This is a genomic window from Ruegeria sp. HKCCD4315, assembly GCF_013112245.1.
Taxonomy (GTDB): domain Bacteria; phylum Pseudomonadota; class Alphaproteobacteria; order Rhodobacterales; family Rhodobacteraceae; genus Ruegeria.
In genome coordinates this window covers 3,063,121-3,118,484 of record NZ_WVRN01000001.1, presented here as the reverse complement: position 1 = coordinate 3,118,484, position 55,364 = coordinate 3,063,121, and the positions used below count along the sequence as shown (strand labels likewise).

The following is a 55,364-nucleotide window of genomic DNA, read 5'->3' as shown; positions in this document are numbered from 1 at the left end:
CCATGCGCCCTGAGGTCCTCACTGCCGTTGCATCCGGCTGGGGCTGAAAAAGAAAGCGTGAGGTCGTGTAACCTGCGCAGCAACGCACCAACCTTGTCGGCTCCTTCCTGCCAGGGTGTTCCAGGGGCATGGTCATAGAAGACCCAATGCGCATCTTTGTACCGTCCTGAGTCGCGCAACCTTGGTACGAACCCTTCTGGCCCGAGGGTTTTGAGGCATTGCGCCTCTAACTCTGGGTCATTGCGAAACAAGGGGTTGCGAAGGGCCGTGTTGTACAGCTTCAATACCTTGTCGCCGCTGTCTTCCAAAACCTTCCATACCCGATTGGTGCGCCCGCCATAGAGTGTTTCAAATCGCGCGCGCGCGCTGACCAACCCCTGAGCGCAGAGGTGGTCAACCAGATCGCGAGGAGGGGCAGGCGTTTCAGGCAGGGGTCTTGTCACTTCTTTTGGCGAGTCAATTTGCCAAGCTTTGGACGCTCCAGCGCCCTAGATCAAGCGCCAGTTCGGACGGCGTTTACGTCGCTTGCTGAAATCACTTCCCCGCCGCTAAGGGTTAGAAGCACTGTATTACCGCCAACCTGAGCCTCTATGACGCGGTTGTAGGCTTCGACTGGTGTTTGGGTCAGCAGCTCTCCATTTTTGAAGCTTTCCAGCGCCGCTGTGTAGTTGCCGGTGCTCATTGGATTTCCCGAAGAGGTAACGCCGGCCCACACAAATTCGGATTGAGCAGGGGGTACAGTTACTTTGTCGAGCACGGTCCCGTTTTCGTCACGTATCACCAGCTTGGCTGTATCAGCTTGTGGATCAGCCTGGGCAAACAAGGTCTTGGGCTGTCCGTCAAAGTGAAAGGCGGAAGTTGATCGGACGTCCATACCGACCCAGCTTGCAAGGTCACTAAGGTTCACACTGCCCAGCGTGCTTGCCAACGATGACAGATGATCATTGGTCTGAACTTGCTGCTCGACCATCGAGAACTGGGCCAGTTGCGACGCGTATTGTGTCGAGTCCATCGGCTCAAGCGGATCCTGATTCTGGGCTTGCGCTGTGAGCATCATCAAAAAGGTTTCGAAATCCGATGTAATCGCGGACGTCTGTGCGTTGTTTGCAGACGGCTGAGAGCTTGCTGCCTGCGCCGTATTCACTGGGGTGATCATGTGTCAAAACCTCATATCGATGCCCCGGCTTGGGACTAAAATTTGTGGTAGAGAGTCGGTTTGAACATCCGAATCGCCTTTTATCGGTTCAAAGACGGATCCCGACTCGGTCTTGTTGGTGTTAGCCCAGCCCGTGTCCGCGTCGGAGGCTGTACCCAGATCAAAGCTCAACGCACCGTATCCCAGTTTCTGAAACTCTTCCGTAAGTAAGGAAATGTGACGTCGCATCAGCTCCAGGGTTTCTGGGCGTTCCAAGGCAATGGTCATGTGCAGCCCGTCATCGCGCCCGTTCAGAACAATGGAAACACGCCCCAATTCTTCGGGGTTCAATGCAATTTCAGTTATCCCGGCCCCCGGACGCGTCTGAATGGTCGCCGCCAACTGCCCGGCGATTGCACGGGCGAGCTCGGCGCGAGCTGACGCAGACGGCGCAGAAAGCTGCGGCGTTGTTTCTCTCGGAGCAAGTTGGAGCGGTTCGTCCTTGGCGAAAACTGTTGGCTCAGCTTCCTGAACAAGGGTGTTCTGTTCATTTTCGGCAAGCGTTGCCATCAGTTGAAGCTGTGCAACGGGTGGCGCGCGATCTGGTATTGCTGGTTTGGACGTTGCGGGTGTGACTTCTGTTGGTTGTACAGGGTCAGTGTTTTGAAAGTTGGGACCGATGTCCGGCACGCTTAATTTGCCGTTTGCTTTGGTCATTTGCTCGATAGGTCGGCCATTCTCGGCTACCTTCACAGGTATCCGCTGTTGGGCCACAGCAGTGTGAACCAATCCTGCATCAGATCGCGCTGCTGTGGGTGCAACAGGATCGGCGATGTTATGCTGGCCCGGGGACGTAGAAATGTGCGGTTGCTCAGGCAGCTCACTGCCAGAAATACGCCGAACGCCCGCCTTTAGCAGAGTGCTTGGATGCTGATCTCCTTCAGGAATGAACATCCTGTCGGCACGTTTTGTTGAGTTGCCCGCCAGAGTCGCAACAAGTTGCGGTTCCGCAATCGGGGCAGCTTGGGGCTCTGTTTGATCTGCTGATTCTGTTTCAGTTCCCGAGTCTTGCATTTCAGGAGCAGTAACCAGCAGCTCGGGTTCAGGCGGCTCATCGCCGCCCGTTTCTTGCCCAAGAATGTCTTCAAAGCTTGTCACTTCACCGTTCTGGCCAGCCTCATTGCGCGTCGAGGCGGGTTTGGCAACGGCTGTCGACGTCGTCGTGGGCAGCATAACTGGGTTGGGCATTTTGCTCCGGCTCCGTGTGATTGCTCTGCACTCTGCCGGTAGGAAGTTACGTTTATTTTAACTGCTTTCGCCTTTGATCAAGAAAGTTCGAAGCAAATTTCGGAGAAAACAATGCAGGTTTCCAAGAGCCTCTCAACGGGTCCGGCACCTTTGACTCACACCCGCCTCAAAAACGCAGCCATTGAGTTGGAGGCGGCTTTTTTAAGTGAAATGCTTAAATCAGCTGGGCTGGCGCAGACACGACAGAGTTTCGGCGGCGGGGTCGGCGAAGACCAGTTTGGATCGCTTCTTGTTCAGCACCAGGCGCAACAACTGGCTCAGTCCGGGGGCGTTGGGTTGTCTGAAATCCTGCTCAAGTCACTGATGGAGAAAGCCGATGACATTTGAAGCCGACATGACGCTGATCAAATCACTGGAAGAAGTTCTGGATCTTGAGCGCGCGGCTCTTGTGCAAGGGGATCTCGATCGTCTGGCCCATATGGTGCCGGAAAAAGAGAAACTGATCGGTGCAATCAACGATCTTCAAGTGCAGGACAGTGACGCGTTGATTCGCGTCCAGCGCAAGGTCGAGCGGAATCAGGCGTTGCTGAACAGTGCAGCCGACGGCATTCGGGCGGTTGCCACCCGTATGGCCGAACTGCGGCGTGTTCGACAGGAATTCAGCACCTATGGCGCCGACGGTCAACGCAGTCAATTTGCAGTTCGCAGCACTGTGAAGTTGGAAAAGAGGGCATAGGCAGAAGTTTGATTCAAATCCGAAATTATGGGTTCTGAGGTTTTAGCATTCCGTTAGGGGGTCTGGTTCAAAAGTGGTGCTGCACCTGGAAACGGCAGGTGGCGCGAACGGCCAAGTGGCGCGTCGCACAGGTCAGAAAGACACCAAAGCCCGCAGGTCTTGTGGGGTGAACATGGGCAAAATGGCCCAAACGGAAAAGGATGAAAGCTATGTCCAGCATTCTGACAAACAATGGCGCGATGGTTGCGCTGCAAACGCTGAAGTCTGTGAACAAGAACCTGGCGATGACCCAGAACGCGATTTCGACCGGCAAAGACGTCGCGACGGCCAAGGATAACTCGGCGGTTTGGGCGATTTCGAAAGTGATGGAATCGGATGTCAAAGGTTTCAACGCCATCAAGGACAGCTTGGCGTTGGGTGAATCGACAGTCGCCGTTGCACGGAACGCGTCTGAAACCGTCACAGATCTGTTGACGCAGATGAAAAGCAAGATTGTCGCCGCGCAGGAAGACAACGTTGATCGGGGTAAAATCAACGATGACGTGACAGCATTGAAAGAGCAGATCGCATCGGTTGTCAGCGCCGCCCAGTTCAACGGCCTGAACCTGGTTGATGGATCAGCAGGCTCAGCCTCGATTCTGGCGTCGTTGGATCGCGACAATACCGGTGCAGTTACGGCATCTTCCATCTCGGTATCCGGGCAGAACCTGTCCACTGGCGGCTACGCCACAAAACAGGTCTTTGATGGGTCAACCGGTGCGTCGACCGGCAATGACCGTGTTGGCGCAACCATTGACAACGGTGCGACCGCTGCGACCGCGTTGGTGACCGATGAATCTAGCGGTGCCTTTGCCGCCGGGGACAAGGTTGTCGTCGCAATCAATGATCAGGTTGTCTCGTACACTGTGTCCGCAGAGGACGCTGCGGCGACAACCACTGGTGACCTTGTCGCAGTGGGGCTGAAGTCAAAGATTGAAGAACTTGGAATTACTGGCCTGACGGTCGACTATGATTCTGGTACGGCCGGAACCTTGTCAGTGACCAACGGCACTGGTTCTGACCTCTCGTTCTCTGCTCAGTTCGTGAACGCGGGTGCTGGTGGTCTTGGCGCTCTGGCCGGTATTGATGTGTCGACAGGTGCGGGGGCGACCGCTGCATTGGCTGCAGTCGAGTCGCTGATCGACACGTCGATTGACGCATCGGCCGCGTTTGGTTCGGTGCAAGGCCGAATTGAGACCCAGAAAGAGTTCATTTCGAACCTGTCTGACTCGTTCAAGTCCGGTATCGGCTCGCTTGTCGATGCAGATATGGAAGAGACCTCGGCTCGTCTGCAGGCGCTTCAGGTACAGCAGCAGCTGGCAACTCAGTCGCTGTCGATCGCCAACCAGGCCCCGCAGTCGATCCTGTCGCTGTTCCGCTAATCAAAAAAGCAGGCCGGGGCACGATGTTTGTGCCCCGGCCCTGATCGCCTGACGGCGACCCTTTGGAAGGATTTCAAGTGACACTGCAAACCCTCGCTCAACACAGCTATGCGCAAACCGCCACGCCAACGCGGACGCCTCGCGATACCGAATATGAAGCTATCTCCAGAATCACGCGGCGTCTCAAGGCTGCAACAGCACGCAAAGCGACGGATTTCTCGGCGTTTGCGCAGGCGGTGCATGAGAATCGGCGGCTTTGGGGGGTGCTGGCAACAGGCGTTGCGGATTCCGCAAACGCGTTGCCGAACGATCTGCGGGCGCGCATATTCTACCTTGCCGAGTTTACCGAACAACACAGCAGTCGTGTATTGGGAGATGGGGCAGCGGTTGAACCATTGTTGGAAATCAACACGGCTGTCTTGCGCGGCCTGCGTCAGATGAGGGCAACTTAATGAGTGGACTGGTCCTGAAACTTGCCCCGAAAGAAAGAGTGCTGATCAACGGCGTGGTTATCGAAAACGGGGATCGCCGCAGCAGGTTTTCAATCATGACGCCGCAGGCCAATGTCCTGCGTTTAAAGGATGCGATCCATCCGGACGAAGCCAACACGCCGGTGCGTCGCGTTTGTTATGCGGCACAATTGGTTTTGTCCGGTGACATGGAACCGGAACACGCCCGGCAGCAACTGCTGCGCCGTGTAGAGGAGTTGAGTCAGGTCTTTACGGATGCAGACAGCCGCCGCGTTCTGTCTGAGGCTACCGACGCGCTGGTGGCCGAGCACTATTACAAGTGCCTCAAATCCCTCCGTTCGCTTCTGCCAAGAGAAGAGCGCTTGATGGCGTATCAGCAATGACCTTTCAGCCTGTTGTCCCTTCCGGAGGAATCGTTGGCTGGCGATTTCTTCAACGCACTTACGAAGGCCAGTTTCAAAGCTTTTCCTCGTCAGCGGCGAATGATCGAGAGACGAAATATTTCATGGAAAACATTGGCAAAGTTCAATCAGCAGAAGACCTGGTATCGGATCGCAGGCTGTTGCAGGTCGCTTTGGGTGCGTTCGGACTGGAAGGCGATTTGGATAACAGGTTTTTTGTTCATAAGATCCTTGAAGATGGCACGCAGGCTGACGACGCTTTGTCAAATCGCCTTGCAGACAAGCGGTATCGCGAGTTTTCAGACGCTTTCGGGTTCGGCCCGGGGGCTGCCAGGAAAACGGCGCTTAGAACAAATATGGAAGAAATTGCGCAGGCCAATTTGTCTGCTCGGTTCGAAATCGCCGTAGGCGCTTCGGATGAGACGATGCGTATCGCGCTTTATGCTCAGCGGGAACTCGCAGACCTGGCAAACAGCACGTCCAGCGCGGATACTAAGTGGTTCGATCTGATGGGATTGCCGCCCTTGCGCAGCATGATGGAGACAGCGCTTGGGTTGCCTCCGTCCTTTGCTCAGCTGGACATTGACGCGCAATTGGTCGAATTCAAAGACAGGTTGTTTCAATTGACCGGATCGGAAGATCTGGCGCAGTTCTCGGATCAGAACGCTATCACGGAACTGACCGACACCTATCTGGCCCGCAGCCAGATTGCACAGCTTCAGAACACGATTTCACCGGCACAGACTGCGTTGATCCTGCTTGGGGCTGTGTGAACGGAACGTTCCGCCTGAGGTCGGATTGCGTCTGATGTTGGGCTGGATCACCGGACGCCAGATGAATTGTCAGAGCACAAGTATCAGCCTTAGCCGTCGAGTATAGCATCCGCCGCAGTGCGCAAGGCGTAAGATACGACTGGTTGAGACACATTGTGTAACGCTACCGCACCCAGCGGCAAAGCGTTGGAGCATGCTGGTTCAATGTCTTCGGACACAACAATCCGATGCCCTTTTGTTTTGCCAAATTCACCCAAACGCGCGGCTATATTTGCGGCTTGACCGATAACCGTGAAATCCAGGCGCTCGCGCGACCCCACGTTGCCATAAGTCACGCGCCCGTAAGCCACGCCGATTGAACAGTCGCAATGTGCATCAGAGCCGTCTTTTCGCAGTTCACCCAACGTTTCCACGATTTGAATTGCCGAACGTTGTGCATTCACCCGAGCGGTCGTGGCGTCCTCTTCCGAAACTGGAAAGACGGCCAAAACAGCGTCGCCGATGAACTTCAGAACTTCTCCTCCGTTGTCGTGCACGATGCCCGACACCGTTTCAAAGAACGCATTCAGCACATTGATGTAAGCGGCTCGGCCCAGTTTCTCTTCAAGGCTAGTCGAGTTGCGGAGATCGCAGAACATGATCGCCGCGTCGATTTCATCCCCATCGCCGCGCCGGATCTCTCCGCCCAAAACGCGGGCGCCTGTGCGTTTGCCGACATATGTTTCCAGCAAAACCTGCGCGTTTTCACGTTGCATGAAAACTTCGTAGAACCGAGCGATCACCGCAGAACACTCGAACACCAGGCCCAGGTTTTCCGTGGTAAATCCATCCGGATGATCACAGGTCAGCGTCAGAACATTTGTCCGCCCATCGGAAAATGGCAGCGGCATGGCGACATAATCGGTCGCGCCTTTGGCCCGTAAATCCTCCATGATCGGGAAGCTGTTATGCGGGTTGTCATCGTTCAGCCGTTGCCGCACGCCGCCAAGACCGTTCGAAACATGGCGCAGTGGGCTGTTGATAAAGGCCGGATGATCATAGATTTCGTAGGTGGGTGCTCGGGTCAGAATCTCTCCTTCGCCTTTTTCCCAGATATAATGCTTGCCCACGATCAAGGGGTGTAGGGACCATGCCAAAATACTCAGACGCTGGATCGCGATACCGTGCTCCAGCATTTTTTCAGCTAGTGCTTCGGTAAAGCTCTCTGGTGTCGTCGCTGTCGACGCACCGCGCATCAGCCAATCAATCAGAGGCCCGCTGATGTTGCCATCATCAACTTCACGCAGGCGGTTGTCGCCTAAATCTATCCGTGTATACGCGCCAGCTGTAAAACCGATGCAGCCTTGTATTGCTTTGCTTTCCGGCAAAGTGTCTTCGTAGGCCCAGACGGAATTGGCCAGCGTTTCACCTGGCAGGCTGATGTCGTGATAGGTGGCGGTGCCCTTGAACGGGCAGAAGGTTTGCAGTTCGGTTTCTGCGCTCAAATCTACACATACGTCCGAACGCGGCACGTAAACCGTGGGCGGCAAGCGCGTTTCATACATAACCTTGGCATTTGTGCTTTCAGCCAAAAGGACGTCATCGCGGTAAATCGCAATCCTGCCGCTCAGAGGCTCGACAGAGATTCCGTAACCGGTCATCTTTGGTGCGGCGTGGACGTTCATAAGCGACCTCCCTTGCCTTTGGTATATACAGAATGGGCGTTCCCATCGCACTTTCCAAGAGGCTGAAATGGGATTTTACCGAATGCGAGCGTGGGCTGCCACGTGATCAAACCATCTGAATGACGTCTTTTTCTATGGACAGCATATAGCCTTTCTTGGCGATATTCTTGACCAGAAGTTCGCTGACCATTTGATTTCCAAGCGCGTCGCGCAGCCGTTTGATCCGCGTTGCGCCTGCGGCTTCGTCGCAGTCGGCAGCGTCGCGACCGGAAATCATTCCTTCGATCTGGGCACCGGACAGAACCTCGTCATCCAGCCGTGATTCCGCCAGAACGGACAGGGTTTCCATGGCGGCGGGCGTCAGTTTGAAATCCATATTGTTGAGGTAAACGGTGTTTTCCTCACGGCTGATCAGCAGGGATGTCACCTGAATGCCGGTGCGTTCGATCTGTGCCATGCGTCGATTCATCAGAACCAGCATCACCAGAAAGACCAGTGCCGAGATCATCATCGCGCTGGCGAAAACCAGCAATACGTAGATGACCATCCGGTAACTGGACAAGGTGTCGGCAAAGGCTGTGCCCGATTGGGCCAAGATCTCAAGTAACCGGATTTCTGTTTGCGAGGTCAGGTCAGCCTCGACAAACAAACGCTCGACACGCGCGTTAAACGCATTTGCATCTGGCAAGGTCCAGAACAGAAAAATGGCGGCCGTAATCAGAATAAGAACGATGGCAGCGATGCCCAGCACAACCAGCCGGACGCCCGACCGGCGCGCATCAGAAACGGAGATAGAATTGTCCGGCATTGCCCTTCCTCTGATCCAACCCTTCTGGTCCAAAAACGGACTGAACCTCAAGCAGGGTCCAGCCTGACGCGCTCAGGCGCTGGGCGATTTCTGCTCGGGCCTGACCCTTATCGCAGTTCGAGACTTGAATAACCCCGTAATGCAAACGCAGAGGGTTGTCCTTTTTCGCCTTGTAATCCGCATAGCAATCCGCTGCAGACGCAGCAGAGCCAAGCGATATCAGGGCCACAAAGGTCAGAGAAGAGCGGAGCTGTTTCATAGGCCGCATCCTGCGCATGAGTTGCCGCGATATTCAATAACCTAAGGGGTTTGCGGGATCTGATATCCGATAACACCGGGCCGTTATTGCTTGGCAGGAACGGCTGCCCCCAGTGTCAGGGCAATCAGGACGCGGTCTGTCACACGGTCGCTCAAACAATCAGAAGGACACGCCTTATGCATAAGAAATTCATCGCTTTGATCATTGCGACCGCGGTTGCCATTACCGGCGTCTCGGCCTCTCAGGCGCGGGCAGCGGATGCAAAGGACATTCTGGGTGGTCTGGCGGCTATTGCGATCATCGGGGCCGGAGTTCACTACGATAACAAGGAAAAGGATAAGAACCGGGCGGCACGCCATCAAACGTATACTCCGAAACCTTACAAGCCCCAGCCGGTGCGCCCATTGCCGCCGCGCGTAGCCCGGTACGATCTGCCCCAGCGCTGCTTGCGTACGTATAACAGCTATTCACAGGACCATTTGTTGCTTGGTCCGAAGTGCCTCAAGAAACACTACAAACATGCCAATAGCCTGCCCCAAGAGTGCAAGGTTGGTTTCTGGAATGGCAAAAAGGTCAAGCGGGCATACGAACCTGCGTGCCTGCGCCAGAAGGGATACCGCGTCGTTTACCAGTAACATCGGTTGAGCAGGAGCGGTGCCAAAGAAGTGCCGCGTTGGAGAGGGCAGTGTGGGCTGCCCTCTCTTTTTACTTGCGGTGCTGCGTGAAACGCGGTTTTCCGATGGCATGACAAAGCCAGATTTCGAACTTGAGCAAGCGCTGCTGGAGCGGGGCCATATCCGTATCGCCGGAGTGGATGAAGTCGGGCGCGGCCCTTTGGCCGGACCGGTTGTTGCCGCCGCCGTGATTCTGAACGCAGAGGATATTCCCGAGGGGTTGAATGACTCTAAGAAGCTAACTGCAAAACGTCGGGCTGCACTGGACGCAGAGATTCGCGCCAGCGCCGAGTTTGCTGTCGCAGAGGCCACGGTTGCCGAGATTGATGAGATCAACATCTTGCGGGCCTCGCATCTGGCGATGCTGCGCGCGGTCGAGGCACTGACACCGGCCCCCGATTTCCTGCTGATCGACGGAAATATGATTCCGCGTGGTATGAAGATCCCGTCGCAGGCTGTTGTAAAGGGCGATGCCCGTTCGGTGTCGATTGCAGCTGCTTCGATCCTTGCAAAAAACTGGCGCGATCAGGTGATGGTGGATTTGGCGCAACAGCATCCGGGTTATGGATGGGAAACCAACGCCGGTTATCCGTCAAAACAACACAAAGAAGCGCTGCAAAATCTTGGCGTGACCCCACACCATAGACGTTCGTTCAAGCCGGTGCACAATATCTTGTATCAAGAGTAAATCGTAAGCTGCTGATTCAAAAAAGAAATTGACGGCGAATCGTCTTTGACTCATCCTTGTCTCAACCAAATGAGCGCAAAAGCGCCGTGGATACTTGAGGCAGTGATATGACAACGACCACCAAAAAGGGCGCAAAAGCGCTCCCTTTAAACACGATTCTATCCGGGGACTGCATCGAAGTGATGAACAGTCTGCCCGAGGCGTCGGTTGACCTGATTTTTGCGGATCCGCCCTATAATCTGCAGTTGAAAGGCCAGTTGCACCGCCCGGATAACTCTCAGGTGGATGCGGTTGATGATCACTGGGATCAGTTTTCCAGCTTTGGGGCTTATGACCAGTTCACCCGCGAATGGCTGAAGGCGGCGCACCGACTGCTGAAGCCCAACGGCGCGATCTGGGTTATTGGGTCTTATCACAACATTTTCCGTGTGGGTTCGGCCCTGCAGGACGCGGGGTACTGGATTTTGAACGACGTTGTATGGCGCAAGTCGAACCCGATGCCGAATTTCCGGGGTAAACGCTTTACCAACGCGCATGAGACGATGATCTGGGCCAGCAAGCGCGAAGGTGCAAAATACACCTTCAACTATGAAGCTTTGAAAGCGCTGAACGAAGGCGTGCAAATGCGCAGTGACTGGGTGCTGCCGATCTGCACCGGGCATGAGCGTCTGAAGGATGAAAACGGCGACAAAGCGCATCCAACACAAAAGCCAGAGTCCTTGTTGCACCGCGTATTGATTGGCTCGACCAATCCGGGCGATGTGATTTTGGATCCGTTCTTTGGCACAGGTACAACCGGTGCAGTCGCCAAAATGCTAGGTCGCGAGTTCATCGGTATCGAGCGCGAGGAAAGCTATCGCAAAGTGGCCGAGAAACGCATCGCCAAGGTGCGCAAGTTCGACCGCGAGGCGCTGGAAGTCAGCGCCAGCAAACGTGCCGAACCGCGCGTACCCTTTGGCCAACTGGTCGAACGTGGGATGCTGAGACCCGGCGAAGAGCTGTATTCCATGAACCAGCGCCACAAGGCCAAAGTGCGCGCCGATGGCACGCTGGTCGGTCAAAACGTCAAAGGCTCGATCCATCAGGTTGGCGCGCATCTGGAAAACGCCCCTTCCTGCAACGGCTGGACATACTGGTGCTTCAAGCGTGATGGAAAAACCGTACCCATCGACGTTCTGCGTCAGCAGATCCGGGCCGAGATGAACTGATTTCAAGAACACCGCCGGTGCCTGTGGCCTGACACTAGGCACTAAGCCTTGCCCCGCCGATCCTACGGCGGGGTCTTTTGTTTTGGCATCAACAGTGATTGCATGACAATGACCCTGACACTGCAAGAAAGATCACGGCCATGACCGAGACGACCGCGCAGCCCCGCCGCAGCCTGTTTTTTACACAGCCTGATACATACGATCTGGATAACAAATATACCGAGGCCGCGTTAGAACGGCATAAGCGCGAAGGGTTGGAACTGGCCGTGCGTGCCCGTTGGGTGGCGATGGCGCTGACTGGCGTTCTTCTGATTTTCCTGAACCCGCAGTGGGAGGTGCTTTGGTATCACTTCATCCTGCTTTTGATCTGCGCGAACGGTTGGCTGATCCGTCGGGCCGGTCGCGTTGGGCAATCCCGTGCCGAGCTGTTTTTGATCTTCGTCGATCTGCTGATCATGACGCTTGGAATGATCGTACCTAACCCGTTCAGCGATGATGTCCGGCCGCTGGCGATGCAATATCGGTTCGATAACTTCCAATATTTCTTCATCATTCTCGCTGCTGGGACTCTGGCCTATTCTTGGCGCACGGTGATTGCCATCGGCTCCTGGACCGCGATGATGTGGACGGCGGGCTGGATCATTGCCTGGTGGGTGGCGACACCCATTCCGGGGATCAGCGAAAAGGTTGCAACGGCATTGCAGGGCTATCCGGACGTTGCCGAATTGTTGGACCCCAACAGCTTCATGGCCCCGCAGCGTATCCAGCAGGTCATCGTTTTTGTCATGGTTGCAGTGACATTGGGTATCTCGATGCGGCGACTGAACCAGCTGCTGATGAGCAACGCCGGTTTGGAACGGGAACGGGCCAATCTGTCGCGATATTTCTCACCCAACGTGGTGGATGAACTCAGCCAGAATGACGAACCGCTGAAACAGGTCCGTAAAGAGAATGTGGCGGTCTTGTTCATCGACATCGTGGGTTTCACAAAATACGCCGCTGGCCGTGATCCTTATGAGGTCATCGAGGTGCTGCGGGGCTTCCACGCCCGAATGGAGACCGAGGTGTTCCGGCACCACGGAACCCTGGACAAGTATCTGGGTGACGGGCTGATGGCGACCTTTGGCACGCCGGTGCCGACGCCCTTGGATGCAAGCAATGCGCTGGGCTGCGCGCGCGCGATGGTGAAGGTGATCGACCGCTGGAATCTGGATCGTCGGCGTGCGGGAGAATCCGAAATCCAAGTTGGTATTGGGGTGCACTATGGCTCGGTCGTTTTGGGGGACATCGGCGCCAACCGGCTGGAGTTCGCAGTGATCGGTGATGCGGTTAATGTGGCGGCCAAGCTGGAAGCGCTGACGCGCGAGTTTCAGGCAAACATAGTTGTCAGCGATGCTGTGCGGGAACGGGTAGCCGAAGAAAATCCCACTGTGCCAGATGCGATGGAAGGTTTCACTGCACATCGCGATCAATCTGTCCGCGGGGTAGAGGCTCCGATGAATATCTGGGTGATGAAGAACTGAAACCCTCCCGCCCATCAGAACAGCATCGAAGATGCCGTGCTGACAGTTGGGCCAGACAGCGCGCAGACGCGCGCTGCGGTCACGCTTTGGGCATCTGGTTCATAGCCTTGTTATAAGGGTGCCAATCCGTAATTTCGGGATAGTAGTGACGTCTCCATTCCCGAACACGCGGGTTCATCACCCGCCGCCAAAGCGGAGGGATCATCGCCGCAACGGTCATCACCGGATAGCCATACGGCAATTGTGGGGCTGAGTCTGGTCTGTGATGTTGCAACAGGGGAAACCGACGGTTGGGTTTGTAGTGATGGTCGGAATGGCGCTGCAGATTGATCAGCAACCAATTTGACGCTTTATGCGCCGCATTCCAGGAATGACGCGGCAAGACGTGTTCGTACCGACCGTCGCCCAGGTATTTACGAGTTAGGCCGTAGTGTTCGACGTAGTTGACCAGCTCAAGCTGCCAGATCGCAACTCCGGCTTGCAGCAGAAACAGGGCCAAACCAGCCCACCCTCCGATCAGCGCAGCCAGCGCCAGCATCGCGCCTTGCAGGGCCCAGTATCGCCAAAACGGGTTGGAGCGATCCGTCCATGGCCGGTCTTTACGGGCCAGCTTGTCGCGTTCGGCGTTGAAGGCTGACAAAAAGCATTGCCACAGAACGCGGGGATAAAAGCGGTGGAACCCTTCGTTGTACCGCGCCGTCACCGGATCGCGCGGTGTGCCCACGTAACGGTGATGGACCAGCAGATGTTCGGACCGGAAATGAGAATACAGCACCATGGCCAAAAGGATGTCACCCAGCCATCGTTCGCCCCTACTTTTCTGGTGCATAAGCTCGTGGCTGTAGTTGATCCCGATTGTACCGGACAGGACGCCCATACCGAAAAACAGACCGATTTTTGCGGGCGTCGACAGATGGTTGGTGTGGGTTGCATACCAGATCAGGCCAAAGAGCGTCAGGAATTGAAGCGGCACCCAAAGCTTTGTCAGTAGGATGTACCAGTGCAACACATCATCAGATGTCTCCGGATCCGCATTCTGCTCGTTCAGGCCGGTGATCCGGTCCAGAACCGCAAACGCCCACCAAGTCGAAAGAGGGATCAACAGGACCCACCAGCCTCCGGCAATTGCGGTGAACCAGATTAGCGGGATCAATAGCAGAGACACCCAGAAAGGGGATGCGGACTGCCAGCGGGACAGTGTGCCTGTTGCGATCATCTTCTCTGCTCCGACTTTTTCGAACATAACCTAGCCGCGACCCAATGGATTGCACAGCGGTCTTATTGTTGTCTCCACAGATCATAGGCTTTGCGCATCACCGTGGGCAGATCGCTGGGCTTGAAACTATGCTTGTCCAACACTGTCAGGTGCTCGGGGACGTTGTCATCTTCGATATCGGCGGACCAAACCCTGAGTATCAAATGGAAATGCGTGAAGGTATGGCGAACTTCAGCCGGCAGGATCGCCCAATCTGCCGGGAACGGGGCGCTTTCGGCTGGCGCATCGTTCCACTCTGATCCGGGCCAGCCCAGCATTCCGCCCAGAAGGCCCTTATCCGGCCGACGCTCCAAAACCATGGCCCCGTCTGCCTTACGCGCAATATAGACGTGGCCATAACGGGTGGGTTTGGGCCTTTTCGGCGTTTTTCGGGGAAGGTCGGCCTGGGTTCCTGCGATGCGGGCCTGACAGGGGTCACGCAACGGACATATGCCGCAGGCCGGAGATTTCGGCGTGCAGATCGTGGCCCCCAAATCCATAACAGCCTGAGCATAATCCCCGGGTCGAGTGGTCGGCGTCAGGGTCTCGGCCTTTTCTTTTAGCAAAGATTTGGACCCTGGCAAAGGGTCGTGAATGTCATAAAACCGGGCCATGACCCGTTCGACATTGCCGTCCAGCACTGTTTCGGGCTGATCAAATGCAATGGCCGAGATCGCAGCGGCGGTATACGGGCCGATGCCGGGCAGTTTCAGCAATGCATCATAGGTGTCAGGAAACTGGCCATCGTGGTCTTGGGCCACAGCACGGGCGCATTTCAGCAGGTTACGGGCACGGGCATAATACCCAAGCCCAGCCCATTCCCCCATCACCTGTTCATCCGGCGCAGCGGCCAGCGCCTGAACCGTTGGCCAGCGGGTAGTGAAACGCAGGAAGTAATCGCGCACGGCCGCCACGGTGGTCTGCTGCAACATCACTTCGGATAGCCAGACCCGATAGGGGTCAGGGCGCACCCCTACGGCCCGATCCGCGGGGCTGACGCGCCATGGCATGTCGCGCGCGTGGCGGTCATACCACTCCAAAAGCGCGGCGCTGACGGTGAATTCAGGGGAATCACGCAAGTTTTATTCATCTCCTTGTCGGGTTTCGCTGGCACCCGATGGTCTGCCTATTACAATAGCGGTGTAGGAGTGGGAAACCAGATGCAACGCAGACGTTCCTCGACCCGCGGGTTCAAACGCACCGCGTCTTTGCTGAATGATCAGATCCGGCGCGCCGGTGAAAGCCGGGGCTTTGCTGTGTCGCGGTTGTTGACCCATTGGGCCGAGATTGTAGGTCAGGACACCGCTGCCATCGCGCGCCCGGTCAATGTGGGCTATGGTAAGGGCGGCTTTGGTGCGACCCTGACCGTGCTGACCACCGGCCCGCAGGCACCGATGCTGGAAATGCAGAAGGAACAACTGCGCGGTAAGGTCAATGCGGTTTACGGATACAACGCCATCAGCCGCATCCGCATCACCCAGACCGCCCCGACCGGATTTGCCGAGGGGCAAGCCAGTTTCGACCACAAGCCGAAGCAGGCAAAACCCCAGATTGCACCTGACGTTGCCGCCGAAGCAGACAAAGTGTCACGCGACGTGAATGATGAAGATTTGCGCGCGGCTCTTGAACGTCTTGCATGCAACGTTTTATCCAAACAGAAACGCTGAGAAAGGGCTGAGAATGAGCCGTATTGCAACCGTAATCTGTGCGGCCGTCGCCGTCGCCGCTGGCGGCTATTGGCTGTCGCTGTCAAATTCCAATTCGTCCAACCTGTTGGTGGGCACTGCCGAGGCGCAGGAGGCGGATATTGATACCTCGACCATCATCGAAATGGTGCAGGGTGCCGAAGACGCACCGGTCGAGATCATCGAATATGCCTCTTACACCTGCCCGCATTGTGCGAATTTTCATCAGGGCGCGTATAAGCAGCTTAAGAAAGACTTTATCGATACCGGAAAGGTAAAATTCACCTATCGTGAGGTGTATTTTGACCGTTACGGTTTGTGGGCGTCGATGGTTGCTCGTTGCGCGGGACCGGAGAAGTTTTTTGGCCTCACCGACGTGATCTACGAGAAGCAGTCCGAGTGGACACGCGCGGGCGGTCCGGCTGAGATCGTTGACGAGCTGCGCAAGATCGGTCGTTTGGCCGGGATCGACGGCGACCAGCTTGAAGCGTGCCTGCAAGACGGCACCAAAGCGCGTACGCTTGCTGCATGGTATCAGGAAAACGCTGAGCGCGACGGCATTCAGTCGACCCCGTCCTTCATTGTGAACGGCAAGAAGGTCGACAATCAATCCTACGCGGATTTCAAGAAGCTGATCGAAGCCGAGCTTGGCAGCTGATCTTCTTCCGGTCGACCCCAATGGGGTCGGCCGAACCTACTTAGGTGACGGGGCTACGGTTAGCAGCATTTCTTTCACCTTTTCGCCTTGCGGTATCTGCAGCCGGACCGGCAGCGTGATCACTTTGCTACGGAAAGCACGGGGCAGGCGCACAGCGTCTTTTTCGGTCGTAATCATCTGAGCCCCTAACATACGTGCTTCGTTTTCCAGCCGGGTCATCAGGGCCTGGGTCAGGGGCTGGTGATCGTCCAATGCTTCGGCCCGCACCAGCTCGACACCCAGACGGCGCAGGGTCTGAAAGAATTTTTCGGGATAGCCGATACCTGCAAAGGCCAGTGCGCGGGTCCCTGTCCAATCCATGCCGGTCTGCAAAGGTTCAATGTCTCCGGCGACATGCGGAACGGTTAGATGGGTGCTCCATTGCGAAGAAAACGCCTTCTGCGCGGCCTTATCGCCTAGTGACAGCACCAGATCGGCGCGTTGCAAGCCAACGTTCACAGGTTCGCGTAAAGGACCGGCGGGCAAGCAAAGCCCATTTCCAAATCCGCGTTGAGCATCGACAACGATGATGGAAAAATCTTTGGTGACCGAAGGGTTTTGAAACCCATCGTCCAGCACGATCACCGTCGCGCCCGCAGCCGCAGCCGCCCGAGCACCAGCGGCCCGGTCCTTGGCGACCCAAACCTCACCAAACATTGCCAGCAACAGCGGCTCATCTCCGACCTCGGCGGCGGTGTGTTTGGCAGGATCGACCAGCACCGGGCCTTCCAGCGACCCCCCATGCCCACGCGTGACGACATGTGGCTCGTGCCATGCATTTCTAAGCTGTTCGAGGGTCCAGATCACCGTAGGTGTCTTGCCAGTCCCACCGGCATTGAGGTTGCCGATACAGATCACCGGCACGCCCGGCTGTTCACCGACCTTTGAAGCGACCCTGCGGGCCGTGGCAGCGGCATAAAGATGACCGAACGGTGCCAGCAGACGCGCCCTGAAGTCCAGATGATCCGGCGCGGTGTTCCAAAAATCAGGTGCCCGCATGTTCCGCACTCCGCTGATCCAGAATATCCTGCACCATTTCGATCAGGGCATCTGCTTGTGGTGCGCCTTCGGTTATCATCTGCCATCCCGCCAATGCCATGCCTGCCGCAAGATCCGGTGCCAGAAGTTCGATCAGAGCATCCCCCAGTTCGGTTGCTGTCTTGACCTGTTTGGCAGCACCAGCCTGCCGCAGCTGAGAATACAAAGCGTCGTGGCGATGAACAAACGGCCCGTAAATAATAGCAGATCCCAATGCAATCGACTCAGAGGGATCACGACCGCCCGCGCCACGCTCCAGCGAACTGGCCATAAAAGTGACGGTGGACACGCGACACCACAGGCCCAGGTTTTCTGGGTCCGATGTCAGTATTACCTGCGTGGTATCTTCAATCTCTTCTCCGGCGTCCCAATTGACGCAGCGCAGGTCCATAGTTTCAAGCCGCCGTTTCAGCGGCCCGACCTCTAGTTCATCAGCCACGTGCAACACAAGGACAAGCCGGTGCAGCATGCGAAGGGCCTGCCGGTGTGCGGTCAGAACTGAGATAAATTCTTTGTCCTGAACCCAGGCCGCCAGCCAGACGGGTCGCCCGGCAAGGGTGTGATTGGTTTCAATCAGCTCGTCCTCGGGCCATGGCCTGGGGTTGGGGCTGATGCGCAGGGGAGGCGATTCATGGACTTTGGCGGATGGAATGCCCAGTCGGCGGATCTGGCGCGCTGTTTCTGGCGATGCAGTCATGACGTGTTGAAAACAGTCAAACGTCGCCCGCGTGATATCCGGCAACCAGCGTGCGCTTCGGGCTAAGGTAACGCTGAACTGAGCATCGAACAGAACCAGTGGGATGTTGTGTTCATCGGCTCGGGTCAGAATGTTCGGCATCAGATCACCGCCCACCCAAAGCCCCATAGACGGACGCCAGTGGTCCAGGAAGCCGCGCACAGCACCGCTTTGGTCCTGAGGCAGGTTGACCAGCAGGAAATCATGTTGCGGCCAGCTGTCCAAATCTGTGTCAGGAGGTGTTGTCAGGACGAAGTTCAGATCGGATCGAACTTGCAGCAACCGGTGGCAAAAATCGTTCACCGCGCGCAAACGACCCGGAGTGGCCACATGGACCCAGAGAAGCTCGCCTTCGGGACGTGGCAGGTTGGTATGTTGCCCGACGCTGTTGCGCATTCCCCATGACAGAACCCGGTAGGCCGCAAGGCTTAAAGATCGCGGTTTGCTCATGCTCCGATCCCGGGTCCGGTTGGATCCAGCCGTTTTGACAGCTCTTCGTGAAGCGTCGCATTCGCAGCGATAACACCGTTCAGCCTGGGGTGGGCATTGTTGAACACCAAGGGCTGCCCCGCCCGATCGGAACAGATACCGCCTGCCTCGCGGATGATCAGATCACCGGCGGCGATATCCCATTCCCAGCTGGGGCGCAGGGTCAGCATCGCATCGAACCGTCCCTGCGCGACCAGAGCCATGCGATAGGCCAGCGACGGTCGATAGGCGCGTTCGAAATGGGGCACATGCCCATCGCGCCAATGCCGCGTATCGAGATTTGGTTTGGCAGCCAGAATTTCCGAGCGCTGCAAGTCTGCAATGGCCGAGGTGGTGATCGTCTCACCATTCAGCGTAGCGCCCTTTCCTTGGGCGGCGGCATACAGCAGATCCCGCATCGGAAGGTAAACCACAGCAGCCGTCACCCGACCTTCATCGGCGACGGCAATGGAATGCGCCCAAGTGCGTGCGCCTTCGGCAAAGCTGCGGGTGCCGTCAATCGGATCGATGATGAAGGCACTGCGGCACTCCAGCCGTTCTGCCGTATCCTCAGATTCTTCGCTCAACCAACCATACCCTGGCCGAGCGGTGCGCAGCCGCTCCTCGAGCATCGCATTGACCGCCAGATCGGCCTCGGTCACCGGACCGGCGCCATCGGGTTTATCCCAGCGCTGCGCCTGCGTCCCGGAATACCGTGTGGCGATCTTGCCGGCCTCAAGCGCTGCGTCAATCAGCAGGGACAGGTCAGTTGCCGGCAAGTGTCATTCCTTCGATCAGCAACGACGGAACCACGCGCGACAGATATGGGCGGGCGTCATTGGCCGGAACAATCCGGCGCAGCATGTCGCGCAGGTTACCTGCGATGGTGCATTCATTGACCGGATGCGTGATTTCGCCGTTTTCCACCCAGAACCCAGAGGCCCCACGGGAATAGTCACCGGTGTTGGGGTTGATCGTCGATCCGATCATGGATGTGACCAGCAAGCCGGTGCCCATATCCCGCAACAGATCAGCGCGGGTTTGGTCGCCTTGCGTCAGGCTGAGGTTCCAGTTGCTGGGCGACGGCGGGCCGGACACGCCGCGCGCGGCGTTACCTGTCGACACCATGTCCAGCTTGCGGGCGCTGGACAGGTCCAGCGTCCAGCCGGTGAGGACACCGTTTTCTACAATCGCTCGACGCTGTGTCGGCAAGCCCTCGGCATCAAAAGGGCGCGAGCCCGAGATCCGCGGGCGATGGGGGTCTTCGATGATGGACAGGTGCGCGGGCAGAACCTCTTGACCCAGACAATCCTTCAGCCAGGACGCACCCCGCGCAATAGCCGCGCCATTACTGGCGGCCAGCATATGGCCGATAAGAGACGACGAGATGCGTTCATCAAACAACACTGGGAAACTGCCGGTTTCGGGCTTGCGTGCGCCAACCTGTTGTACGGCGCGTTCGCCTGCCGTGCGCCCGATTTCGTCGGCGCTGCGCAGATCGGACTGAAACGTCCGACTGTCGCCGTCGTAATCCCGTTCCATCCCGGTGCCTTCGCCCGAAATCGCAACGCAAGACACAGACCGGCTGCTGCGTTCGTATCCGCCGGCAAACCCATTTGTGGCTGCCAGATGCACGCGGTGGGTTCCATAGCTTGCCGCCGCATCTGAGACCTGAGTGACACCCGGCACAGCCATTGCTGCGGCTTCGGCTGTCAGAGCATCCTGCATCAGGGTTTCGGCGGATGGGGCGGGGGTTGGGTCCAGCATCTCAAGCGATTGCAAATCCCAGTCACTTACCAACTGGTCACTTTCTGCCAGCCCGGAAAAGGGATCTTCAGGGGCTTCTTTGGCCATGGCCACAGCGCGTTCAGCCATTGCGTGCAGGGTTTCCGGGCGGCTGTCGGAACTGGATACGATGGCAGACCGTTTACCCAGAAAAACCCGCAGCCCCAGATCTGTGCCTTCCGAGCGTTCCGCATGTTCCAGTGCGCCGCTGCGCACCTCAACCGCGACCGAGGAGCCGTCAAGCACGATGGCATCTGCTGCCTCCGCGCCTGCCTTGCGGGCCACATCAAGCAATTGCTGGCTGATTTCTTCTGGTGTGCGGGTCATGTGGCCTCCGGATTTATGTCCAACGACCTAGCCTTGGACCGCCCGTGTCGCAAGACCCGTGACCGGATTGTGTGATGAGGATTTTGAAGAACCCACCCGGTTACAGTGATTTTGGGTGGAAAACGTAAGAAAGGGCTGCAAGGTATGCAGCCCTTTTCCCAACTTTACTTAAGGCGCTGACCATTTGCCAGAATCTGGCCATCTTCGGTAAATTCGATGGTCGAGTTCAGTGTGTCGGGTTGTTCGCCCGGAACTGCCATCAGACCCATCATCATCCGGGCGCCCAAGGCGTCATTGTCCGAAATGATGCCCATGCCGATCAGGGTGTCGATCAACTGGTTGGCGCCGACAAGCTGAAGGTTCGCAACGCCGCTTGGGCTGGGCAGACCGTCAAATTCTTCGGTGTTCGAATTGTCGAACGCGAAATCGCCATCACCTGTCAGTTTCGCACCGACCAAAGACACCAGAAGCTCGTTGATTTTCAGAGAATGCAGCTCTCCCGGAGCTTCGTCTGACTCGATGTCGATTTCCGGATCAAAGATGTTCATCAGAACCTTTGCCGTTCCGGTTGCATCCAGGGCAATCGTTGCCGGATCACGCGGCAGCGCGCCTGCGGGGTCGAAAATGCCCCACAGCACGTCTGACATCGTGAAATCGGTCAGATTGAATCCCAACCCAAACGGCTGAACCTCGTCCGATTGCTGAACCGGGAACTCAAAGTTGAGCCCGGCCTTGGCCATTGAGATCTCAATCGGGAAGGGCAGGTCTGCGGTCGTCACCGCAAGTTTCGTGCTGTTTTGGTCGATATCATAGACCAGTTTCTGAGAGTCGATGGTAGCGGCAAAGCGTCCGCCTTCCGACGTACTGTTCATCGAGAACGCCTGACCTTCGCTGGTGCCGCTCAAGTCGGTGCTGCCCGAAGCGTAGGTAAAGATGCCGTCGAAGGCAAAACCGGCCTCGTAGAAGGACTGCGGATCCGAAAGGTCAATGTCTTTCGGAAACACGTTTTCGCCCTCGAACGCCAGTTGGTCCAGCTGACCATTGATCAATCCGGTTTCGCCACTTTCAGGATCCTGAAAATTCATGTTGTAGGTCAGGCTGGCTGCGTTGAACGTCTGGGTGAGATCGCGGTTTTCTGCAATCTGCATGCGTGAGCTGCCTGTCAGATCATTCGCCTCAACCGCCAGGTTAAAGACATCATCCGGGACCGCTTCGCCCTCGACCTCGATCGAGTCCAATACTACACCCAGCGTATCGGCGGTGTAGTCATAGGTCATGTCTTCGGGAGAGCCCGAAACCACCATGTTCAACTGTTTGTGAGTGTAGTTCACAGTCGCCGAAAAGTCGCCTTCCTCAGCCTGACCCGTGACGACCATTGGAAAGTTTTCCGGCACACCGACAGTCACTGTTCCGTCACCGTTTTCCGTCAGCGTCATCTCTGGCATGACCATTTGGAATTGCCCGTCCTCTTCGGGCAGTGCCAATGAAAGTGTCATGTTCGAAATGGTGGTTACGCGACCTGTCGAGCTTTCGTCGCCCGTGACGGTGTATCCCATCGAGGTGAAATAGCCTTGCCAATTGGCCCAGACATCATCAGCCGTCAGGTCGGCAAACGCACCCTGAATGGCTAAGGCATAGGCCAAAGCTGCACCGCAACTGCGGCGTAAGAAAACGGACATAAGGTAACCCTTCTTGATCAATTTGTGGCGCATGGTCGGGTTTGTGGCGGGTATCGTCAAGGGGGCAAGGGCTGGACCCTTTCCCCGTTTCCGCGCTACGGCTGTAGCCGACAGCAATTGCAGCGCGCGAGGAGGGGCAGATGCAGGGTAAAACGGTACTCATTACAGGGGCCAGCCGGGGAATCGGGGCCGAAGCGGGGCGCGTTTTTGCCGCGGCCGGGGCAAATGTCGCCTTGGTGGCACGTAGCCACGACCAGATCGACGCTTTGGCTGCTGCGCTGGGCGATCAGGCCATCGCGTTGGCGTGTGATGTCAGCGATTTTGCTCAGGTCGAACAGGCTGTGGCCACGTGCGTGGATCATTTCGGTGGGTTGGATGTTTTAATTGGTAATGCCGGTGTGATCGATCCGATCTTTCATCTCTCGAACGCGGATGTAGAGGCTTGGAGCAAGGCGATCGACATCAACCTTAAAGGTGTCTTTTACGGAATGCGCGCCGCGCTGCCGATCATGCGGGCCGCTGGCGGGGGAAGCATTCTGACCATCTCGTCCGGGGCGGCATCAAATCCGGTTGAAGCTTGGAGCCACTACTGCGCCTCCAAGGCCGGGGCTAAAATACTGACGGAATGTCTACATCTGGAAGAGGCCCATAACGGCATTCGCGCTATGGGCTTGTCACCGGGAACTGTGGCCACGGATATGCAGCGGTCGATCAAGGCCAGCGGCATCAATCCGGTCAGTCAACTGGATTGGGATGTGCACATTCCCGCAGACTGGCCCGCGCGGGCGCTGCTCTGGATGTGTTCCGATGATGCGGATGAGTTTTTGGGCACCGAAATCTCGCTGCGGTTGGAAGACATCCGCAAACGGGTTGGGCTGATATGATCGATCTGACCAAAGAGGATGGTCTTTGGATCACCAAGATCAACAACCCGGACAAAGCCAACGCTCTGACCGGGGCGATGCTGGCGGAACTGGCTGAGATCGTCGAAGCTGCGACTGAGGCAAAGGCGTTGATCCTGACAGGTGCAGGCAAGGTGTTCAGTGCCGGTGCCGATCTTGATGAGGCGCGCGCCGGTCTGGCCACGTCGGATGTCTGGGAGCGTCTGTCTGGCGCTATTGCGGCTTTGCCCTGCCTGACCGTTGCAGCGTTGAACGGAACCCTGGCTGGTGGGGCCAACGGGATGGCCCTGGCCTGCGATCTGCGTATCGCGGTGCCTTCGGCCAAATTCTTTTATCCTGTGATGAAACTGGGATTTCTGCCGCAACCCTCCGATCCCAAAAGGCTGGCGGCTTTGGTCGGACCGGCGCGCGCAAAGCTGATTCTGATGGCGGGTCAAAAGATCACCGCGCAAGAGGCTTATGCGTTTGGATTGGTAGACCGGATTGTCGAGGCTGATCACCTGATGCAAACCGCACGCGATCTGGTGGCCGATAGCGTCAACGCCGACCCAAAGATTGCCGCCGGAATCGCTAGGTTGTGTTCATGAGGACCTCTGCCCTGCGTCTGCGGGTCGATGATCCGCGCCAGTTGGCGGCCTTTTATCGAGACATTTTGGGCATGTCCGTCAGGGAAGAAGGCGCAAACGTTCGTGTAGGTTATGCGGGCGAGGATGCAGACCTTCTGTTGCTGCCCGACGGCGGTGGATACACGCATGACCGGGGCCAGCGTTATTGGAAAATCGGCATAACCGTACCGGATGTTGATCTTGCTGCGACCCATCTGCGCGCGCGGGGTGTTCCGGTAAGCGATCCGAACCAGTTCCTGGATATCGGCTACATGTGTCATCTGGCCGACCCTGAAGGCTTTGTCATCGAGCTGCTGCAACATGATTTCGAAGGCAACCGGCCTTTGCACGCTGCTGATCCCGATGCGCCGTTCGCGCAGGCGCGGATCGGTCAGATCACTTTGCGGACCGGGGACATCGCGGCTGAAGACGAGTTTTGGCGCGGGCAAGGCATGTCGTTGTTATCCATGCAAGACGTTGCGCCATACGGATTTGACCTGCATTTCTATGCCTTCACGCAGGAAACGCCTCCAAATCCCGATCTATGGTCGGTTGAAAACCGGGAATGGCTGTGGAAACGGCCCTATACAACGCTGGAATTTCAGCACGTTGCGGGGGCTCAGTTCGGGCCTGTGCCAGATTATCAGGGCATTGAAATCGAAGGCGTGCCTGAACCTCTGACTGACGCCTTTGGTGATCCGATCCTGCCGGGTTGATCACCGTCCGCGCCGTTTGCCTGGAACCTTTGACCGAAAGCCGGGTGGGCGTTTGCGAACCCAGTTCAGGAACTTTTCCAGCCTTGGATGCGCGCGCAGGGCTTCGACTGTGTTGAAATTGCGTGCCAGTTCGGCCTCGGTCAGGGTGGCGTGGACCTCTTTATGGCAGATCTGATGCAAAAGAACGGTTGGTCCGCCCTTGCCTCCTTTGAGTTTTGGGATCAGATGATGCAGGCTGCCGCCTCCGTCGGGGATCGGGCGGTCGCAGAGCGGGCAGATCGGATCGCTGTTCGTCATGATGGTTAGAAACTTGCGCCTGAAAGCGGCGAAGGCAAGAGGGTGTGAATGGCGCAGGCAGTGGTGATCGGAGCAGGCCCCGCCGGGTTGATGGCCGCTGAACAACTGGCCGCTGCAGGGCATTCCGTGCTGGTGGCCGAGGCCAAACCGTCAGTCGCGCGTAAGTTCCTGATGGCTGGAAAATCCGGGCTGAACCTGACCAAAGATGAGCCGTTCGGTACCTTGATCCGCGCATACGGCGAGGCTGCGGATTGGTTGAATCCGATGATTTCTGCTTTCGATTCCGAGGCAGTACAGCGCTGGGCGCGTGACTTGGGTCAGCCCTTGTTTACGGGTTCAACAGGCCGGGTTTTTCCCGAGGTTATGAAAGCCTCTCCCTTGTTGCGGGCCTGGCTGGCCCGGTTAAGCGATGCAAAGGTTGAGGTCAAAACCCGCTGGCGCTGGACAGGTTGGGAAGGCGAGGCGCTGATATTTAACACACCCGACGGGCCGCGCAGTATTTCACCAGATGCCACCGTACTGGCGCTGGGTGGGGCAAGCTGGGCACGCCTTGGCTCGGATGGTCAGTGGTCAGAGGCTCTTGCGAGCAGAGGTGTGGCTCTGGCTCCTTTCGAGCCTGCGAATTCTGCCCTGTCCGTGGATTGGAGCGACCATATGCGGCCGCATTTTGGGGCCGCGTTGAAATCGGTCCGTTGGATAGCAGGCGATTCTGAAAGTCGCGGGGAAGCCGCAATTTCTGCAAAGGGGCTGGAGGGCGGCGGGCTGTATTCGCTCACCCCAACCTTGCGTGCCGGACAGCCGTTGTTTGTGGATTTGGTGCCCGATCTGGATCAGCAAACCCTTGAGGCGCGCTATGGCGCGAAACGGTCGAAGGTTACAATGTCCCAATGGCTTAGAAAGTCGCTGAACCTATCGCCTCAGAAGGTTGCGTTGTTTCATGAGATGGTGAAACGCAGCGGCACAGGTCAACCAGATCAGATTGCAGTGTTAAAGAAACTGCCCATCCTGCACGCTGGTCTGCGCCCGATAGACGAAGCAATCTCGACAGCAGGGGGCGTAAAAAGGGCGTCATTGGATGACGGGCTGATGCTGACCGCGTTGCCGGGTGTGTTCTGCGCCGGAGAGATGTTGGACTGGGAGGCCCCGACAGGGGGTTATTTGCTGACAGCCTGCCTGGCCACGGGGCGTCGGGCTGGTCTGGCAGCCGCAGATTGGCTGGAAAAGACCCGGTAGTTCAACGTGATCGCGCCAGCATCGCAAGGCGGATCATGGCGCGTTCCACCAGGGCCATAGCGGGTGCCGTTTGACCCGCAGACCGAAGCGATAGATCCGTGTCGGTCAGAACCGTCAGCGCAGTTTCCAGCTTGGGTGCACCCCATCCCTGCGCCTGTCGCAGAATACGGTCCCGCCGCTTGCCATAAACCGGCGGGCGCAGCTTTCCGATACCTTGTGCCGCGCCGCCCGGATCCGAGGCGCAGGCATAAAGCGTGCGAAAATGGCGGGTGGCCCCAATGCACAATGTCACGCCATTTGTCCCTTGCGCCTGCAAGCGCCGGATCAATGGTCCGATATCGCCCGCGCGGCCTTCGGCCACTACGTTCAAAACTTCGTCCAAAGCAGCCTCGGTCGAGCGCGGGGCGCAAGCTTCGACGTCTTCGATGGTCAGTTCTGAACTGTCCCCGCGCTTGTAAAGCGACAGTTTCTCAACGGTTTGGGCGAAATCGCCAGGGCTGAGGCTGACGGCCAGCTCGCTGATGGCAGACATGACATCGCGGGGTATGTTCTTCAGGCCCGATTCGGTCAGAATCCGTTCCACCTCGGCGCGGGATGGCGGGTCGTCATAGATGCCTACCGCATAAGCCGCCGGATGTGCTTCGAACGCTTTGCGAATTTTCGAACTGGGTTTCAGCTGCCCGGCCGTGACGATGATCTGGGCGTCTCCGGGGGCCCAATCCTCAAGCGCAGCCAGTATCGAAGGTGCTGCGGTTTCGGTGGCCTCTTCGACAAATACCGCGCGGGGACCGGGAAAGAACCCAACGGCCTTGACGGCATCCAGCAACAACGCGGGATCGCCGCGCAGGTCGCTGCCGGGCAGGCGTGTCAGGCGCATTTCCTCTTCGGCACCGGGGCCAAGCAAAGCTGCCAGAACCTGCTGACGCTTGAGCGCGACCCGCATGGCATCTGCGCCATAGATCAGCAACCCGGTCTTGTCCGCGTCCGGCTTGGAGAAATATCCATCAGCCTCGCGCGGGCTCAGCTTCATGTGGCCAGATCCGGTGTTGCATTCAGTCGGTTCACGATCTGGCTCGACAGAATAACCATCAGGCGGTCTTTGGCGTCGCGCTCATCAGCCAGTGTGGAAACGGTTGAACCTGCGGCGGAGTAAGACACAAAGTCGGAGGCCGTGCCCGAGGCTACGATTTGTCCGGTTTCGTTGGACCGCAGCGTATACTGGGCCCGCCCGTCAATCGTGTACCGTTGCGTTTCATTCGTCGTGGTGATCGCGGCCCCACGCGTCACGGTCGTGACCCGCACGTCCAGTTTGTACGCGCTGACCGCACCGGCGCTGCGACCCAGTTGCTGTTCCAGATTCTGGACCAGAAGATAGCTGTCGACATTGTTCGGCTCGGACACTGCAACCTTACCGTATAACTGCGAACCCGTTCCACCGGGCGCATAGACCGGTTGGAAGCCACAGGCCGCGCCAAGGAAACAGGCGGCCAGCGGCATCAGCAAAAGGGTTCTGCGGTTAAACAACGACATTCACGATCCGACCTGGAACTACGATCACTTTCTTGGGCGCGTTACCATCCAGCGCCTTTTGCACAGCTTCGGTGCTGAGCGCGATTTTTTCAACCTCGTCCTTGGCCAGATCCTTGGAGACGCTGATTTCCGCACGACGCTTGCCGTTGATTTGGATCGGCAGGGTGACGGTGTCGTCGACCAACATCGCCTCATCGGCGACAGGCCACGCTGCGGTGGCCACCAGACCTTCGCCACCTAGCAGCTGCCAAAGCTCTTCAGACAGGTGCGGGGTCATCGGCGACATCAGTTGCGCCAGCGTTTTGGCTGCTTCGCGTTTGGCCGCGGTGCCAGCTTTGGACTTGGCCAGCGTGTTGGTGAAGGCATACAGCTTGGCGATCGATGCGTTGAAGCCAAAGGATTCGACGCCACCCGACACGTCGTGGATCGCCTTGTGCATTTCGCGCAGCAGGGCTTCGTCCTCGGCATTGGCCGGAACGTCCGACTCGGCGATTTCCGACGCGATGCGATGCACACGGCTGAGGTGCTTGAATGCAGCCTCAGCGCCCGATGCGGTCCATTCCACGTCCCGCTCGGGCGGCGAATCGGACAGCACGAACCAGCGCGCGGTGTCGGCACCGAAGGCCGAGATGATGCTGACCGGGTCCACCACGTTCTTCTTGGATTTCGACATCTTGGCCGAAGGGATAATCTCGACCTCAGTGCCATCAGCCAGCTTGCCGTCAGTCACATCCTCGGGCAGGTGATAGACGGGGCGGCCGTTTGCATCGCGAGTCTGGTAGATCTCATGCGTCACCATGCCTTGGGTGAACAGCGCATCGAACGGCTCGATAGCCTTTTTCGGCAGGTGACCGGTTGTGTTCATCGCACGTGCAAAGAATCGGGAATAGAGCAGGTGCAGAATCGCGTGCTCGATGCCGCCGATATACTGATCGACATTCATCCAGTATTCAGCTTCGGCCAGATCGGTGGGCGTCTCAGAACGCGGCGCAGTGAAACGGGCGAAATACCAAGACGAATCGACAAAGGTGTCCATCGTATCGGTTTCGCGCTTGGCCGGAGCCCCACATTTCGGGCAGGCACAGTCGCGCCAGGTCGGGTGGCGGTCCAACGGGTTGCCCGGTTTGTCGAATGTCACATCGTCGGGCAGGCGGACTGGCAGGTTTTCTTTCTTCTCGGGCACCACACCGCAGCTATCGCAGTGCACAACAGGAATCGGGCAGCCCCAATAGCGCTGGCGGCTGAGGCCCCAGTCACGCAGGCGGTATTTGGTGACGCCTTCGCCCCAACCGGCCTTTTCGGCGAAATCGACGGTGGCATTGATGGCCTCGTCGCCCGTTGCTTCGGTCAGGCCCGCGAAATGGTTCACCCAGCGGACTTTTTCGGTTTTTGGCGGAACGAAAGCGATTTTGTCGACCGGCGTGTCGTCGTCGAGCGCAAAGAACGTATCGACCACGGGCAGGCCATACTTGCGGCAGAAATCAAGGTCACGCTGATCGTGTGCCGGGCAGGCAAAGATTGCGCCGGTGCCGTAGTCCATCAGGATGAAGTTCGCGATCCAAACCGGCAGTTCCCAGTTCGGGTCCAGCGGGTGCTTGACGCGAATACCGGTGTCATAGCCCAGCTTTTCTGCCGTCTCGATGGCCTCTTCGGTGGTACCACCTTTGCGGCATTCGGCAACAAATTCAGCAACTTCTGGGTTTTCGGCCTCGAGCTGCTTGGCAATTGGATGATCCGGCGAGATACCAACAAAAGACGCGCCCAGCAGTGTGTCGGGACGAGTCGTGTAAACCGTGATTGGGTCGCCACCATCGGTGCGTTCAAACCCGAATTGCAGGCCGCGCGACTTGCCGATCCAGTTTTCCTGCATCAGGCGCACTTTGGTGGGCCAGTTGTCCAACGTGTCCAGCGCGTCGAGCAATTCTTCGGAATAATCCGAAATCTTGAAGAACCATTGCGTCAGTTCACGACGCTCGACCAATGCGCCCGAACGCCAGCCGCGTCCGTTTTCTACCTGTTCGTTGGCCAGAACGGTCATGTCGACCGGATCCCAGTTCACCACGGCGTTTTTGCGGTAAACCAGCCCGGCTTCGAGCATATCCAGAAACAACGCTTGCTGCTGGCCGTAATATTCAGGGTCGCAGGTGGCGAATTCACGAGACCAGTCGATGGACAGGCCCAAAGGCTTCATCTGCCCGCGCATGTCGGCGATGTTGCCGTAAGTCCAGTCTTTGGGGTGGCCACCAATGGCCATCGCGGCGTTTTCCGCAGGCATCCCGAAGGCGTCCCAGCCCATCGGGTGCAGCACGTTATGTCCTGTCGCCAGCTTGTGACGCGCAATCACGTCACCCATGGTGTAGTTGCGCACATGCCCCATATGGATTCGGCCCGAGGGGTAGGGGAACATCTCAAGCACATAATACTTTGGCTTGTCCGCCTTGTGGTTGGCGGTGAAGATTCCGGCCTTGTCCCAGGCCTCTTGCCATTTTGCTTCGATTTCGTTGGCCGAGTAGCGCGACATCGTGCGGTCCTTCGTGAATGAAAACGCCGGGTAGGAACCCGGCGTGGTATTAGTGTGATTTTCGGCGGGTTGCTAGAACTTGTTGTCCGCGATGCGTAGCTGGCGGGCACGAGACAGAATCGCATCCTCGACTGCACGCGTCGTCGCCGCGCTGACCGGAGAGCCTCCGCTGGATTGCAGGGCAACCGACAATGACCGTGCCGCAAGGGCCGGGTCGCTGATGTGAACCGTGGCCCTATAAGAGCGTCCTCCACCCGGTGGTGTGCCGTAACCCGTTACGATCACACCGGTAAATGGATCGACCTCTTGAACCGGCAGGAAGTTCAGCACATCAAGTGAAGCCGCCCACAGGTAGCGGTTCACATTTGTCACCTGCTCGGCTGTGCTGCGGTCGAAAATATCCCAAATCGTCGAGCGGTTAGGGTCATTCAACTCTCGCTCGTCGGAATTTCCGCCTGCGAGATTGGGCGTATAAGTCGTCGTGGCGCTTTGATTCTGCCCGCATGCCGAAATAGTGGCGGTCAGCATGATCAATCCCAAAATCGTCGGCAGGCGCATTGTAAACAGGTCCTGTTTCACTTGTTGTGCAGTATTCAAGGGATACTCCTAGCCAAGGACCCCCGCTGCAACAAGCCTATTCTTGCGAAATCCCGGTAGGTGGCTGGTCTTGGGGGGAAATGGACTGTGGCATCCTTGCACCAATTTGCCCCCAATGACACCGCAGCGTTTATGCCAAGCTTGCGCAAAGGGGGCAAAAAGAGCGAAACGGTGTCCGTGCTGAGACATATGCCGAGGCATGTGTCGAGTAGATAACTCTTTTTGAAACCGAGGGAAACAAGATGAAAAAAGTTCTCTTCGCAACTACGGCGCTGATCGCGACCGCAGGCGTTGCAGCAGCTGAAGTTAAATTCAGCGGTTACGGCCGTTTTGGTCTGGGCTACGTTGAAGATCGTTCCGGTACCGTTCCGAACATCTCCACTTCGGGTGGCGTTGTTACCACCATCAACTCCGCAGTTGTTGACACCGACGACGCAATCCTGGTTTCGCGTTTCCGTCTGAACATCGACGGCATCGTAGAAACTGACGGTGGCGTTCGTTTCGAAGGTCGTGTTCGTCTGCAAGCTGACGAAGACAGCAGCACCGGTGAAGCAAACTCGGCCGGCCTGAACGGCGCACGCTTCTCGGTCATCTTCGGCGGTCTGCGTGTTGACGCGGGCAACGTTGCAGGTGCCTTCGACAACTTGGCAAACTACTATGGCAACGAAGTAGGTCTGGAACTGTTCGCAGGCCAGTACTCGGGTGTTAACTACAGCTTCCTGGGTTACTCGTCGACCGGTTCGGGTTCGAACGCTGTGTTCTTCCAGTACTCGGTTGGTGACTTCGCATTCGGCGCGTCGTACGACCAAGGCACCATTGGTCTGAACGGTGTTGCAACCGACGTTGACCGTTGGGACATCAGCGCGACCTACACCTTTAACAACATCACCGCCGCTGTGGCCTATGGTCAGACCGACGCTGGTATTTCTGGTGTTAGCGATCCGAGCCTGACCGTTCTGACCCTGGGTGCAGAATTCGGTGACTTCTCGGGTACTCTGTTCGTTGCAGACGACGCAACCGAGGTCGCAGCAACTGACGGCACCGCATGGGGTCTGTCGGCAGCCTACAACCTGGGCGCTGCAACCACCCTGCTGTTCACCTACGGTGACGGTAACGCTGATGCCGACCTGCAGCAGGTTGCCATTGGTGCGACCTACGACCTGGGTGGCGGTGCATCGCTGCGCGGTGGTATCGGTGTAAACGACTGCGACATCTGCGCAGACTCGACCATCGTTGCTGACTTCGGTGCTCAGTTCAACTTCTAAGCTGATCTGAACCGTAAGGTTTGAGGGCGGGTCTTCGGACTCGCCCTTTTCTTTTGTGCCGACTTGGTGTTTTTCTGCGCCAAATACAGATTGAGGATCCCATGTCGCTGCAAGACATCACCGCACGTATCGCCAAAGCAGAATCCAAATCCGAGCGTCCGGTTGGTTCAGTGAAACTGATCGCTGTGTCCAAAGTGCAGCCGAATGAACGCGTGCAGGCAGTTCTGGAACAGGGCCACAGGTGTTTCGGAGAGAACCGGGTGCAAGAGGCCGCCGGCAAATGGCCCGCCTTCAAAGAGCAGTTCGAAGGAACTGATCTGCACCTTATCGGCCCGTTGCAAACCAACAAGGCCCGGCAGGCGATGGAACTGTGCGATGCGATTCATTCGGTGGATCGTCCCAAACTGGCCAAAACACTGGCCCGCTTGGCGCAAGAGATGGGAACCTGCCCTGATCTGTTCATTCAGGTCAATACAGGTGAAGAGGAACAAAAGGCCGGTATTCTTCCCGCCGACGCGGATAAGTTCATTGCTGATTGCAAAGCGCTCGATCTTCCTGTGTGTGGATTGATGTGCATTCCCCCTGTCGACGAAGAACCCTCTTTGCATTTTGCGCTTCTGGCCAAGATTGCTGCACGCAACGGTCTGGAGGGGTTGTCGATGGGGATGAGTGGCGATTTCGAGCAAGCCATTGCCTTGGGTGCAACCCATGTGCGTGTTGGTTCGGCCATTTTCGGCGAACGGGTCAAACCTCAGGAATAATCAGGCGGGTTCCCGGGGCAACGCGATCAGCGATCCAATGCAGGTGATCTCGGCGAAAGGCGACACACCCTTCGGTCGGAAATCCGGGGCGGCGCCATTGATGCAAAAAGATGGCTGACCCTTTCCCAGGGACGGCATTAGGCCAGTTCCAGTCCGTCAAAAGAACCAGATCGTAAAGCGGGTCGGCTCGTTGCAGTTTTTCGTGGCTAAAGGCATAAGGCGCGGCCACCATGTGGTTGTAGTTGGTGTCAGATACGTCATCCGACCATAAATCCTGAGGGCCAATCGGGTGCGCCCAGTACGTTGGGCGCGCAATCCTGTCCGCGCGGTATAGCATCCCGACAATCCGGTGATGCCCGGTGGGGGTGGCACCATCGCCTTCACGCTTGAACTTGCTCACTCCGCCCTTGCCAATGGTGCAAGGGAAAACCCTGCCCAGAAACCGAACGCCACGCGGGGTCAGCACAAGATCGCTGGGGGTCAAAGCAAATGCCCCGATTTCGCGGCTTTTGTCGCCAGATACCCCCGGTTATGAGCCGTTTCACCCACTTTCAAAGGCACGCGTTCGGTTACAGCGATCCCTGTCCGCTCCATCATGGCGATCTTGGCGGGGTTGTTTGTCAAAAGACGAACTGAATTGAACCCCAGTGACTTCAGAATGTCCGAACCAAGCCGGAAATCGCGCTCATCGTCCTCAAAGCCAAGCCTGTGGTTTGCTTCGACCGTGTCAAAGCCTTGATCCTGAAGGAAATAGGCCCGCATTTTGTTGGCCAACCCAATGCCGCGACCTTCCTGATTGAGATACAGCAGAACACCAGCGCCTTCAGATCCCATCTGTGCCAATGCTCCGCGTAACTGCGGACCGCAGTCGCATTTCAAACTGCCCATCAGGTCGCCGGTAAAACAGGCCGAGTGCAAACGGGCCAGTACCGGCTTGTCCCGATCTGGACGGCCGATTTCGACGGCATAATGTTCTTCGCCACCGTCTTCGGGGCGGAAGATGTGCAGGCGACCGGCCTCGGACACTTCCATTGGCAGGCGCGCGGCAACCACTTCGTGCAATGCGCTGCGATCTGCCAGATGTGGTGCCGCGCGCGTGTGATCGATGCATGTCAGGCCGTGCGTGGCAGCAAAGGAACGCCCGTCTTCGATGGAAACAACCACAGCTGCAGGAAGGATACGCGCGGATTTTGCCAGCGCGATTGCGATACGGTGCAGATTGGCATTGCCCTGCCGCTCGGTCATCAACGGACCTTTCATCGGCGCGTTCAAGTCGTCCGAAGGATCTGCCACCGCCTGAACCCAGGTAATATCCGCATCTGCGGGAACCAAAACCCGCGCGAGATCTCCGTCATAGGCGCGTGCCTTTAGCGTCTCGGCCCGCCGTCCGGTTATGGCCACAACCGGCGTTCCCAATGCCTTCAGATCGGCCAGACGCTGCGGGCTGAGCGTTTCCGCAGACACAGCAAGTACGCTGTAGCCACTGTCATCGGTAAGGGCCACGGGAACACCCATACGCAGATCAGCCCGTGCGCGGGCCAGCAATTCAGAAATATCGGGGGTGAGGCTCATCTAGGTTACCCTACAACGTTCAGCCCTTTTCCTATCTCTTACGAAAGGAAATGTGAAACATTTCTGCAAACTCTGACACGAAGGCGTGAAACGATTGCAGTAAAGCTTGTTGAATTCGTATTCCACACGCAAGTGATGGAAAAGCGTTTGGAGGACCGGGAAATGGCTCAGCTCAAGAAAATCCTGTTGGTGGACGATGACGAGGATCTGCGCGAGGCGCTCAGCGAGCAACTTGTAATGACCGAGGATTTCGATGTGTTCGAAGCCTCTGACGGGACCTCGGCGATGGAACGTGCGCGTGAGGCGATCTATGACCTTGTCATTCTGGATGTCGGCCTGCCTGATACCGACGGGCGCGAGTTGTGCCGCCTGATGCGCAAACAAGGCGTTAAAAGCCCCATCCTGATGCTGACCGGTCATGACAGCGATGCCGATACCATCCTTGGGCTGGATGCAGGTGCGAACGACTATGTCTCCAAACCTTTCAAATTCCCGGTTCTTCTGGCCCGCATCCGTGCCCAGCTGCGCCAGCATGAGCAGTCAGAAGATGCCGTCTTTGTGCTTGGCCCCTATACGTTCAAACCGGCGATGAAGATGTTGATCACCGAAGATGACCGCAAAATTCGCCTGACCGAAAAGGAAACGAACATTCTCAAGTTCCTGTACCGCTCGACCGACGGCGTCGTGGCGCGGGACGTGCTGCTGCACGAGGTCTGGGGTTATAACGCCGGTGTGACGACCCACACGCTGGAAACCCACATCTACCGTCTGCGTCAGAAAATCGAGCCCGATCCGTCCAATGCGCGCCTTTTGGTCACAGAATCGGGTGGATATCGGCTGGTGTCTTAACTGGGTGTGGATTGACTTGGATCAAAGTGATACCCTGTACTCATAATTAGGTTACTCCCAACCCGCGCATGTCCGGGTTATGACATGCACCTCCCTGTTGGACTGCCGGGCCGAATGGCCCGGCTTTTTTTGTGGGGTGGTTGGCAAGATGGCTGCTTAGAGCCCAAAATGCACTATGCTGCGCGACGCGCGAAGGTCGGCTGTGTTGCATCCCTTCGCCAGATCGCGCCGGAATTGAACGCGCGGGGCGGCAAATGGCACGCGACCACCGTGCGGAATATAAAAATGGCGAAAAACAGTGCTGAGGCGGTTGCGGCCTAGAGATTACCCGTTCCGATTGTTACCCATCGCGTTCGACACGTTTGATTGGCATATTCCGGTCGTCTTTGCAGTTCCATCATCACGACATGAGAACCTACGACATTGATACCTTTGTTGCCCATCGGTGCGCCAGCTTCGGAAACGAGCGTTTCATAAAGCGAAAGGTTTTCTTTCTTTAGGACCAAACCAGTGTCTTCACGCCATGCGAACCAGAAATCATCTTCGGGATCGGTTTCTAGCGCAAGCCCGTGAACTGTTGTTTCTGTGGTAAAGAACGGCCATGCGTCTCCAGGTAGTAGCGACCGTCCGTTTCTGAACTTTGGGACAATATCGGGTATGAAATATGGCCTGTTCAGGTCGATCACGGCTTGCTTGCCGATATTCATACCGTTCGGAAGCTGAACGCAGCGTGTTGGAACACCCCAAGAGAAGGCGATTGCAAAAATTGCAACACATGTTCCGGTAACGAAAAGGACGCGGAATTTATCCATAGGCACTTCGCGCAGGGTCTAGGTAGATTTGTCCTCTCAAGGTTCCCGACCAATCGTCAGTTATTGAATACGGTTCACCAGTTTGAATCCCGAGCCGTTGAGGACCACGCGGTGGAAGGCCGGTGCGCCCCCGAAGGTAGTTATCTAGCGGCCTGTGTATGTTCTCAAAAATCGTCTCTCCTGGATCAATGACTTCAACACCTATATCAGCCGGATCAGCAAATTCGTCCCTCAAATAGAACTCAATTGAGCCTTCAACGGCCAGCACACCATGCTGTTCTTCGACGTTCACTGAAAATTCCCCGCCGATCACTGTATCACCAATACTGAAAACGACACCTGTCATGCCATAGGTGTTGTAAAACGTATCAGAGAAACTGCCATCGCGCTTCTCGCGAGCTGCCCTCTCAACTTGGTCTTTCAGGTTTTTATCCACCAAAGCCATGTATTGACTGACGATTGCGGAAAGGTGGCCGGTCTCGCGTACAGTGACGCCTCGACCATTGCCACGGTAATAGTGGTTCACAAAATCACTACTGCTCCAAGCGGCACCACTACCTGCGACACCCTGCAAGGCAATTTCCATAAACTCGGAAACCTCGGCGAAATATGGTTCCGCCGTGCAACGGCAACCGTAGTCTTCCCCAGGGTGTCCGCCTTCTGGTGGATTGTCCCATGAAAAAATCTGGCCTTCGCGTTCGGCATGTGCTGACCGAACCTTACCATCGCGACGCGTTCGCCAGATGTAGTGGGTGGCAGGTTTGGCGTTCTTCGTCTCAAAACGGATTGGCGTGCCCTTGCGCAGATATTGCACAAAGGCTTCTCGATATTCTTGGGGTTCAATCAGGGTCACATCGCACACTAGGCCTTTTGTTCGGCACACAATTGTGCCGTTCAGCATTTTAGAAATGGTTAACCATGAGTGCGCTTATCAGCCTGAATAAATGCGCTAGTCGCCACCATAGCTCTAAAGCTCCTTCGATAGTCAATGGCTGGAAAGAACCTGCTTTTGTGGGCTAGTGTTGTTTACTTCGATGAAGCAGACCTTTGAGGTGAACAATTGAAAGGCAGAAAAGTCCCGCATAGCGGTCATTCGTTGACCTGGCTTTTGGGGCCTTTTCCCATGGCACCCCGTCCCACACCACGCTAACCTCCGCCCAACCGCGACAGAGGATTCCCCCATGCCCTTCACCCTTGCCACCTGGAACATCAACTCGGTCCGCCTGCGCGAGCCCATCGTGCTGAAGCTACTTCAGGACGAAGCGCCGGATGTTTTGTGCCTGCAGGAATGTAAATCGCCTGTCGAAAAGATCCCGACGGAAGGGTTTGCCGAGCTGGGCTATACCCACATGGTTGCGCGCGGTCAGAAGGGCTATAACGGCGTCGCGATCCTGTCGCGCCTACCGATGGAGGAGGTGGGCGACAAGGATTTCGCCGGTTTGGGCCACGCGCGCCACATCGCCGGACGGTTGGAAAACGGTGTTACCATCCACAACTTCTATGTCCCGGCAGGTGGTGACGTGCCGGATCGGGATGTGAATGAGAAGTTCGGCCAGAAACTCGATTACCTCACCGACATGCGCGACTGGTTCCATGCGGAGAAGCCTCAGAAATCCATTCTGGTCGGCGACCTGAACATCGCCCCGCGTGAAGATGATGTCTGGTCGCATAAACAACTGCTCAAGGTTGTCTCGCACACACCGATCGAAGTTGAACATCTGGCTGAAACACAGGACGCAGGTGGTTGGGTCGACATTACGCGGCAGGATATTCCCGAGGGGCAGCTTTATAGCTGGTGGTCGTATCGCGCACGCGACTGGGATGCAGCGGATAAAGGGCGACGGCTGGATCATGTCTGGGCCACGCCGGATATTTCCAACGCAGGCCATTCCAGCCGCATCCTGCGGGACGCGCGCGGGTGGGAAAAGCCCAGCGATCATGCTCCGGTCTTTGCGACCTTTGACGTCTGAGATGTAACTCTGCCCTTGGTTTCTGCTGCAAGCGATTGCATATAGGGCGCAAGTTCGAACGAGAGAGTGATTGCCATGGACCTTCTGAACGGCGCAGACGCCCCAGCCACCGATCTGATCAAAGACGGGAGCGAGGCCACTTTCATGGCCGACGTGGTCGAAGCTTCGCAGGAAACACCCGTTATCGTTGATTTCTGGGCACCTTGGTGTGGTCCGTGCAAAACTTTGGGTCCAATGCTGGAAGAGGCCGTAACTGCCGCAAAAGGCGCGGTGAAGATGGTCAAGATCAACGTGGATGAGGCGCAGATGATCGCCTCGCAAATGCGGATCCAGTCGATTCCAACCGTTTACGCCTTTTTCAAGGGCCAACCGGTCGATGGGTTTCAGGGCGCACTGCCGGGGTCCGAGATCAAGGCGTTTGTCGACCGTGTAATCGAAGCGGCTGGCGGTGAAAGCCCAGGCGGTCAGCTGGATGATGCCGTGCAAGCCGCCGAGGAAATGCTGACCGAAGGCGCGGCTGCAGACGCGGCGCAGACCTTTTCAGCCATTCTGGGTGAAGACCCCAACCACGCGGCGGCCTATGGCGGCTTGGTGCGTGCGCATATCGCCACCGGCGATCTGGAACAGGCCGAGGCGATCCTGAATGGCGCCCCGGCCGAGATTTCGACATCCGCCGAGCTGGAGGCTGCTCATGCACAGCTAGAGCTGGCCAAGCAGGCCGCGGATGCAGGCCCTGTTGCTGAACTGACGGCTGCTGTTGAGGCTGATCCTGAAAACCAACAAGCCCGGTTTGATCTGGCCCAGGCCCTGCACGCAAACGGTGAAGTGGAGGAGGCAGTGTCGCAACTGCTGGAGCTGTTCCGCCGGGACCGTGAGTGGAATGACGGCGCAGCTAAGGCGCAGCTATTTACCATTTTTGATGCGCTCAAACCCAATGATCCGATCGTTCTGAACGGGCGTCGCAAACTCAGCTCGATGATATTTGCCTAATCTCTGATCAGAGCTAGAATTGGGTACATGATGCATCCCGCCGACCTGCCGGATACGGTATCCGTTTTTCCTTTGCCCGGGGCACTGCTGTTGCCTCGGTCGCCGTTGCCTCTGCATATCTTCGAGCCGCGCTATCTACAGATGCTGGACGATGCGCTGAAAACCAAGGAAAGACTGATCGCAATGGTTCAGCCGAACCCTTCGATCAGTGACGAGAAAAAGCTGCACCGCATTGGATGTGCAGGGCGTGTAACGCAGTTTTCCGAAACAGAAGACGGTCGCTATCTGATCACTTTGACCGGAGTGTCCCGCTTCCGCATTGTGTCAGAGTTGGACGCGTTCACACCCTATCGCCGGTGTGCTGTCTCGTGGGATGGATTCGATCGCGATCTTGGTAAGGCCGAGAAAGACGACGGGTTCAATCGCACAAAATTCCTGACCCTTTTGGAACGCTTCTTTTTGTCCAGGCAATTGTCGACCGATTGGGAGTCTATGAAAGACGCAGAGGATGAGTTGCTTGTGAACTCATTGTCCATGCTTTTGGATTTCGATCCCGAAGAAAAACAAGCTCTTTTGGAGGCCCCCTGCCTGCGCACCCGGCGTGAGACCTTGGTGACGCTGATTGAATTCGCCATGCGCGGCGGATCGAATGAGGAAAAACTACAATGACCGACTCTGACCACGCTTTTGATCGGCATATGCTCGAAGCGTTGATCTGCCCGCAGACCCACACCACTCTGCACTATGACGCGGAAAAACAAGAGCTTGTGTCAAAAGCTGCCGGGCTGGCCTTTCCCATTCGCAACGGGATCCCGGTCATGCTGATCGATGAGGCGCGGCAGCTCGACTAAATTGCTCGTCCTTGCAACAATTTGGGCAGATCTCCGGTCAACCCGGCGGCCTCTCGCACAAAGCCACGGCGCAATCCGGGCAATGACCCGACAATGCCCATTCCAATATCTCGACCGAGACGCAGCAAGGGATTGTCGTTGGAAAACAGCTTGTTGAAGACATCCGTCGCCATCGCAAGCGAGGCGGTGTCAAAGCGACGCCATTCCTGATAACGCTCTAGCACCATGACCGAGCCGATATCCTCACCGCGCCGCCCGGCGAGTGTCACAACCTCAGCCAAAGCCCCGACATCGCGCAGGCCGGCATTTAGGCCCTGACCGGCAATGGGGTGCATCCCGTGGGCGGCGTCCCCAACCAGTGCCATGCGGTCGCCGATGAAGGAATTGGCGATGGTCAGGTTCAGCGGGTATGTGAAACGGTCGCCTGCCAAGCGTATCTCACCTAGAAAATCGCCGAAACGCGGGCGTAGCACTTGCAGATAATCTTCTTCAGACATGGCGTTGATCCGTGCCGCAGTCTCGGTACGCTCGCTCCAGACGATAGAGCTGCGGTTTCCGGTCAGCGGCAGAATCGCAAGCGGACCGGGGGGCATGAAGAACTGATGTGCAATACCATTGTGCGGCAGATCATGTTCGATGGCACAGACCAGCGCGGTCTGACCATAATCCCAACCGGTGCGTTTGATGCCCGCCCGTGACGCGGTGCCACTGCGGCGGCCGTCGCACCCAACCAGCAGGCTGCCGCCCACGGTTGTGCCGTCGTCCAACGTTAAGGTCACCCCAGTGGCGTCGCTCTGTTGGGATACAACTGTCTTGCCGCTTATCTGGGTGATGCGCGGCTCCTCGGCCATCGCGTCCAGAAAAGCGCGGCGCAGATGGCGGTCTTCGACCATATACCCCATCGGGCCTTCTTCGATCTCGGCATGGTCGAAATGCATAAAAAAGGGTGAGGGGCCTGCGCCCGCGTGACCGTCTGTGACCTTGATTTCCAGCATTGGTTGGGCGTGCTCAGCCACGTGCGCCCACACTCCTGTCGCATCCAGCAAGCGTTGTGAGGCCAAAGCCAACGCATAGGCACGGCCGTCAAAGGCGGCGTTCTTCCGGACCTTTTCGGCCAACGCATCGATCACCGTGACTGAGTGACCTGTTTGTGCCAGTGCCAGCGCCAAAGCGGGGCCGTTCAGCCCGCCGCCCACGATCAGAATATCAGATGCCTGTGTCATGCCATGCAATATGCGCGCCCTTTCGGGATTGTCCATGTGCAGTCCTGTCGCTACCGTCGCCCAAAGCTGAAAATTCCGGAGGGGCAAGATGCAGGATTGGTTGACCATGACCGCGTGTGATTTGGGTCGTGGCATTGGGATGGGTCAGATTGACCCGGTTGAACTGACGGAAACCTACCTGTCTGCCATCGACTCTCATCCGCATCGGGACCGCATCTATGCCCGTGTCACCCATGAGCGCGCCCGGTCCGAGGCTGAAGCAGCCCAGCAGCGCGCCAAACTGGGCCTGCGCCGGTCCTTGCTGGACGGCGTTCCGGTCAGTTGGAAAGATCTGTTCGATACGGCGGGGACAGTGACCGAGGCGGGTTCGGCGCTGCTAAAGGATCGTGTGCCGGATGCGGATGCGCTGGTGTTGCGCAATGCGACTCAGATGGGCACCGTCTGTCTGGGCAAAACACATATGAGCGAGTTGGCCTTCTCTGGTCTTGGCCTCAACCCGATCACTGAAACACCGCCCTGCATTAACGATGAATCTGCAGTGCCCGGAGGGTCGTCTTCAGGGGCGGCCGCCTCGGTCGCTTGGGGTTTGGCCGCTTGTGGCATTGGCTCGGACACCGGCGGGTCGGTACGGATCCCGTCGGCTTGGAATGATCTGGTCGGTCTGAAAACCACTGCCGGACGTTTGAGCCTGGAGGGTGTGGTGCCGCTCTGCCTGCGGTTTGACACGGTCGGGCCGCTGGCGCGGTCGGTTGAGGACGCCGCGCAAATGTTGGCTTTGCTCGAAGGTGGAACGCCAGCCGATCTGCGCGGTGCGTCGCTGAAAGGCCGACGCTTTGCCGATTTGCAGAACATCGCCAAAGACGATCTGCGCGACACGCCGCGTAAGGCATACGAGGAAGCGCTTGCAAAACTCGCAGACGCCGGGGCTGAAATCGTGCCGTTGGAAGTGCCCGCACTGAACGAGGCCATGACCCTGACCAGCACCATCTACACAACCGAGGCCTATGGGCTGTGGCGCGACGTGATCGAGGCAAACCCCGAAGCGATGTACCCAGAGATCCTTGAACGGTTCCGTATTGGTATGGGGTTCTCTGGCCCCGACTACGTGGCCGCCTGGTCCAAGCTCAAGGCTTGCCGCACAGCATGGGATGCAGCAACCGCCGGGTTTGACGCGGTTCTGGCCCCTACGGCCCCGATTCTGCCGCCTAATCTGGAGCGCTTGATGAGCGACCACGACTACTACGTGACCGAGAATCTACTGGCCCTACGCAACACGCGGATTGGCAATCTGATGGGTCTTGCAGCGCTGAGCCTACCCACCGGAACCCCCAGTTGCGGGTTGATGATGTTGGGTTATCCCGGCTCGGAAGAGGCCCTTTTGCGGTTGGGTTCAGCAGCGGAAGCGGTACTGGCCTGAATGCCACAATCCCCTGATTCGGAACCTCTTTGTCTGGACGAAGAGGGGCCCGGGCTGTAATCTGCCAAAAAAACGGGGCGTAAATGACCCCGATATTGAGGCAGTATTATGGATTTCCCCGAGCGGTTTTCGAACCTACCGGCTTATGCATTCCCGCGTCTGCGCGCCCTGTTGGATCATCACCAGCCGGGCGGTGACGTCGTTCACATGACGATTGGTGCACCCACGCATGATTTTCCGGCATGGGTGACAGATGTCATAATGGAAAACGCCTCTGGGTTTCAGGGCTATCCGCCGAACGAAGGTTCGGAAGACCTGCGTGGTGCGATCACGGATTGGATTCATCACCGCTATGGCGTTCAGATGGACCCGGATGCCAACGTGATGGCGCTGAACGGGACCCGTGAGGGGTTGTATAACGCCGCTATGGCGCTGTGCCCGGAACAAAAGAACGGCCAGCAACCGATCATCCTGTGCCCGAATCCGTTTTATCAGGTCTACATGGTCGCTTCGCTTTCGGTAGGCGCGCAGCCCTATTTTGTGCCTGCAACCGCCGCAACCGGTCATCTGCCAGATTATGCCGGTCTACCGGCTGAGGTGCTGAATCGCACCGCTGTGGCCTATATCTGCTCACCTGCCAACCCGCAGGGGGCCGTCGCCTCGCGCGATTACTGGGCTGAATTGATCCGTTTGGCCGAGCAATACGATTTCCGCATCTTCGCCGACGAATGTTATTCCGAGATTTACCGGGACACGGCCCCAACAGGTATTCTGACCGTCGCACAAGAACTGGGCGCTGATCCTGAACGGATCACGCTGTTCAACTCGCTTTCCAAACGCTCGAACCTGGCCGGGTTACGGTCGGGGCTGATCGCGGGCGGGCCGGAGACGATCAAACAGGTCAAGCAATTGCGCACTTATGCCGGGTCGCCTTTGCCGTTGCCCTTGCAGGCCGCTGCGGCAAAGGTCTGGGCAGATGAAGAACACGTCCGTGAAAACCGCGCGCTCTATCAGGAAAAATACGCCATCGCGGATGAGGTGTTCGCGGGCGTGCAGGGATACATGTCGCCAAAGGCCGGGTTCTTTTTGTGGCTGCCGGTCGACAACGGCGAAGACACCGCATTGAAGGTCTGGAAGGACACCGGGGTTCGGGTCCTGCCGGGCGCATATCTTTCACAAGGTGATCCGGGGAACAACCCGGGCAAAGGCTTTATCCGGGTTGCATTGGTAGCCCCAAAAACAGAGTTGCAGCGTGGTCTGATCACACTCCGCGACTGCATCTATTCGTGAGGTACGAGGGCAAAATGGCATCATATAACGCGCGCAATCGCGATCCATTGTTGGACAGCACCACGCAAGCCGCCTTGGAGCGACGCAGCAAGGAACTGATCGGCATCGCCCTTATCCTGCTGGGTTTGGCTGCGGCCGCGATGATCTGGTCCTACACCCCCGATGATCCGAACTGGATGGTTTCGACCGACGCGCCGGTGCAGAACTGGATGGGGCGAATAGGCGCATCGATCGCTGCGCCCCTTTTCATGATCGTGGGCTGGGGCAGCTGGGGTGTTGCGCTCGTGCTGATTGGTTGGGGTTTGCGTTTCGCGGGTCATTTCGGTGAAGACCGCGCCATTGCCCGGTTGATCTTTGCCCCAATCTGGATCGCCGTTGTCTCGGTTTACGCTGCGACCCTTGTTCCCGGTGCCGAATGGCGCGCGACGCACAGCTATGGTCTGGGAGGTCTGTTCGGCGACACGGTCATGGGCGCGTTGTTGACGCTTTTGCCGATCTCTTCGCATTTTCTGGTCAAGCTGATGTCTCTTGCCATGGCGGTCGGAATGATCGCGCTGGGCATCTTTGTTCTCGGCTTTACTAAAGCCGACGTGAAACGCGGCTTCCGTGCGTTCCTTTTGGGTTTGGTGATGGCCTACGACCTGCTGATGAATCTGCTGGGCCGTGGTGCCTCGGCGACTGCGCGGGCTGCGCGGGATCGACAGGCGCAATGGAAAGAACACCGCGCCGCGCGGGTGGAACCAGTTTTGAATGATGATATCGCCTTCGGTGATCCCGTCTTTGAAGAACTGGAAGAAGAGCCCGAACCTGCGCCCAAAACCGGCCTTTTGGCGCGCATGCCGTCGTTGATCCGCCGCCCGGAACCGCTGCCTGAGCCTGAATTGGTCGATCCAGAACCGATTCCGGGCTTTGACGAAATGCCCGGCGAAGATCGCATCCGCTCAAAAATCTCGGCTGCTGTGCGCAATCGCAAAGTTGCAACTGGCGAGATGACGCCCGAACCGGACCCGAGCCTGCCTTTGACCAAAGGCCGAGGCCGTCGACCCGACCCGCTGATCCTGAATGCGCATCAGCCGGATGAATTGCCGGCCGAGCCACCGGTGACCACCAGCGGGTTGCCGCCCGAACCTCCGATGACAGCAGGAGCCGCACCCGAGTGGCATGATCCGGCCCCGGTCGAGTATGCGCCCGAGATCCAGCAAGACCAATACGCGCCTATGGCGGATCTGGACGATGAGCCACTTGTCGAGGACATGGAAGACTCTGTGCCGCAGTCGCGCCCTGCGACGAAGATCCCAGTGGCGGAGCCGCGCAAGCCCGTGGTCGCACAGCCCGTGCGCCGCACACCGCCGCCGTCGCGCCGTGCGCAGGCCGAGGCGCAACCGGCACTGTCTTTTGAGGATAAGCATTCGGATTTCGAGCTGCCTCCGCTGGGGCTGTTGTCGAACCCGGCCAGCATTCAGCGCCATCATCTGAGTGATGAGGCGTTGGAAGAAAACGCGCGGATGCTGGAAAACGTTTTGGATGACTACGGCGTCAAGGGCGAGATCGTTAGCGTGCGCCCCGGTCCTGTGGTCACCATGTACGAATTGGAACCGGCTCCGGGTTTGAAAGCCAGCCGGGTGATTGGTCTGGCGGATGACATTGCGCGTTCAATGTCGGCGCTGTCGGCACGGGTTTCGACCTTGCCGGGCCGTTCGGTCATCGGCATCGAACTGCCTAACGAAAACCGTGAGATGGTGGTGCTGCGCGAAATCCTCGCCAGCCGTGATTTTGGCGATGGCAATCATGCACTGCCGCTGGCGCTGGGCAAGGACATCGGTGGCGAATCCGTCGTGGCCAACCTGGCCAAGATGCCTCACCTGCTGATTGCAGGTACGACCGGCTCGGGTAAGTCGGTGGCGATCAACACCATGATCCTGTCTCTGCTGTACAAACTGTCGCCGGATGAATGCCGCCTGATCATGATCGATCCGAAAATGCTGGAATTGTCGGTGTATGATGGCATCCCACATCTGCTGTCCCCTGTCGTCACCGACCCGAAAAAGGCGGTTGTGGCTCTGAAGTGGGTCGTGGGTGAGATGGAAGACCGCTATCGCAAGATGTCCAAAATGGGCGTCCGCAACATCGCGGGCTACAATGGCCGCGTGAAGGACGCGTTGGACAAAGGCGAGATGTTCAGCCGCACGGTGCAGACCGGGTTTGATGATGAAACCGGCGAGCCCACCTTTGAGACCGAAGAATTCGCCCCCGAAGCGATGCCCTATATCGTTGTCATCGTCGACGAGATGGCTGACTTGATGATGGTCGCGGGCAAGGAAATCGAAGCCTGCATCCAGCGACTGGCGCAGATGGCACGGGCCTCGGGCATTCACTTGATCATGGCGACGCAACGCCCCTCGGTCGACGTGATTACCGGCACGATCAAGGCGAACTTCCCGACGCGGATCTCGTTCCAGGTGACCTCGAAAGTCGATAGCCGCACGATTTTGGGCGAAATGGGTGCCGAGCAGCTGCTGGGGCAGGGCGATATGCTGTATATGGCGGGCGGGGCCAAGATTACTCGATGCCACGGTCCCTTTGTGTCGGACGAGGAGGTCGAGGAAATCGTCAACCACCTGAAACAGTTCGGCCCACCCGACTACATGAGCGGTGTGGTCGATGGCCCAGCCGAGGAAAAGGCTGAAAACATCGATGCCGTTCTGGGTCTGAACACCGGGGGTAACACGAACGGCGAGGATGCCCTGTACGATCAGGCGGTGGCGATTGTGATCAAGGATCGCAAATGCTCGACCTCGTATATCCAGCGGAAACTTGCCATCGGCTACAACAAGGCGGCGCGCCTGGTTGAGCAGATGGAGGACGAAGGCGTTGTTTCTGCGGCAAATCACGTCGGTAAGCGGGAAATCCTCGTCCCCGAGCAGTAAGATATTTAATAACAAGGGCAGAAGGCCTATCTGTACGGCATGAAACAGATTGCTTTTGCCCTTGCTTTGACACTGGCCGCACCTGCCGCATGGGCGGCGGATAAGTTGCCGCTTTCGCAGATTTCCAATTACCTGAACGGATTGAAAACGGTTGAGACGACCTTCACGCAAGTGAACGACGATGGATCGCTGAGCACCGGTAAGCTGTGGATGCAGCGCCCGGGCAAGATGCGGTTTGAATATGATCCACCCAACAGTGCAGTGGTACTTGCGCGTTCCGGCAGTGTTCAGATTTTCGATCCGAAATCAAATCAACCGCCCGAGCAATACCCGCTGAAGCGGACGCCCCTGTCCATCGTACTGGCGCGGAACGTGAACTTGGGGCAGGCTAATATGGTTGTGGGGCACAGTTTTGACGGCACCGCCACTGTGGTCACGGCGCAAGACCCTAAGAACCCAGAAGCAGGGCGGATTGATCTGATGTTCACAGACGATCCGGTCGAGCTGCGTAAATGGGTGATTCACGACAATGCTGGGGGTCAGACAACTGTTCTTCTGGGTGCTCTGACCGAAGGCGGGCGCCTCGATCAGGACTTGTTCTCGAACAGAAAAAGGGTCGGGTCAGGCAATCGCTGACCCGATCAAGCTTTGTCAGTACCGGCAGTTGGCCAACTGCGCCTGGTATAATTGCGCGCGCGCATCCACGTCACTAGCCACGTTCAACAACCAGGACTTGCTGTTGTAACTTCCACGCGCGAAGCCGGTATGGCCTTCGTGATAAGCGAGATATTGATTGCGTGTATCTGCCGGGTGAATACCGTTACGTTCGTAACTTTTATTCATGTACCAGCCGATAAAATCCGACGCGTCGCGAATCCGATCCCGCTTGGCGCGGCGTTTTCCGGTTTCACGTTGGTATTGCTCCCACGTACCGTCAAGCGCTTGGCCATAGCCATAAGCACTGCTTTGTCGGCCCATCGGGATGACGCCCAGAACGTATCTGTGCGGGGTGCGCGCATCGTGGCGATAGCGGCTTTCCTGATAGATCGTGGCCATCTGAACGTGCACGGGAACACCCCATTTACGTTCGGTGTTCTTGAAAGCCCTGATATAGTCGGGTTTTTCGCGCGCAATGCTGCACGCGTCATTCAATTTGCTGGGCGGCTGTTTCGAGCCGCCCCCACAGGATGCCAAAAGCAGCACCCCGAAGAGTACGATAAGAATTCTGCTCATGTGCCTCATGCCTTTTTTTGCACATTCTAGCGCAGATTGAGCGATTATGAAATCACAATCGTTACAAAACGATAGCCAGGATGGCAGGCAGTGCCGCAACGGAAAGAACGGTCGATACCATCACCATACCGGCAACGGCATCTGCGTCGGCGCCAAACCGTTCCGCCAACAGGTATGACGTCACCGCAACGGGTGTGCACATCTGCAGCACCAGAACGCCAAAGGCGATGGTGTCGAGATCGAAAAGAACACCGATCCCCCATCCCAGAGTAAAACAAACGGCCAGCTTCAACGCCGATAGCCAAATAGCGTGCCCGATACTGCGCGAAGTCAGGCGGGCGATTGCCACACCCACTGTCACCAACATCAATGGGACTGCCATCTGCCCCAACAGGTCAAGCGTGTTGGTCAGGAAGGTGGGTGTTTGCCACCCTTGCCACAGGAAAATGGCCCCCAAAATGGTGGCCCATGCCATCGGCTGGCGCAAAACTTGCCCCCACGCGCCTTTCCCGGCAACCAGATAGATTCCGTAAGTAAAGGAAAATAAGGCAGTAACAGACAGGAAGATTACCGCATATCCCAATCCGACCTGACCAAAGGCAAAGATACACAAGGGCAGACCAAGATTGCCGGTATTCCCGAATATCAACGGTGACAGATATGTCCGTTGGTTCAGGTGCAACACCCGAACGATCACCCAGAACACCCCGGCCAGCAAAAGATTTGCAATCAGAGTTGCCATCGTGAAGCGCGAAAGGTCTCCGCCCGGAATTTCAGTTTGCATCAGAGCCACAAAGATCAGGCTGGGCATTGCCAGGGTCGTCGCAAACCGGGTTACGAACTGAAGGCGGTACTCGAATCCCAGCTTTACCCAGGCAAAACCAATCCCTGACAACAGAAAGACCGGCGCCACAATTTCGAACACTGTTAGTATTAGGTTCACAGACTGTTTCCCTGAGTTTCACATCAATGATTGGCTTTTCCGGCCAGAAACGGGTAGTAAATGCTTTGGGGGCTGAAACAATGCTAAAGACACGTGCAAAATACGGCTTAGGCCAGGTGGTTCGTCATAAAAAACACCCTTTTCGAGGGGTGATTTTTGACGTGGACCCAGAATTTTCGAACACCGAGGAATGGTATCAGGCCATTCCCGAAGACAGCCGCCCGCGGAAAGAGCAACCGTTTTATCACCTGTTGGCTGAGAACGACCAATCCTTCTATGTTGCTTATGTTTCAGAACAAAATCTGGTTGCGGACTATTCTGGTGAGCCTGTTGAGCACCCCGATATTCCCAATATGTTCGGCCCGTTCGAAGACGGCTCGTACCCATTGCATTTCCATCTGAACTAAAGTCGTCCAACCGCGAAGGTCCGCGTTGGTTGGCTCTAGTATCCAAGGGCGCAACCGTCCTTGCGCGGGTCGCTGGCACCCTCCAAAATACCGTCTTCTCGGATTCGGATCGCTTGCGCCCCACCAAGTGGAGTTTCCGGCACTTCGATAGTATGCCCAATTTCTGACAATTGTTTCGCTACATCATCGGGGTAGCCGCGTTCCAGTTTCAGAACCGATCCGTCGAAAAACGCGCGTGGGGCGTTGATGCTCTCTTGTAGCTCAAGGCCGAAATCCCTGAGGTTTGACACAAAACGCGCGTGGCCGGTGGGCTGGTACGCTCCGCCCATCACACCAAAGGGCATCATGACACGGTCGTTTTCGGTCAGCATCCCTGGAATGATCGTGTGCATCGGGCGCTTACCTCCAGCCAACTCGTTTGGATGGCCAGGGTCCAGCGTGAAGCCAGCGCCTCGGTTCTGGAGCAAAATGCCGTACTTCTCCGAGGCGATCCCTGATCCGAAACTATGGAAAATCGAATAGATCATCGAAACCGCCATCTGGTAGCGATCCACAACGGTGATGTAGACGGTGTCCTTGTGAATGGCTTCGGTCAGTGGTGCTGCCGCAGGCATGGCACGTTTCGGATCTATAAGCGCGGCCAGTTTGGCGGCCAGTTCAGGGTCAAGGAAACGCTCTGCACGCGCCATGTGGTCAGGATCCGCGATAAACCGGTTGCGCGCATCATAGGCCAGCTTGGTGGCCTCAGCCTCGATATGCACCCTCTCAGCGCCAAAGGGGTCCATGTTGGCCACGTCAAAATGCTTCAGAATATTGAGCAAAAGAATTGCGGTCGCGCCCTGACCGTTTGGCGGATGTTCGACCAGATCGACCCCTTGATAGGCGCCCTGCATTGGCTGCGTTTCTGTGTATTTCGTGTTTTGAAAATCCTCAGCGGTGTGAACTCCACCCCGAATGGAAAGGGCAGCAATCATGTCCTCGGCAATATCGCCGGAATAAAACGCGTCACGCCCTTCTTTGGCGATCCGACGCAACACTTCGGCCTGACCCGGCGCGCGAAAAATCTGCCCGACTGAGGGGGCTTGCCCGTCGATCAGATAGTGGTCTCGGGCTGGGCCTTGCAAGGTAGCCGCTCCGATCTTCCAATCAAACGCAACGCGGGGTGCAACCGGAACGCCTGCCTCCGCATAGTGAATTGCTGGGGTCAGGATCGCGTCCAACCCCAAGCGCCCTTCCGTTTCTGCCAAATGACAGAAAGCGTCCACGGCACCGGGAATCGTCACTGCATCCGGCCCGTTCAAAGGCACAGATGACACGCCTTGATCGCGCAAAGGCTGTGCCTGCGCGGCAGCCGGAGATCGGCCCGAGCCGTTCAGGGCACGTATTTGATGTTCGCCCGCGCGGTTGAAAAGAACAAAACAATCGCCACCCAAACCGGTCATCTGCGGTTCGCAGATGCCCAACAGGACCGCACCGGCAATCGCTGCGTCCATTGCGTTGCCACCCTGCTCAAGAATGCCGATTGCCGCATTGGCCGCCAGCGGGTGAGAGGTTGCGCACATCCCCTGCGTTGCAAACACTTCTGACCGGCCCGGTTTATGCAAATCCCGCATGGCGAATTCTCTCTCTTTTGAACAAGGGAAAGCTATTCACTGATTGGGGATTGTCCAGAGATTTCAGGGGGAGAAGTTCCTCGGCGCCTTTCACTGGGTGGGGGCTGTGATAATTGGCGCCGAGGGAAGCTATCTGAGCTACGAGTCACTGTATGGCGGTTGTTTGAGGCGCGACAATGTTTCGAAAATGGCGTTATTGTGACCAATTGGGCCTGATTAGGCGTTTTTGCCGAAGTTAAACCTCAGGGACAGCCGGTTGCACCCATCCCGGTGTTCATATCGAATGTCACTGGTAAGCTGATGAATCAGGAACCAGCCAAACCCCCCTTCCGGCAGATCTTGTGTTGTTTCCGCCAGCGGTGCGGGTGTTCCGTCCGGCATTTGTAAACCAGGAAGCGGGTGCCCGGTGTCAGAGATCAGGATGTCCAGCCGATCCCGATCCAGCCGACACGTAACCTGAACATTGGCCGGTGCAATGCCCTTGTATGCGTGTTCCACCACATTGTTGATTGCTTCAGCCAATGCAATCTTAACATCGTCCGATTTATGAGGTGGCAATCCATGGTTTGCCAGACCACTACTAAGCTGCGCGATACCTGCACTTGCTTCTGTGTCTGTGGCCGGGAAGCTTAGTTCCAGACAGGTCTTGTTACAAATTGGCTCCACGCCCATCCACTCCTGCCTTGGTTACGCGTCTGGCGAGGACAGCGCGTCGTCCAGTGTCGCAAACAACCGAAAGACCGTATCCATGCGTGTCAAGCGAAAGACTTTCTCAACCACGGGCTGCGGTCCGGCCAAATCCAGCCTCCTGTCTTTGCCCAATTGTTTCATCGACGCGACAATTGCGCCCAAACCGCTGGAATCAATGAATTCGACGCTGGACAAATCCAGGACAACCCGAATTGCGCCGGTTTCGGTTTCCGACCGCATGTCTTCCTTGAACTGAATGGCCATCGCGGCATCAATCCGATTGGAATGAACGGTGATGATCTGTGTTGCGCCGCTTGATGTGCTGGTCAACCCCATAGTCCGGCACCCTCCAATCAAAAAATTGAGTCGTAGAAATACGCTAGACGCCAATTCTTACCATTCGGTATTCAAGGGCCGTGAAGCAGGAGGAAAACCCGGATGAAAGACGTTGTGATTGCAGGGGCCGCAAGAACGCCAATGGGGGGCTTTCAGGGCATGTTTGACGGAGTTGCCGCGGCTGACCTTGGCGGTGAAGCGATCCGGGCTGCGTTAAGCCAGGCGCGGGCGCAGACCGTTGATGAAGTGCTGATGGGATGTGTGTTGCCAGCAGGTCAGGGTCAAGCCCCTGCGCGTCAGGCTGGTTTTGCTGCTGGGTTAGGGGAAGAGGTCCCGGCAACCACTCTGAACAAGATGTGCGGTTCGGGCATGAAAGCGGCGATGATGGCCTTTGACCAGATTGCGTTGGGTCACGCGGATACAATGGTTGCAGGCGGAATGGAGAGTATGACGAATGCCCCTTACCTGCTGCCCAAAATGCGTGGTGGTGCCCGAATAGGTCATGGTCAGGTGGTCGATCACATGTTCCTCGACGGGCTCGAGGACGCTTATGAGAAAGGCCGCCTGATGGGAACCTTTGCCGAAGACTGTGCTGAAGCCTATCAGTTTACGCGCGAAGCTCAGGATGAGTATGCGCTCCAATCTCTGTCCAATGCCCTTGCGGCGCAGGAAAACGGCGCATTTGAACATGAGGTTGCGCCTGTCACAGTTCGCACGCGAAAAGGTGAGGTTGTGCAGGACACAGACGAACAACCAAAATCCGCCCGCCCTGAAAAGATACCCACCTTGAAGCCCGCGTTTCGTAAGGATGGCACCGTGACGGCTGCCAACTCGTCGTCGATTTCTGACGGTGCTGCTGCGCTTGTTCTGGCTTCGGCCGAAGCTGCCAAAGCCCAAGGGCTGGCGGTGCGCGCCCGTATTTTGGGTCATGCCAGTCACGCGCAAGCGCCCGGACTGTTCACCACTGCGCCGGTTCCGGCCGCACAGAAACTCTTGTCCAGCATCGGTTGGAACAAGGAGGATGTTGATCTTTGGGAGGTCAATGAAGCCTTTGCAGTTGTGCCGATGGCGTTCATGCACGAGATGGGTCTGCCGCGCGACAAAGTGAACGTGAATGGCGGGGCCTGTGCGTTGGGCCATCCTATTGGTGCCTCGGGTGCGCGCATCATGGTGACACTGTTGAACGCGTTGGAAAAGCGAGACCTCAAACGCGGTGTCGCGGCCATCTGCATCGGCGGCGGTGAAGGCACTGCAATTGCGATCGAACGCGTTTGACCCTTCATCTTTTTCCAAATACTCCGGGGGTGCGGGGGTAGCGCCCCCGCGCGGCCCCAATGGATTAGACACGATGAAAACCGATTATGAAACTCTGGCCAAAACCATCGCGGCGTTGACCGAAGGCGAAACGGATCAGGTCGCTTTGATGGCCACGGTTGCGTGCGAAGTGCATCATTCCGATGACCGCTTTGACTGGACCGGATTCTACCGTGTTGTGGAACCCGGTCTGTTGAAAATCGGCCCTTACCAAGGCGGGCATGGGTGCCTTGTCATTCCGTTCGAACGCGGCGTTTGTGGTGCTGCCGCCCGGACGGGTGAAGTGCAGCTCGTCCCAGACGTGGACGCTTTCCCAGGCCATATTGCGTGCGCATCTTCAACCCGGTCCGAACTGGTGTTGCCCGTCCACAATGCTGCCGGTGAAGTGATTGCGGTTTTTGACATCGACAGCGATCAACCGGATGCATTTTCAGTCGATGACGCAGAATACCTGTCGGGGATTCTGTCCAGGACCTTCGCTCAGGTTTAACCAAAGCAGGGCAGGCTTGCGCCTGACTATAGTGCGCCGTGTTTCGGTTTTGCCCGGTACCCGTTAAAATGCCACCGTCCCCAACAGGTTGGAGCAGGCATGGGCCTAGACCAATTCCTCACACGACGCCTTTCGGTTTTTCACTGGAGAGATGAACTCCGGGACCCTTTGTTGCGTGAAAGTCTGGAAGACGAGCTCATCACGATTTTGACCCCAAATGTGCTTAGATCCCTGCCGCCGTCCATGCAGGTGCAGGACCGGGGCATATCTCATTGGATCAATGATCGTTGCGCAGAAAGTGATGTTTTGGTGGTTCGCCAAAGACATGACCGTCATCTGATCGGCCTGATGATACTGGCACTGGATTCTGCCCATAAATCTGTGCAGACGGTCCATCTAGGCTACCTGATTTCTGAAACGGCATGGGGCAAAGGCTATGCCTCAGAGCTTTTGGACGGATTTGTCGCCGCGTGTACTTCGGGCCCAGCCGTTCGCTTGGTCGCGGGGGTTGGACGCGACAACCCGGCCTCTGCCCGCGTTTTGCAAAAATCGGGTTTTACACCCTACCGCGACGACTCGACTGTGGAAACAGAGATTTACGTCCGCGAAATCGGCGCACCGATGGTGCCTTAAGTCCACGAACCGTTCCGTGACAGTGTTCTCCACACAAACTGACAACGTGCATCGCACTTGGCGCAGGTGACCAGATGAAAAAATGCTTGGAAATTTCATCAATTTGCCCCATCGTGAAAAACAGATGTAAAATTTCACGAGATTCGGAGCAACTGTGTGAACAGCCAAGCCCCACAAAGCGCGACATTGGGTGCTGATTTAAGGGCCTTGCGCAAAGCGCGCGGGTTGACCCTGACCGAGATCGCGACCCGCCTTGATCGTTCGGTCGGTTGGCTCAGTCAGGTTGAACGGGACATGTCCGATCCTTCGATCTCGGATCTGCGTCAGATTGCTGAATGCCTTGGCGTGCCGATGTCGATGCTGTTTGCCCATGCAGCGGTTCCGGTTGAGGAAAAGGGTTATGTCGTTCGTGCGGGCACACGTCGTCCCATGGGGTCGGGTGAAGAAGGGTTGATAGAGGAACTGCTTTCGCCTGATCTGACCGATGATTTTGAAATGGTACATTCCACGTTCGAGCCCAACTCGAAGATGCAGACCCCAGCCCATCGCCCGACACAGGAAGTCGGCTACATGATCTCGGGCCGATTGGATCTGACCATCGGGTCGCGGGCTTTCACTGTCGGTCCGGGTGACAGCTTTCGGATCAAACACGAACCTTATCAATGGTCTAACCCCTATGATGAGCCCGCAGTAGCCATC

At 57.1% G+C, this 55,364-nt stretch carries 60 protein-coding genes (2 of these 60 only partly in view); 32 read left to right on the top strand and 28 right to left on the bottom strand.

Annotated elements, in window-relative coordinates:
* The 3 genes in view from GS646_RS15475 to GS646_RS15465 are tightly spaced (at most 50 nt apart) and all read right to left on the bottom strand, a layout consistent with a single transcriptional unit that may run on beyond the window.
* Positions 1-443: the 5' portion of a phosphotransferase family protein gene (locus GS646_RS15475; RefSeq protein WP_371732092.1), read on the bottom strand. Its footprint begins 427 nt before the window's first position; 443 of the gene's 870 nt are visible here — the first part of the coding sequence; it begins with the start codon at positions 441-443; its stop codon lies beyond the left edge, outside the window.
* A 50-nt stretch (positions 444-493) separates the two neighbouring features.
* Positions 494-1,156, bottom strand: coding sequence for a flagellar hook capping FlgD N-terminal domain-containing protein (locus tag GS646_RS15470; RefSeq protein WP_171188585.1), 663 nt, complete (start codon positions 1,154-1,156; stop codon positions 494-496).
* Between the two features lie 3 nt (positions 1,157-1,159).
* The gene (locus GS646_RS15465; protein WP_171188587.1) at positions 1,160-2,383 is read right to left on the bottom strand and encodes a flagellar hook-length control protein FliK; all 1,224 of its coding nucleotides are present in this window, start codon (positions 2,381-2,383) and stop codon (positions 1,160-1,162) included.
* 111 nt (positions 2,384-2,494) lie between these two features.
* On the opposite strand from GS646_RS15465, the gene GS646_RS15460 reads away from it, so the two are divergent.
* The 6 genes from GS646_RS15460 to GS646_RS15435 all read left to right on the top strand — a co-directional run bounded on the left by GS646_RS15460 (position 2,495) and on the right by GS646_RS15435 (position 6,184).
* Positions 2,495-2,770 carry a rod-binding protein gene (locus GS646_RS15460; RefSeq protein ID WP_171188589.1) on the top strand — a complete coding sequence of 92 codons (276 nt, stop codon included), beginning with the start codon at positions 2,495-2,497 and terminating at the stop codon, positions 2,768-2,770.
* Positions 2,760-3,119 (top strand): flagellar export chaperone FlgN, encoded by a 360-nt coding sequence (locus GS646_RS15455; RefSeq protein WP_171188591.1) that lies wholly within the window; start codon positions 2,760-2,762, stop codon positions 3,117-3,119. The genes GS646_RS15460 and GS646_RS15455 overlap by 11 nt, the downstream gene beginning before the upstream one ends.
* Before the next feature lie 209 nt (positions 3,120-3,328).
* Positions 3,329-4,540: a flagellin gene (locus tag GS646_RS15450; RefSeq protein WP_171648351.1), complete on the top strand. Its 1,212-nt coding sequence runs from the start codon at positions 3,329-3,331 to the stop codon at positions 4,538-4,540.
* A 77-nt stretch (positions 4,541-4,617) separates the two neighbouring features.
* On the top strand, positions 4,618-4,992 hold the full coding sequence (flaF, locus tag GS646_RS15445) for a flagellar biosynthesis regulator FlaF (RefSeq protein ID WP_171188594.1): 375 nt from the start codon (positions 4,618-4,620) through the stop codon (positions 4,990-4,992).
* Positions 4,992-5,393 carry a flagellar biosynthesis repressor FlbT gene (flbT, locus tag GS646_RS15440; RefSeq protein ID WP_171095786.1) on the top strand — a complete coding sequence of 134 codons (402 nt, stop codon included), beginning with the start codon at positions 4,992-4,994 and terminating at the stop codon, positions 5,391-5,393. Before flaF ends, flbT begins: the two co-directional genes overlap by 1 nt.
* A gap of 122 nt (positions 5,394-5,515) precedes the next feature.
* Positions 5,516-6,184 carry a DUF1217 domain-containing protein gene (locus GS646_RS15435; protein ID WP_371732091.1) on the top strand — a complete coding sequence of 223 codons (669 nt, stop codon included), beginning with the start codon at positions 5,516-5,518 and terminating at the stop codon, positions 6,182-6,184.
* 89 nt (positions 6,185-6,273) lie between these two features.
* Here GS646_RS15435 and GS646_RS15430 read toward each other — a convergent pair whose 3' ends face one another.
* The 3 genes from GS646_RS15430 to GS646_RS15420 all read right to left on the bottom strand — a co-directional run bounded on the left by GS646_RS15430 (position 6,274) and on the right by GS646_RS15420 (position 8,915).
* The gene (locus GS646_RS15430; protein ID WP_171648353.1) at positions 6,274-7,848 is read right to left on the bottom strand and encodes a DUF427 domain-containing protein; all 1,575 of its coding nucleotides are present in this window, start codon (positions 7,846-7,848) and stop codon (positions 6,274-6,276) included.
* 106 nt (positions 7,849-7,954) lie between these two features.
* Entirely contained in the window at positions 7,955-8,656 is a 702-nt protein-coding gene (locus tag GS646_RS15425) for a helix-turn-helix domain-containing protein (RefSeq protein ID WP_171095792.1), read from the bottom strand.
* A complete protein-coding gene (locus tag GS646_RS15420; protein WP_171188601.1) occupies positions 8,628-8,915 on the bottom strand; it encodes a hypothetical protein in 288 nt (95 codons plus the stop codon). The genes GS646_RS15425 and GS646_RS15420 overlap by 29 nt, the downstream gene beginning before the upstream one ends.
* Before the next feature lie 176 nt (positions 8,916-9,091).
* Here GS646_RS15420 and GS646_RS15415 point away from each other — a divergent pair, with 176 nt between their 5' ends.
* From GS646_RS15415 to GS646_RS15400, 4 genes are all read left to right on the top strand, one after another.
* A complete protein-coding gene (locus GS646_RS15415; RefSeq protein ID WP_171648355.1) occupies positions 9,092-9,550 on the top strand; it encodes a hypothetical protein in 459 nt (152 codons plus the stop codon).
* Positions 9,551-9,659: 109 nt separating this feature from the next.
* Complete coding sequence (locus tag GS646_RS15410) at positions 9,660-10,277, top strand: ribonuclease HII (RefSeq protein WP_171188749.1); 618 nt, start codon at positions 9,660-9,662, stop codon at positions 10,275-10,277.
* A 107-nt stretch (positions 10,278-10,384) separates the two neighbouring features.
* Positions 10,385-11,485: a site-specific DNA-methyltransferase gene (locus GS646_RS15405; RefSeq protein WP_171188606.1), complete on the top strand. Its 1,101-nt coding sequence runs from the start codon at positions 10,385-10,387 to the stop codon at positions 11,483-11,485.
* Positions 11,486-11,625: 140 nt separating this feature from the next.
* A complete protein-coding gene (locus GS646_RS15400; RefSeq protein WP_171095801.1) occupies positions 11,626-13,008 on the top strand; it encodes an adenylate/guanylate cyclase domain-containing protein in 1,383 nt (460 codons plus the stop codon).
* Positions 13,009-13,087: 79 nt separating this feature from the next.
* On the opposite strand, the gene GS646_RS15395 is transcribed toward GS646_RS15400, so the two are convergent.
* Together GS646_RS15395 and mutY are read right to left on the bottom strand one after the other, a co-directional pair.
* Complete coding sequence (locus GS646_RS15395; RefSeq protein ID WP_171095803.1) at positions 13,088-14,224, bottom strand: alkane 1-monooxygenase; 1,137 nt, start codon at positions 14,222-14,224, stop codon at positions 13,088-13,090.
* 62 nt (positions 14,225-14,286) lie between these two features.
* Positions 14,287-15,342, bottom strand: coding sequence for an A/G-specific adenine glycosylase (gene mutY / locus GS646_RS15390; RefSeq protein ID WP_171188608.1), 1,056 nt, complete (start codon positions 15,340-15,342; stop codon positions 14,287-14,289).
* Between the two features lie 81 nt (positions 15,343-15,423).
* Here mutY and GS646_RS15385 point away from each other — a divergent pair, with 81 nt between their 5' ends.
* Positions 15,424-15,930: a DUF721 domain-containing protein gene (locus tag GS646_RS15385; protein WP_171188610.1), complete on the top strand. Its 507-nt coding sequence runs from the start codon at positions 15,424-15,426 to the stop codon at positions 15,928-15,930.
* Positions 15,931-15,943: 13 nt separating this feature from the next.
* Entirely contained in the window at positions 15,944-16,606 is a 663-nt protein-coding gene (locus GS646_RS15380; protein ID WP_171095810.1) for a DsbA family protein, read from the top strand.
* A 36-nt stretch (positions 16,607-16,642) separates the two neighbouring features.
* Here GS646_RS15380 and lpxK read toward each other — a convergent pair whose 3' ends face one another.
* From lpxK to GS646_RS15355, 5 genes are all read right to left on the bottom strand, one after another.
* Positions 16,643-17,644, bottom strand: coding sequence for a tetraacyldisaccharide 4'-kinase (lpxK, locus tag GS646_RS15375; protein ID WP_171188612.1), 1,002 nt, complete (start codon positions 17,642-17,644; stop codon positions 16,643-16,645).
* Complete coding sequence (locus tag GS646_RS15370; RefSeq protein ID WP_171648357.1) at positions 17,631-18,869, bottom strand: 3-deoxy-D-manno-octulosonic acid transferase; 1,239 nt, start codon at positions 18,867-18,869, stop codon at positions 17,631-17,633. Before GS646_RS15370 ends, lpxK begins: the two co-directional genes overlap by 14 nt.
* A complete protein-coding gene (locus GS646_RS15365) occupies positions 18,866-19,666 on the bottom strand; it encodes a 3'(2'),5'-bisphosphate nucleotidase CysQ (RefSeq protein ID WP_171188614.1) in 801 nt (266 codons plus the stop codon). Before GS646_RS15365 ends, GS646_RS15370 begins: the two co-directional genes overlap by 4 nt.
* Entirely contained in the window at positions 19,653-20,999 is a 1,347-nt protein-coding gene (locus GS646_RS15360) for a TldD/PmbA family protein (protein ID WP_171648360.1), read from the bottom strand. The genes GS646_RS15365 and GS646_RS15360 overlap by 14 nt, the downstream gene beginning before the upstream one ends.
* Positions 21,000-21,163: 164 nt before the next feature.
* Positions 21,164-22,678, bottom strand: a complete 1,515-nt coding sequence (locus tag GS646_RS15355; protein ID WP_171648362.1) for a DUF2125 domain-containing protein — start codon at positions 22,676-22,678, stop codon at positions 21,164-21,166.
* A gap of 140 nt (positions 22,679-22,818) precedes the next feature.
* Here GS646_RS15355 and GS646_RS15350 point away from each other — a divergent pair, with 140 nt between their 5' ends.
* Genes GS646_RS15350 through GS646_RS15340 form a run of 3 tightly spaced genes read left to right on the top strand, consistent with a single transcriptional unit; the run spans position 22,819 to position 24,901 of the window.
* A complete protein-coding gene (locus GS646_RS15350) occupies positions 22,819-23,562 on the top strand; it encodes an SDR family oxidoreductase (RefSeq protein ID WP_171648364.1) in 744 nt (247 codons plus the stop codon).
* A complete protein-coding gene (locus tag GS646_RS15345; protein ID WP_171188618.1) occupies positions 23,559-24,167 on the top strand; it encodes an enoyl-CoA hydratase/isomerase family protein in 609 nt (202 codons plus the stop codon). The genes GS646_RS15350 and GS646_RS15345 overlap by 4 nt, the downstream gene beginning before the upstream one ends.
* On the top strand, positions 24,164-24,901 hold the full coding sequence (locus GS646_RS15340) for a VOC family protein (protein ID WP_171188619.1): 738 nt from the start codon (positions 24,164-24,166) through the stop codon (positions 24,899-24,901). Before GS646_RS15345 ends, GS646_RS15340 begins: the two co-directional genes overlap by 4 nt.
* Here GS646_RS15340 and GS646_RS15335 read toward each other — a convergent pair whose 3' ends face one another.
* A complete protein-coding gene (locus GS646_RS15335; protein WP_171188621.1) occupies positions 24,902-25,198 on the bottom strand; it encodes an HNH endonuclease in 297 nt (98 codons plus the stop codon).
* Between the two features lie 48 nt (positions 25,199-25,246).
* Here GS646_RS15335 and GS646_RS15330 point away from each other — a divergent pair, with 48 nt between their 5' ends.
* Positions 25,247-26,431, top strand: a complete 1,185-nt coding sequence (locus GS646_RS15330; protein ID WP_171188623.1) for a TIGR03862 family flavoprotein — start codon at positions 25,247-25,249, stop codon at positions 26,429-26,431.
* Position 26,432: 1 nt separating this feature from the next.
* Here the strand turns inward: GS646_RS15330 and holA are convergent, their stop codons facing one another.
* The 4 genes from holA to GS646_RS15310 all read right to left on the bottom strand — a co-directional run bounded on the left by holA (position 26,433) and on the right by GS646_RS15310 (position 31,040).
* A complete protein-coding gene (gene holA, locus GS646_RS15325; RefSeq protein WP_171648366.1) occupies positions 26,433-27,461 on the bottom strand; it encodes a DNA polymerase III subunit delta in 1,029 nt (342 codons plus the stop codon).
* Complete coding sequence (gene lptE, locus GS646_RS15320; RefSeq protein ID WP_171095832.1) at positions 27,458-27,961, bottom strand: LPS assembly lipoprotein LptE; 504 nt, start codon at positions 27,959-27,961, stop codon at positions 27,458-27,460. Before lptE ends, holA begins: the two co-directional genes overlap by 4 nt.
* Positions 27,948-30,482 carry a leucine--tRNA ligase gene (leuS, locus tag GS646_RS15315; protein ID WP_171648368.1) on the bottom strand — a complete coding sequence of 845 codons (2,535 nt, stop codon included), beginning with the start codon at positions 30,480-30,482 and terminating at the stop codon, positions 27,948-27,950. Before leuS ends, lptE begins: the two co-directional genes overlap by 14 nt.
* A gap of 72 nt (positions 30,483-30,554) precedes the next feature.
* Positions 30,555-31,040 carry a DUF3576 domain-containing protein gene (locus tag GS646_RS15310; RefSeq protein ID WP_171188751.1) on the bottom strand — a complete coding sequence of 162 codons (486 nt, stop codon included), beginning with the start codon at positions 31,038-31,040 and terminating at the stop codon, positions 30,555-30,557.
* Positions 31,041-31,321: 281 nt separating this feature from the next.
* Between GS646_RS15310 and GS646_RS15305 the strand changes: the two genes are divergently transcribed.
* On the top strand, positions 31,322-32,344 hold the full coding sequence (locus tag GS646_RS15305) for a porin (protein WP_171188629.1): 1,023 nt from the start codon (positions 31,322-31,324) through the stop codon (positions 32,342-32,344).
* 101 nt (positions 32,345-32,445) lie between these two features.
* Positions 32,446-33,105, top strand: coding sequence for a YggS family pyridoxal phosphate-dependent enzyme (locus GS646_RS15300; protein WP_171188631.1), 660 nt, complete (start codon positions 32,446-32,448; stop codon positions 33,103-33,105).
* Here GS646_RS15300 and GS646_RS15295 read toward each other — a convergent pair.
* Positions 33,089-33,589 (bottom strand): L,D-transpeptidase, encoded by a 501-nt coding sequence (locus tag GS646_RS15295; protein WP_171188633.1) that lies wholly within the window; start codon positions 33,587-33,589, stop codon positions 33,089-33,091. The two genes, GS646_RS15300 and GS646_RS15295, sit on opposite strands and share 17 nt — an antisense overlap.
* Complete coding sequence (gene ribA / locus GS646_RS15290; protein ID WP_171188635.1) at positions 33,586-34,677, bottom strand: GTP cyclohydrolase II; 1,092 nt, start codon at positions 34,675-34,677, stop codon at positions 33,586-33,588. Before ribA ends, GS646_RS15295 begins: the two co-directional genes overlap by 4 nt.
* 162 nt (positions 34,678-34,839) lie before the next feature.
* Here ribA and GS646_RS15285 point away from each other — a divergent pair, with 162 nt between their 5' ends.
* Entirely contained in the window at positions 34,840-35,526 is a 687-nt protein-coding gene (locus tag GS646_RS15285; RefSeq protein ID WP_171096035.1) for a response regulator transcription factor, read from the top strand.
* A 317-nt stretch (positions 35,527-35,843) separates the two neighbouring features.
* Here the strand turns inward: GS646_RS15285 and GS646_RS15280 are convergent, their stop codons facing one another.
* Both GS646_RS15280 and GS646_RS15275 read right to left on the bottom strand, forming a co-directional pair.
* Complete coding sequence (locus GS646_RS15280) at positions 35,844-36,338, bottom strand: hypothetical protein (RefSeq protein WP_171188637.1); 495 nt, start codon at positions 36,336-36,338, stop codon at positions 35,844-35,846.
* Positions 36,331-37,191 (bottom strand): phage minor head protein, encoded by an 861-nt coding sequence (locus GS646_RS15275; RefSeq protein WP_216600497.1) that lies wholly within the window; start codon positions 37,189-37,191, stop codon positions 36,331-36,333. The genes GS646_RS15280 and GS646_RS15275 overlap by 8 nt, the downstream gene beginning before the upstream one ends.
* 328 nt (positions 37,192-37,519) lie before the next feature.
* Here GS646_RS15275 and GS646_RS15270 point away from each other — a divergent pair, with 328 nt between their 5' ends.
* From GS646_RS15270 to GS646_RS15255, 4 genes are all read left to right on the top strand, one after another.
* Entirely contained in the window at positions 37,520-38,308 is a 789-nt protein-coding gene (locus GS646_RS15270) for an exodeoxyribonuclease III (protein ID WP_171188640.1), read from the top strand.
* Positions 38,309-38,383: 75 nt separating this feature from the next.
* Positions 38,384-39,298: a thioredoxin gene (gene trxA, locus GS646_RS15265; protein ID WP_171188642.1), complete on the top strand. Its 915-nt coding sequence runs from the start codon at positions 38,384-38,386 to the stop codon at positions 39,296-39,298.
* A 27-nt stretch (positions 39,299-39,325) separates the two neighbouring features.
* Entirely contained in the window at positions 39,326-39,967 is a 642-nt protein-coding gene (locus tag GS646_RS15260) for an LON peptidase substrate-binding domain-containing protein (protein ID WP_171188645.1), read from the top strand.
* Positions 39,964-40,149, top strand: a complete 186-nt coding sequence (locus GS646_RS15255) for a Trm112 family protein (protein ID WP_171095854.1) — start codon at positions 39,964-39,966, stop codon at positions 40,147-40,149. Before GS646_RS15260 ends, GS646_RS15255 begins: the two co-directional genes overlap by 4 nt.
* Here GS646_RS15255 and GS646_RS15250 read toward each other — a convergent pair.
* Complete coding sequence (locus tag GS646_RS15250; protein WP_253746734.1) at positions 40,146-41,408, bottom strand: FAD-dependent monooxygenase; 1,263 nt, start codon at positions 41,406-41,408, stop codon at positions 40,146-40,148. The two genes, GS646_RS15255 and GS646_RS15250, sit on opposite strands and share 4 nt — an antisense overlap.
* A 52-nt stretch (positions 41,409-41,460) precedes the next feature.
* Here GS646_RS15250 and GS646_RS15245 point away from each other — a divergent pair, with 52 nt between their 5' ends.
* The 4 genes from GS646_RS15245 (at position 41,461) to GS646_RS15230 (ending at position 47,642) form a co-directional block, all read left to right on the top strand.
* Positions 41,461-42,789, top strand: coding sequence for an amidase (locus tag GS646_RS15245; protein WP_171188647.1), 1,329 nt, complete (start codon positions 41,461-41,463; stop codon positions 42,787-42,789).
* A gap of 108 nt (positions 42,790-42,897) precedes the next feature.
* Entirely contained in the window at positions 42,898-44,079 is a 1,182-nt protein-coding gene (locus tag GS646_RS15240; RefSeq protein ID WP_171188649.1) for an aminotransferase class I/II-fold pyridoxal phosphate-dependent enzyme, read from the top strand.
* Positions 44,080-44,093: 14 nt separating this feature from the next.
* Positions 44,094-47,006, top strand: coding sequence for a DNA translocase FtsK (locus GS646_RS15235; protein WP_171188651.1), 2,913 nt, complete (start codon positions 44,094-44,096; stop codon positions 47,004-47,006).
* Between the two features lie 39 nt (positions 47,007-47,045).
* Positions 47,046-47,642: an outer membrane lipoprotein carrier protein LolA gene (locus tag GS646_RS15230; protein WP_171095863.1), complete on the top strand. Its 597-nt coding sequence runs from the start codon at positions 47,046-47,048 to the stop codon at positions 47,640-47,642.
* Positions 47,643-47,657: 15 nt separating this feature from the next.
* On the opposite strand, the gene GS646_RS15225 is transcribed toward GS646_RS15230, so the two are convergent.
* Both GS646_RS15225 and GS646_RS15220 read right to left on the bottom strand, forming a co-directional pair.
* On the bottom strand, positions 47,658-48,239 hold the full coding sequence (locus GS646_RS15225) for a lytic transglycosylase (RefSeq protein WP_171095865.1): 582 nt from the start codon (positions 48,237-48,239) through the stop codon (positions 47,658-47,660).
* 61 nt (positions 48,240-48,300) lie between these two features.
* Positions 48,301-49,182, bottom strand: a complete 882-nt coding sequence (locus GS646_RS15220; protein ID WP_171188654.1) for an AEC family transporter — start codon at positions 49,180-49,182, stop codon at positions 48,301-48,303.
* 80 nt (positions 49,183-49,262) lie between these two features.
* Between GS646_RS15220 and hspQ the strand changes: the two genes are divergently transcribed.
* Positions 49,263-49,589: a heat shock protein HspQ gene (gene hspQ / locus GS646_RS15215; protein ID WP_117872061.1), complete on the top strand. Its 327-nt coding sequence runs from the start codon at positions 49,263-49,265 to the stop codon at positions 49,587-49,589.
* Positions 49,590-49,624: 35 nt separating this feature from the next.
* Here the strand turns inward: hspQ and GS646_RS15210 are convergent, their stop codons facing one another.
* The 3 genes from GS646_RS15210 to GS646_RS15200 all read right to left on the bottom strand — a co-directional run bounded on the left by GS646_RS15210 (position 49,625) and on the right by GS646_RS15200 (position 52,228).
* Complete coding sequence (locus tag GS646_RS15210) at positions 49,625-51,202, bottom strand: gamma-glutamyltransferase family protein (protein WP_171648374.1); 1,578 nt, start codon at positions 51,200-51,202, stop codon at positions 49,625-49,627.
* 216 nt (positions 51,203-51,418) lie between these two features.
* Positions 51,419-51,868, bottom strand: a complete 450-nt coding sequence (locus GS646_RS15205; RefSeq protein WP_371732090.1) for an ATP-binding protein — start codon at positions 51,866-51,868, stop codon at positions 51,419-51,421.
* A 21-nt stretch (positions 51,869-51,889) separates the two neighbouring features.
* Positions 51,890-52,228: an STAS domain-containing protein gene (locus GS646_RS15200; protein ID WP_171648378.1), complete on the bottom strand. Its 339-nt coding sequence runs from the start codon at positions 52,226-52,228 to the stop codon at positions 51,890-51,892.
* A 102-nt stretch (positions 52,229-52,330) separates the two neighbouring features.
* On the opposite strand from GS646_RS15200, the gene GS646_RS15195 reads away from it, so the two are divergent.
* From GS646_RS15195 to GS646_RS15180, 4 genes are all read left to right on the top strand, one after another.
* Complete coding sequence (locus GS646_RS15195) at positions 52,331-53,503, top strand: acetyl-CoA C-acyltransferase (protein ID WP_171648380.1); 1,173 nt, start codon at positions 52,331-52,333, stop codon at positions 53,501-53,503.
* Between the two features lie 73 nt (positions 53,504-53,576).
* On the top strand, positions 53,577-54,032 hold the full coding sequence (locus GS646_RS15190; protein ID WP_171648382.1) for a GAF domain-containing protein: 456 nt from the start codon (positions 53,577-53,579) through the stop codon (positions 54,030-54,032).
* A 99-nt stretch (positions 54,033-54,131) separates the two neighbouring features.
* On the top strand, positions 54,132-54,665 hold the full coding sequence (locus GS646_RS15185) for a GNAT family N-acetyltransferase (protein ID WP_171648384.1): 534 nt from the start codon (positions 54,132-54,134) through the stop codon (positions 54,663-54,665).
* A gap of 156 nt (positions 54,666-54,821) precedes the next feature.
* Positions 54,822-55,364, top strand: partial view of an XRE family transcriptional regulator gene (locus GS646_RS15180; protein ID WP_171095880.1) — the 5' portion only. The gene runs 27 nt beyond the window's last position; the window shows 543 of its 570 coding nt (coding positions 1-543); it begins with the start codon at positions 54,822-54,824; its stop codon lies beyond the right edge, outside the window.

Excerpts from the sequence above, each read along its gene's own strand:
- GS646_RS15470 (WP_171188585.1), bottom strand. The coding sequence starts at position 1,156 with ATGATCACCCCAGTGAATACGGCGCAGGCAGCAAGCTCTCAGCCGTCT.
- GS646_RS15465 (WP_171188587.1), bottom strand. The coding sequence starts at position 2,383 with ATGCCCAACCCAGTTATGCTGCCCACGACGACGTCGACAGCCGTTGCC.
- GS646_RS15460 (WP_171188589.1), top strand. The coding sequence starts at position 2,495 with ATGCAGGTTTCCAAGAGCCTCTCAACGGGTCCGGCACCTTTGACTCAC.
- GS646_RS15455 (WP_171188591.1), top strand. The coding sequence starts at position 2,760 with ATGACATTTGAAGCCGACATGACGCTGATCAAATCACTGGAAGAAGTT.
- GS646_RS15450 (WP_171648351.1), top strand. The coding sequence starts at position 3,329 with ATGTCCAGCATTCTGACAAACAATGGCGCGATGGTTGCGCTGCAAACG.
- flbT (WP_171095786.1), top strand. The coding sequence starts at position 4,992 with ATGAGTGGACTGGTCCTGAAACTTGCCCCGAAAGAAAGAGTGCTGATC.
- GS646_RS15435 (WP_371732091.1), top strand. The coding sequence starts at position 5,516 with ATGGAAAACATTGGCAAAGTTCAATCAGCAGAAGACCTGGTATCGGAT.
- GS646_RS15430 (WP_171648353.1), bottom strand. The coding sequence starts at position 7,848 with ATGAACGTCCACGCCGCACCAAAGATGACCGGTTACGGAATCTCTGTC.
- GS646_RS15425 (WP_171095792.1), bottom strand. The coding sequence starts at position 8,656 with ATGCCGGACAATTCTATCTCCGTTTCTGATGCGCGCCGGTCGGGCGTC.
- GS646_RS15420 (WP_171188601.1), bottom strand. The coding sequence starts at position 8,915 with ATGAAACAGCTCCGCTCTTCTCTGACCTTTGTGGCCCTGATATCGCTT.
- GS646_RS15415 (WP_171648355.1), top strand. The coding sequence starts at position 9,092 with ATGCATAAGAAATTCATCGCTTTGATCATTGCGACCGCGGTTGCCATT.
- GS646_RS15410 (WP_171188749.1), top strand. The coding sequence starts at position 9,660 with ATGACAAAGCCAGATTTCGAACTTGAGCAAGCGCTGCTGGAGCGGGGC.
- GS646_RS15405 (WP_171188606.1), top strand. The coding sequence starts at position 10,385 with ATGACAACGACCACCAAAAAGGGCGCAAAAGCGCTCCCTTTAAACACG.
- GS646_RS15400 (WP_171095801.1), top strand. The coding sequence starts at position 11,626 with ATGACCGAGACGACCGCGCAGCCCCGCCGCAGCCTGTTTTTTACACAG.
- GS646_RS15395 (WP_171095803.1), bottom strand. The coding sequence starts at position 14,224 with ATGATCGCAACAGGCACACTGTCCCGCTGGCAGTCCGCATCCCCTTTC.
- GS646_RS15385 (WP_171188610.1), top strand. The coding sequence starts at position 15,424 with ATGCAACGCAGACGTTCCTCGACCCGCGGGTTCAAACGCACCGCGTCT.
- GS646_RS15380 (WP_171095810.1), top strand. The coding sequence starts at position 15,944 with ATGAGCCGTATTGCAACCGTAATCTGTGCGGCCGTCGCCGTCGCCGCT.
- lpxK (WP_171188612.1), bottom strand. The coding sequence starts at position 17,644 with ATGCGGGCACCTGATTTTTGGAACACCGCGCCGGATCATCTGGACTTC.
- GS646_RS15370 (WP_171648357.1), bottom strand. The coding sequence starts at position 18,869 with ATGAGCAAACCGCGATCTTTAAGCCTTGCGGCCTACCGGGTTCTGTCA.
- GS646_RS15360 (WP_171648360.1), bottom strand. The coding sequence starts at position 20,999 with ATGACCCGCACACCAGAAGAAATCAGCCAGCAATTGCTTGATGTGGCC.
- GS646_RS15355 (WP_171648362.1), bottom strand. The coding sequence starts at position 22,678 with ATGTCCGTTTTCTTACGCCGCAGTTGCGGTGCAGCTTTGGCCTATGCC.
- GS646_RS15350 (WP_171648364.1), top strand. The coding sequence starts at position 22,819 with ATGCAGGGTAAAACGGTACTCATTACAGGGGCCAGCCGGGGAATCGGG.
- GS646_RS15345 (WP_171188618.1), top strand. The coding sequence starts at position 23,559 with ATGATCGATCTGACCAAAGAGGATGGTCTTTGGATCACCAAGATCAAC.
- GS646_RS15340 (WP_171188619.1), top strand. The coding sequence starts at position 24,164 with ATGAGGACCTCTGCCCTGCGTCTGCGGGTCGATGATCCGCGCCAGTTG.
- GS646_RS15335 (WP_171188621.1), bottom strand. The coding sequence starts at position 25,198 with ATGACGAACAGCGATCCGATCTGCCCGCTCTGCGACCGCCCGATCCCC.
- GS646_RS15330 (WP_171188623.1), top strand. The coding sequence starts at position 25,247 with ATGGCGCAGGCAGTGGTGATCGGAGCAGGCCCCGCCGGGTTGATGGCC.
- holA (WP_171648366.1), bottom strand. The coding sequence starts at position 27,461 with ATGAAGCTGAGCCCGCGCGAGGCTGATGGATATTTCTCCAAGCCGGAC.
- lptE (WP_171095832.1), bottom strand. The coding sequence starts at position 27,961 with ATGTCGTTGTTTAACCGCAGAACCCTTTTGCTGATGCCGCTGGCCGCC.
- leuS (WP_171648368.1), bottom strand. The coding sequence starts at position 30,482 with ATGTCGCGCTACTCGGCCAACGAAATCGAAGCAAAATGGCAAGAGGCC.
- GS646_RS15310 (WP_171188751.1), bottom strand. The coding sequence starts at position 31,040 with ATGCGCCTGCCGACGATTTTGGGATTGATCATGCTGACCGCCACTATT.
- GS646_RS15305 (WP_171188629.1), top strand. The coding sequence starts at position 31,322 with ATGAAAAAAGTTCTCTTCGCAACTACGGCGCTGATCGCGACCGCAGGC.
- GS646_RS15300 (WP_171188631.1), top strand. The coding sequence starts at position 32,446 with ATGTCGCTGCAAGACATCACCGCACGTATCGCCAAAGCAGAATCCAAA.
- ribA (WP_171188635.1), bottom strand. The coding sequence starts at position 34,677 with ATGAGCCTCACCCCCGATATTTCTGAATTGCTGGCCCGCGCACGGGCT.
- GS646_RS15285 (WP_171096035.1), top strand. The coding sequence starts at position 34,840 with ATGGCTCAGCTCAAGAAAATCCTGTTGGTGGACGATGACGAGGATCTG.
- GS646_RS15280 (WP_171188637.1), bottom strand. The coding sequence starts at position 36,338 with ATGGATAAATTCCGCGTCCTTTTCGTTACCGGAACATGTGTTGCAATT.
- GS646_RS15270 (WP_171188640.1), top strand. The coding sequence starts at position 37,520 with ATGCCCTTCACCCTTGCCACCTGGAACATCAACTCGGTCCGCCTGCGC.
- trxA (WP_171188642.1), top strand. The coding sequence starts at position 38,384 with ATGGACCTTCTGAACGGCGCAGACGCCCCAGCCACCGATCTGATCAAA.
- GS646_RS15260 (WP_171188645.1), top strand. The coding sequence starts at position 39,326 with ATGATGCATCCCGCCGACCTGCCGGATACGGTATCCGTTTTTCCTTTG.
- GS646_RS15255 (WP_171095854.1), top strand. The coding sequence starts at position 39,964 with ATGACCGACTCTGACCACGCTTTTGATCGGCATATGCTCGAAGCGTTG.
- GS646_RS15250 (WP_253746734.1), bottom strand. The coding sequence starts at position 41,408 with ATGGACAATCCCGAAAGGGCGCGCATATTGCATGGCATGACACAGGCA.
- GS646_RS15245 (WP_171188647.1), top strand. The coding sequence starts at position 41,461 with ATGCAGGATTGGTTGACCATGACCGCGTGTGATTTGGGTCGTGGCATT.
- GS646_RS15240 (WP_171188649.1), top strand. The coding sequence starts at position 42,898 with ATGGATTTCCCCGAGCGGTTTTCGAACCTACCGGCTTATGCATTCCCG.
- GS646_RS15235 (WP_171188651.1), top strand. The coding sequence starts at position 44,094 with ATGGCATCATATAACGCGCGCAATCGCGATCCATTGTTGGACAGCACC.
- GS646_RS15230 (WP_171095863.1), top strand. The coding sequence starts at position 47,046 with ATGAAACAGATTGCTTTTGCCCTTGCTTTGACACTGGCCGCACCTGCC.
- GS646_RS15225 (WP_171095865.1), bottom strand. The coding sequence starts at position 48,239 with ATGAGCAGAATTCTTATCGTACTCTTCGGGGTGCTGCTTTTGGCATCC.
- hspQ (WP_117872061.1), top strand. The coding sequence starts at position 49,263 with ATGCTAAAGACACGTGCAAAATACGGCTTAGGCCAGGTGGTTCGTCAT.
- GS646_RS15210 (WP_171648374.1), bottom strand. The coding sequence starts at position 51,202 with ATGCGGGATTTGCATAAACCGGGCCGGTCAGAAGTGTTTGCAACGCAG.
- GS646_RS15200 (WP_171648378.1), bottom strand. The coding sequence starts at position 52,228 with ATGGGGTTGACCAGCACATCAAGCGGCGCAACACAGATCATCACCGTT.
- GS646_RS15195 (WP_171648380.1), top strand. The coding sequence starts at position 52,331 with ATGAAAGACGTTGTGATTGCAGGGGCCGCAAGAACGCCAATGGGGGGC.
- GS646_RS15190 (WP_171648382.1), top strand. The coding sequence starts at position 53,577 with ATGAAAACCGATTATGAAACTCTGGCCAAAACCATCGCGGCGTTGACC.
- GS646_RS15185 (WP_171648384.1), top strand. The coding sequence starts at position 54,132 with ATGGGCCTAGACCAATTCCTCACACGACGCCTTTCGGTTTTTCACTGG.